Below are 54,099 nucleotides of genomic sequence, written 5' to 3'. Positions count from 1 at the left end.
GGCCGTGGACCTGTACGACCACGAGGCCGCCGCGCCGGTGCTCGACAGCGCCGAGTTCTACGCTGACTGCCGCGCGCTGCTCACCGGGGACGGCTGTCTCACCGTCAACCTGTTCGGGCGCGCGTCGAGCTACGAGCGCAGCGTCGCCAAGCTGGCCGAGGCCTTCGGTGCCGACGCGCTCTGGGCCTTCAAGCCTACGCGCGAGGGCAACACCGTGGTGCTCGCGCAGCGCACGCCCACGCGCCCGAAGCGCGCCGAGCTGCTGGCGCGCGCTGAAGGCCTGCAGGCGCGCTGGGACCTGCCCGCCACGAAGTGGCTGCGCGTCTTCAAACCCATCGCCTGATGCCATGAGCCCTACGCACAACTTGGCCGGTCCGCTGGAGTGGCGCCGCGTCGTCGAATGGCTGCGCGCCGATGGCGTCATCAGCGCCGAGCAGGCGCAGCGCACCATCGCGCGCTGCTCGCAGGCCGAGAGCAGCCAGCACCCGCTGGTGCGCCTGGGCAACGTGAGCATGGTGCGCGCCAGCGATGGCAAGCCGCTGGACGTGGATATGCTCGCCGAATACGTGGCGCAGCGCTGCGGCCTGGCGTTCCTGCGCATCGACCCGCTGAAGGTGGACGTGGGCCGCGTGGCCGATGCCATGAGCGCCAGCTACGCCGAGCGCCACAAGGTGCTGCCGGTGCAGGTGATGGCCAAGGAGGTGGTCGTGGCCACGGCCGAGCCTTTCGTGCAGGACTGGGTGGCCGAGGTGGAGCGCCAGGCGCGCCGCAGCGTGCGCCGGGTGCTGGCCAATCCCCTGGACATCACGCGCTACACGGCCGAGTTCTATGCGCTGGCCAAGTCGGTGCGCGAGGCGCAGAAGGCCGGCGGCAGCGCGGGCGGCAGCAGCTTCGAGCAGCTCGTCGAGCTGGGCCGGACCAACAAGCAGCTTGACGCCAACGACCAGGGCGTGATCCGCGTGGTGGACTGGCTGTGGCAGTACGCCTTCGACCAGCGCGCGAGCGACATCCACCTGGAGCCGCGGCGCGAGCAGGGCGTGATCCGCTTTCGCATCGACGGCGTGCTGCACACCGTCTACCAGATGCCCATGGGCGTGCTTAGCGCCATGGTGGCGCGCGTCAAGCTGCTGGGGCGCATGGACGTGGTCGAGCGCCGCCGCCCGCAGGACGGTCGCATCAAGACACGCAACCCGCGCGGCGACGAGGTGGAAATGCGCCTGTCCACGCTGCCCACGGCCTTCGGCGAGAAGATGGTGATGCGCATCTTCGACCCCGACAACGCCGTCAAGGACCTGGACGCGCTGGGCTTCACGCAGCACGACGCCGAGCGCTGGGAGTCGCTCGTCACGCGCCCGCACGGCATCATCCTCGTGACCGGGCCCACGGGCTCTGGCAAGACCACCACGCTGTACTCCACCTTGAAGCGCGTGGCCACCGAGGAGGTCAACGTGAGCACGGTGGAAGACCCGATCGAGATGATCGAGCCCAGCTTCAACCAGACGCAGGTGCAGCCGCAGCTCGACTTCAACTTCGCCGAGGGGCTGCGCGCCCTCATGCGCCAGGACCCGGACGTGATCATGGTGGGCGAGATCCGCGACCTGGCCACCGCCGACATGGCGGTGCAGGCCGCGCTCACGGGCCACCTCGTCTTCAGCACGCTGCACACCAACGATGCGCCGAGCGCGGTCACGCGCCTCATGGAGCTGGGCGTGCCGCCCTACCTCATCAACGCCACGCTGCTGGGCGTGCTGGCGCAGCGCCTGGTGCGCACGCTGTGCCGGCACTGCCGCCAGCTCGACGAGGCGGCCAACCCCGAGGCGCTGGCCGACATGATCCGCCCCTGGCGGCTCAATGGCGGTTACCGCGCCTACAAGCCCGTGGGCTGCGTGGACTGCCGCATGACGGGCTTTCGCGGCCGCATGGGGCTTTACGAGCTGCTCACGGTGACCGAGGCGCTCAAGCAGCAGATCCACCAGACGCCGTCCATCGACGCGCTGCGCCGCCAGGCGGTGCAGGACGGCATGCGCCCGCTGCGCTTGGCCGGTGCCCTGCGCGCGGCCGAGGGCGTGACCACGCTGGAAGAAGTCATCGCCGCCACCCCGCCGCTGGAATAGGCGGCCAACCCGGGAGTCGGACGGGCGGGCTATTGGGGAAAACTTGTATCTGACCGTAGGTGGAATCCACATCGCGAAGGCGTGTGCGCCACTTCACAATCGCCCGTCGCATTCCTTTTGGGAGACATTTGTGAAAATCAAGAGTCAGAAAGATTTCTTTGCCGGCCTGATGTTCCTCGTCGTAGGTGTCGCCTTCGCCTGGGGCGCCACCACCTACACGGTGGGAACGGGCGCCCGCATGGGCCCGGGCTATTTCCCGCTGCTGCTGGGTGTTCTGCAGGCCATCATCGGCGCAGCCATCATGTTCAAGGCCGTCGTCGTCGAGACGGTGGACGGTGACAAGGTCGGCCCCTGGGCCTGGAAGCAGATCGTGTTCATCATCGGCGCCAACCTGCTGTTTGGCATCCTGCTCGCGGGTCTGCCCAGCTTCGGCGTGCCGGCCATGGGCCTGATCGTCGCCATCTACGGCCTGACCTTCGTGGCCGCCCTGGCGGGGCACGAGTTCCACTTCAAGGAAGTATTCATCCTGGCGACCGTCCTGGCCGCCGGCAGCTACGTGGCTTTCGTGTGGGCGCTGAATCTGCAGTTCCCCGTCTGGCCTAGCTTCATCGTGGGTTGAGAGGAAGACATAGATCATGGAATTGCTTGACCATCTCTCGATGGGTTTCGGCGTAGCGTTTACGTTCCAGAACCTCATCTACTGTTTCATCGGCTGTCTGCTGGGTACGCTGATCGGCGTGCTGCCCGGCGTGGGCCCCGTGGCCACCATCGCCATGCTGCTGCCCGCCACCTACGCGCTGCCGCCCGTGGCCGCGCTCATCATGCTCGCCGGCATCTACTACGGCGCGCAGTACGGCGGCTCCACCACCGCCATCCTTGTGAACCTGCCGGGCGAATCGTCCTCGGTCGTCACCGTGATCGACGGCTACCAGATGGCGCGCAAGGGCCGAGCGGGCCCGGCGCTGGCGGCTGCCGGCATCGGCTCGTTCTTCGCCGGCTGCGTGGGCACGCTGATCCTGGCGGCCTTCGCGCCCCCGCTGACCGAGGTGGCCTTCAAGTTCGGCCCGGCCGAATACTTCTCGCTGATGGTGCTGGGCCTGATCGGCGCAGTGGTGCTGGCCTCGGGCTCGCTGCTCAAGGCAGTGGCCATGATCCTGCTGGGCTTGCTGATGGGCCTGGTGGGCACGGACGTGAACTCCGGCGTCGCCCGCTACAGCTTCGACATTCCGGAACTGACCGACGGCATCAACTTCGTGGTGATCGCCATGGGCGTGTTCGGCTATGGTGAAATCATCGCCAACTTGTCCAAGTCCGACGAGGACCGCGAGGTCTTCACGGCCAAGGTGCAGGGCCTGTTCCCCACGGCGCAGGACTTCAAGCGCATGTTCCCCGCCATGCTGCGCGGCACGGCCCTGGGCTCGTCCCTGGGCATCCTGCCCGGCGGCGGCGCGCTGCTGTCGGCCTTCGCGGCCTACACGGTCGAGAAGAAGACCAAGCTGCACCCCGGCGAAGTGCCGTTCGGCCAGGGCAACATCCGCGGCGTGGCGGCGCCCGAGTCGGCCAACAACGCGGGCTCGCAGACTTCGTTCATCCCGCTGCTGACACTGGGCATTCCGCCCAACGCCGTGATGGCGCTGATGGTGGGCGCGATGACCATCCACAACATCCAGCCCGGCCCGCAGGTGATGACCAGCAACCCCGAGCTGTTCTGGGGCCTGGTGGCCTCCATGTGGATCGGCAACGCCATGCTGGTGATCCTGAACCTGCCGCTGATCGGCATCTGGATCAAGCTGCTCACCGTGCCCTACCGCTGGCTGTTCCCATCCATCGTGCTGTTCTGCGCGATCGGCGTGTACTCCACCAACAACAACACCTTCGACGTGTGGCTGGTGGGCGCCTTCGGCTTCGTGGGCTACCTGTTCTACAAGCTGGGCGTGGAGCCTGCGCCTCTGCTGCTGGGCTTCATCCTGGGTCCGATGATGGAAGAAAACCTGCGCCGCGCGCTGCTGCTGTCGCGCGGGGACTGGAGCGTGTTCGTCACGCGCCCTCTCTCCGCCGGCCTGCTGGGCGCCGCAGCCCTCCTGCTGATCATCGTGCTGCTGCCCGCGGTGAGCAAGAAACGCGAAGAGGCCTTCGTCGAGGACTGACCCGCGCTTCGCCGGCGCGCGCCGCACAGCGTCCGAGGCGCCCCGCATGGGGCGCCTTTTTTATTGAGTTGGCCGGTGCAGGCGCGCGCGCTTTACTATCATCGTTTCAAATTGTTTAACCTCCGGTCTCGTGCGGGGCATGTTTGCGGCGCTGCGCATGGGCAATGGGGATGAATGCCGCCAAGGCGGATGGAGCATGCAATGGATCTGGGCATCGCCGGTAAATGGGCGCTGGTCTGCGGGGCCAGCAAGGGGCTGGGGCGCGGCTGCGCCGAGGCCCTGGTGCGCGAGGGCGTGAACCTCGTGGTCAACGCCCGCAATGCCGATGAACTGCAGCGTACTGCTACATGTTTGATGGCTGAAGGCGCAGCTGCGGCGGGCGTAAGAGGCCAAAACTCCTCAAAACCGCAGGTGCTGGTCGTGGCCGCCGACATCACCACGCCCGAGGGCCGGGCGGCCGCGTTCGGCGTGGCGGGCGGGCCCGGCAGGGGCTTCGACATCGTCGTGACCAACGCGGGCGGCCCGCCGCCCGGCGACTTCCGCGGCTGGAACCGTGATGCCTGGATCAGCGCCGTGGACGCCAACATGCTGACCCCCATCGAGCTCATCCGCGCCACGGTGGACGGCATGGCAGGGCGTGGCTACGGGCGCATCGTCAACATCACCTCCAGCGCGGTGAAGGCGCCCATCGACATTCTGGGCCTGTCCAACGGCGCGCGCAGCGGCCTGACGGGCTTCGTGGCGGGCGTGGCGCGCAGCGCCATTGCGGCGCGCGGCGTCACTTTGAACAACCTGCTGCCGGGCAAGTTCGACACCGACCGGCTGGCCGGCACCATCGACGCCGCTGCGGCCAAGGCCGGCAGGAGCGTGGACGACGTGCGGCGCGCCCAGCAGGCGGCCATACCGGCGGGGCGCTACGGCACGCCGCAGGAGTTCGGCGCCATTTGCGCCTTCCTGTGCAGCGTGCATGCGGGCTACATCACGGGGCAGAACATACTGGCCGACGGCGGCGCCTATCCAGGCACCTTCTGATGGCCAGGCTTGGGCCGTTGTTGGGCGCCGCGTTGCTGAGCGCCGCCATGCAGGCGCCGGCCGCAGAGCCTGCGCCGCAGGCCGGGGCCGCGCTGCGGCTGCGCGTGGTCGGCGGCCTGGCCGGCATCACGCAGTACGCGCAGCTGGAGGCACCGTTCTGGACGCGTGACCTGGCGCGCCTGAGCCAGGGCCGTTTCGATGCCGACATCGTCCCCTTCGACCGCGCCGGCGTGCCCGGCATGGAGATGCTGCGCCTGCTGGAGCTGGGCGTGGTGCCCTTCGGCACGGTGTTCATGAGCTCGCTGTCGGACAGGTATCCGCAGTACATGGCCGCGGACCTGCCCGGGCTCAACCCCGACTTCGCGGCGCTGCGCCGCTCGCTGGCCGTCTTCCGTCCCTACCTGGAGCGGGCGCTGCGCGAGGAGCATGGCATCGAGCTGCTGGCCGTGTACGTCTATCCGGCGCAGGTGGTGTTCTGCAAGCAGCCGTTCGATGGCCTGGCCGACCTGCGCGGCCGCAGGGTGCGTGTGTCCTCGGCGGCGCAGGGCGACTTCGTCAGCGCCCTGGAGGCGCACCCCCGGCACGTGCCGTTCGCCCGGCTGGCGCAGAGCATGGAGGCGGGGACGAGCGAATGCGCGATCACGGGCGCCATGCCGGGCAATGCCATGGGGCTGCACATGTACGCCGCGTACCTGTACCCCATGCCCATCAGCTGGGGCATGGCCATCTTCGGTGCCAACGGGGCGGCCTGGAAGGCCCTGCCCGAGGAACTGCGCGCGCTGCTGCGGTCCGAGCTGCCGCGGCTGGAGACCGCCATCTGGCTCAGCGCCGAGCAGGAGACCCTGCAGGGCGTGGACTGCAACGTGGGCAGCCCCCGCTGCACCACCGGGCGGCGCGGCCGGATGGCGCTGGTGCCCGTGCGGCCGCAGGACGAGGCGCGCCGCGAGGACATCTTGCGCACCGTGGTGCTGCCGCGCTGGCTGCAGCGCTGCGGCGCCCGCTGCGCCGATCTCTGGAACCGCACCATGGGCCCGGCGCGCGGCCCTGCCGTGCCGGCCAAGCCATGACCATGGCCCCGCCCAGGCGCCTGTACCTGGCGGTCTGGGGGCTGGCCGGCACGCTCGTGCTGGGGCTGGCCGCGGCCGTGGCGGGCCTGCTGTGGCAAACCCGCGCCGATGGGCTGGCCGCTGCCGAGGCGCGCGTCACCCGCTTTGCCGCCGGTGCCGAGACGGGCATGAACCGCACCCTGCTGTCGCTGGACATGCTGCTGGCCAGCACCGGGGAATTGCTGCGCGTGGGCGAGCGCTCCAGTCTCGACGTGGACGGCGCCAACGCGCTGCTGCGCGCCATGGTCCGGCAGAACCTGATGCTGCGCCACGTGGCGCTGTTCGATGCGCGGGGGGAGCAGCTGGCCTCCTCGGCGCAGGGGCAGGAGCCGCCGCCGGCCAGGCTGCCGCCGGGGCTGCTGGCCACCGCCCTGGCCCCGGCCGTGGCCACGCTGACCGTGGGCCAGCCGCAGGCGGCCGCGCCCGGCCCCGGGCAGGTGCTGTACGCGGCGCGGCCGCTGCGCCTGGCGGACGGCATGTCGCTGCTGGCCGTGGCCCAGGTGCCCATGGACGTCCTGGTGTCGGTCCTGCTCCAGGGGGAGGGCGCGGCGCCCGAGGTGGAGGTAACGCTGGAGCGCGCGCAGGGCGAGCTGCTCATGGGCCTGCAGGCCCCCTGGGATGCGCCCGAGCGCCAGGGCCTGGCGGCGCCGCCGCTGCAGGAGATGGGCGCACGGGGCCGTCACACCGGGTTCTGGCAGGCGCGCGCGCGCCTGTCCGGCCAGCCGGCGCTGGTGGCCGCGCGGCCGCTGCTGTACCCGGACCTGTGGATCACGGCCAGCTTGCCGCGGTCCACGGCCCTGGCCGCATGGAAGCAGGATGCGGCCGCCGTGGGCGGGGGCGCGCTGCTGTTCGGGGCCTGCCTGGTGGCGGCCGGAATCCTGGCCACCGTGTACCTGCGGCGCATGCATCGCGCACGCCAGAGCGTGGCCGGCGCCAAGGCCACGCTGGACCAGGCGGTGGGTGCCATGGTCAGCGGCTTCGTGCTGCTCGATCCCGCGCGCCGCATCGTGCAATGGAACCGGCCCTTCGAGGAAATGTTCCCCTGGCTCGCGGGCACGGTTGCCGTGGGCCTGCCCTACCGCCGGGTGCTGGAGACCACGGTGCACTACCATCTGCCCGGCGCCAGCGCGCAGGACAAGCGCGCCTGGGTGGAGCGGCGCTTGCAGCAGCAGCGCGATCCCAAGGGCACGCACGAGCAGTGCCTGCCCAATGGGCACTTCATCCAGATCACCGAGCGGGCCACGCCCGAGGGTGGGCTGGTGATCCTCTTCCACGACGTGACCGACCTGCGCCTGGCAGCCGCCGAGATCGAGCAGCTGGCGTTCTACGACCAACTGACCGGCCTGTCCAACCGCCGCCTGCTGCTCGACCGGCTGGGCCAGGCCTGCGCGGCCGCGCAGCGTGCGGGGGAGCGGGGGGCGGTGCTGTTTATCGACCTGGATTACTTCAAGACCCTGAACGACACCCTGGGCCATGAAATGGGCGACCAGCTGCTGCAGCAGGTCGCCAGGCGCCTGCAGGGATGCGTGCGCGCCGGCGACACGGTGGCCCGACTGGGAGGCGACGAGTTCGTGGTCCTGCTGGCGGGCCTGCCCGCGGACGCCGCCGAGGCGGCGCTGCTGGCGCGCGGCGTGGCCGATAAGATCGTGCATCTGCTGGGCCGGCCCTACCAGATCGCCGGCCAGACCTACCACGGCAGCTTCAGCGTGGGCGCGACGCTGTTCGGCGAGCTGCCGCAGACCACCGCGGGCGAGGTGCTCAAGCAGGCCGACATCGCCATGTACCAGGCCAAGGCGCAGCGCGGCAGCACGCTGCGCTTCTTCGAGCCGGGCATGCAGGCCGCGATCAGCGAGCGCGCGCAGCTCGAAGCCGACCTGCAGCAGGCCATCGGCGCCGGGCAGTTCCTGCTGCACCTGCAGCCGCAGTACGACGGCGCCGGCGCCATGGTCGGGGCCGAATCGCTATTGCGCTGGCAGCACCCGGTGCACGGCCTGGTGCCGCCCGCGCGCTTCATCGCCGTGGCCGAGGACAGCGAGCTCATCGTGCCCATAGGCCGCTGGGTGCTGCGCAGCGCCTGCGAGCTGCTCGCGCGCTGGCGGCATGCGCCGCATCTGCGCGACCTGTCGCTGAGCGTGAATGTGAGCGCGCGCCAGTTCCGCCAGGACGACTTCGCAGAGCTCGTGGTCCGGCTGCTGCAGGACACGGGCGCCCCGGCGCACCGGCTGGAGCTGGAGCTCACCGAGTCGCTGGTGCTGGAGGACGTGGAGGATTCCATCGCCAAGATGCACCGGCTGCGCGTCAAGGGGGTGCGCTTCGCGGTGGACGACTTCGGCACGGGCTATTCGTCGCTGTCCTACCTGACCCGGCTGCCGCTGCACCGCCTGAAGATCGACAAATCCTTCGTGCACCACCTGGGCGAGAGCCACAGCGACGACGTGGTGGTGCAGACCATCCTGGGCATGGCGCGCAACCTAGAGCTGGAGGTGGTGGCCGAGGGCGTGGAGACCGAGGCGCAGCGCGCCTTCCTGGCGCGCCACGGCTGCGACCTGTACCAGGGCTACCTGCTGGCGCGCCCCATGCCGGTCGCGCAGTTGGAGGCGATGCGGCTGCCGCCCGGCTGAACCGGCCTTGGGCAGGCGCGCGCTATGCGCGCCGCGAGGACACCACGATGCCCCCCACGATGAGGACGAAGGCCGCCGCGTGGTAGAGCTGCGGCCGCTCGCCCAGGAAGGCCGCCGACAGCACGGCCGCGAACAGCGGCGTGAGGTTGATGAAGAACCCCCCGATCACCGGTCCCGCGCGCTGCACGCCCGCGCCCCAGAAGCGGTAGGCCAGGACGGCCGGGCCTATGGCGATGAAGGCCAGGCCCGCGGCCAGCGGCCAGCCCCAGTGGGCCTGCGCCTGGCCCAGCGACCACTCCACGCCCGCGAACGCGCCCGACCAGCCCAGGCCGAAGACCATCTGCGCCATCAGGAAGGCCGCCCAGTCCCCGCGCAGGTCCCGGGGCTCGGTGGTGCGCACCAGCAGCCAGCTGTAGAACGCCCAGGAGATGGTCGCCAGCACCATGTACAGGTCGCCCGGCACCAGGCGCAGCGCCAGCAGCTGCTGCCAGCTGCCGCGGCTGAGCACCAGCAGCACGCCCGCCACCGACAGCAGCACGCCCGCGACCTGCCGGCGCGTGGCCGGCACGCCGAAGAACAGCGCCCCCACGATGAGCATCCACACCGGCATGCCCGAGCCCACCAGCGTCACGTTCAGGGGCGTCGAGGTCTGCAGCGCCAGGTACTGCAGCGCGTTGTAGCTGCCTATGCCGAAGAGGCCCAGCAGCGCGTAGCGGCGCCAGTGCGGCCACAGGGTGCTGCCAGGGCGCAGCACCCGCCATGCCAGCGGCAGCAGCAGCGCGAAGGCCAGCAGCCAGCGGATGAAGTTGAGCGCACTGGGGGAGATCAGCGCATGCAGCGCGCGCCCCACCACGGCATTGCCCGCCCACAGTAGCGGCGCGGCCACGAGCATCGCGATGGTGCCCGGTTGAAGTCGTTGGGTCATAGGGCGTGCAACTGTAACCGGTGGCGGTGCCCCGCGTGCAGCAGGGGCCGGCAAAACATGGCACGATTCCGGCTGCTTCGCAGACCCATCCAGGAGACACACCCCATGACCCTCGCCGTACAGATCCGCCAGCATGGCGGCCCCGAAGAACTCCAGATCGTCGACGTGCAGGTGGGCGATCCCGGACCGGGCGAGGTGCGCATACGCCACCACGCCGTGGGCCTGAATTTCATCGACGTGTACCACCGCACGGGCCTGTACCCGCTGAGCATGCCCGCCGGCATCGGCATGGAGGCGGCAGGCGTCATCGAGGCCGTGGGCGAGGGCGTCACGCACCTGAAGGCGGGCGACCGCGCCGCCTACGCCAGCCAGCCGCCCGGCAGCTACTGCGAGGTGCGCGTGATGCCCGCCAAGTGCGTGTGCAGGCTGCCCGATGCCATCGGCTTCGAGACCGGCGCGGCCATGATGCTCAAGGGCCTGACGGCGCAGTACCTGCTCAAGAAGGCGCGCCCCGTCGAGGGGCTGGAGCCGGGCGACTACGTGCTGTTCCACGCGGCCGCGGGCGGCGTGGGCCTGATCGCCTGCCAGTGGGCGCGTGCGCTGGGCCTGCGGCTCATCGGCACGGCGGGCTCGGACGCCAAGTGCCAGCTGGCGCTGGACAACGGCGCGGCCCACGCCATCAACTACGCAAGGGAAGACTTCGCCGCGCGCGTGAAGGAGATCACCGGGGGCAAGGGCGTGAAGGTGGTCTACGACTCGGTGGGCAAGGACACCTGGGACAAGTCGCTCGACTGCCTGCGCCCCTTCGGCCTGATGGCGAGCTTCGGCAATGCCTCCGGCCCCGTGCCGCCGTTCGCGCCGGGCATGCTGGGGGCCAAGGGCTCGCTCTACGTCACGCGCCAGACGCTGTTCTCGCACATCGCCACGCGCGAGGCCACGCAGGCCATGGCCGACGACCTGTTCGCCGTGGTCGAGAGCGGCCAGGTCAAGATCCACATCGCGCAGCGCTACGCCCTCACCGACGTGCAGCAAGCGCACCGCGACCTGGAGGCGCGCAAGACCACGGGCTCCACCATCCTCACGCTGCCGTGACGGCTGCCACCGCCCCCGCCTGGGTGGCCGCCGCGCGTGCGCGCGCCACCTGCGGCCCGGCGGCGCCGCGCACGCCGCTCCTGCTGGGGGACGAGCGCGTGGGTTCGGTGGATGCAGAGGTTTTTGCCAAAATCGACCTCAAACGCTTGCTGGACGAGCGCTACCAGCTATTGATAGTAGAGCATGAGGGCGCCCCTGCCTGGGCCTTGCCGGCAGGCGAGGACGCCACGGCCGCGCTGAACGCGCTGGCGCGGGCGCTGCGCGCCGCCGGCCGCTGCGGCCCCTGGCGCGACGAGCAGCTGGCCGTCTGCGGCGCGGACGGGCGGCGCCTGGCCACCGTGGAGCGCGGCGCCGTGCGCGTGCTGGGCCTGGCCACGCAGGCCGTGCACCTGGTGGGCTGCACGGCGGACGGCGCCATGTGGGTGCAGCAGCGCGCCTTCGACAAACCCAACAACCCGGGCATGTGGGACACGCTGATGGGCGGCATGGTGTCGGCCGCCGACAGCCTTGCCAGCGCCGTGGAGCGCGAGACCTGGGAGGAAGCCGGCCTGCGCGTGGCCGCGTTGCAGGGCGTGGCGCATGGCGGGCACGTGGAGTTCGCCCAGCCCAGCGACGAGGCCGGCGGCTGCGGCTACATGGTCGAGCGCATCGACTGGTTCCGGGCCCAGGTGCCCGAGGGCATGGCGCCCGTGAACCAGGACGGCGAGGTGGCGCGCTTCGAGCTGCTCCCGCGCGCCGCGCTGCTGGAGCGCCTCGCGCGCGGCGCGTTCACGCCCGAGGCGAGCCTGATCCTGGCCGCGGCGCTGGGCTGGTGATGCGCTGGCGCGCGTGCGCCACGTCGCGCACCAGGTCCCACACGCGCTGCGCCAGCGGCGCGAGCGCGCGGTTGCGCCGGTGCACGAGCACGATGTCGCGATCCACGCGCGGCAGCAGCGGCCGTATGGCCAGGTGCGGCAGGCCCTCGGGCGGCAGGGCCAGCATGGGGATGACCGACACGCCCAGGCCCGCGTCGAGCATGCGGAAGATCGTGGTGGCATGGCCCACCTCCTGCGCCACCCGGGCCTGCACGCCCTGAGCGGCCAGCGCGCGGTCGATGAGGCGGCGGCTGCCCGAGGCGTGGTCCAGCAGCACCAGCGGCTCGTCCGCCAGATCGGTCCAGCGCACCTGGCGCCGGCGCGCGAGCCGGTGCGCGGGTGGGCAGGCCAGGCCGAATGGCTCGGTGTAGACGGGCTCGCAGTGCAGCGCCTCGCGGTCGCCGGGATCGATGACCACGCCGAAATCCACCTCGCCCGAGAGCACGCTGGACAGCACGTCGTTCTGCACGCGGTCCAGCAGCATGACCTGCACGCCGGGCAGCTCGCGCTGGCAGCGCGCGATGCAGTCGGGCAGCAGGTTGGCCGACAGCGTGGGGCTGCTGGCCACGCGCACGCGGCCGTGCAGCGCGGTGGACATGCCCTGCACGTCGAGCAGCGTGGCCTCCAGGTCTTCGAGCACGCGCGGCAGCCGCGCCGCGAGGCTGCGGCCCGCGTCGGTGAGGTCGACCTCGCGCGTCGTGCGGTTGAGCAGCTGCAGGCCGAGCTGCGCCTCCAGCTCGGTGATGCTGCGGCTCACGGCCGGTTGCGTCAACCCGACCTGGTCGCCCGCGCGGCTGAAGTTGCGCGTGGCGGCCACCGACAGAAACACCTGGAGCTGGCGCAAGGTCACATTCATGATTCACGATCATAGGTTCATCAGAGAAATTAATTTCTTTTTTGAATGCGCATGCGATCCAATCGGCACCTCGAACCTCCCCCAATCTCCCGCTTCGCACTCGCCATGGCCCGATCCCGCCTGCTCCCCGACAACTTCACCCTGGCGCTGGTCGCCACCGTCGCGCTGGCCAGCGTGCTGCCGGCCTCCGGCGCCGTGGGTGCCTTCTTCGAGAAGGCCACGGTGGCCGTGGTGGCGCTGCTGTTCTTCATGCACGGCGCCAAGCTCTCGCGCGAGGCCGTGCTCGCGGGCCTGGGCCACTGGCGGCTGCACGTGCTCGTGGTGGCCAGCACTTTCGCGCTGTTCCCGCTGCTGGGCTGGGGGCTCAGGCCCGTGCTGCAGCCGCTGGTGACGCCCGAGCTGTACATGGGCGTGCTGTTCCTGTGCGTGCTGCCGGCCACGGTGCAGTCGGCGATCGCCTTCACGGCGGTGGCGCGCGGCAACATGGCGGCGGCCATCTGCAGCGCATCGGCCTCCACGCTGCTGGGCATCGTGATCACGCCGCTGCTGGTGGGGCTGGTGCTGCCGCACACGGGCACGGCGCAGCAGGACATCCTGGGCAGCATAGGGCGCATCATGCTGCAGCTGCTGCTGCCGTTCGTGGCGGGCCACCTGCTGCGCCCCTGGATCGGCGGCTTCATCGCGCGCCACGCGGCCGCCCTCAAGTTCGTGGACCAGGGCTCGGTGCTGCTGGTGGTCTACACGGCGTTCAGCGCGGCCGTGGTGGCGGGGCTGTGGCGCCAGCTGCCGCTGCCGGCGCTGGCGGGCCTGCTGGTGGTGTGCGCGGTGATCCTGGGGGCGGCGCTCACGGCCACCACCTGGCTGGCGCGGCGCCTGGGCTTTCCCAAGGAGGACGAGATCACCATAGTGTTCTGCGGCTCCAAGAAGAGCCTGGTGAGTGGCGTGCCCATGGCCAAGGTGCTGTTCGCCTCGCAGGCGGCCGGCGCCATCGTGCTGCCGCTGATGGTGTTCCACCAGATGCAGCTCATGGTATGCGCGGTGCTGGCCCAGCGCTACGCGCGGCGCGGCTGACCGCAGCCGTCACTGCCGCTCGCCCTGCGGCGCGGCGGCCTCGCCTTGCGACTGCAGGGGGCGGATGGACGCGTTGGCTTCCAGCACCGGGTAGGCCACGGAGCACAGCAGCGAGTTGATGCGCTTGAGGTCGCTGATGATGTCGATGTGCAGCGAGCTCGTCTCTATGCTCTGGATGGTGTTGTCCGCCAGCCGGTTGAGGTGGGTGGCGGAGTAGGCCAGCTCCAGCTCGCGAAAGCGCGTCTTCTCTTCCAGGAGCTTCTGCGCGTCGCGCGCGTTGCTGGTCAGGAACACGCTCATGGCCAGGCGCAGGTTGGCCACCAGATGGTCGTGCATCTCGTTGATTTCCTGCAGCCCGGCGTGCGAGAACTTGCGCCCCTTCTTGATCTTCTTGTCCTCCACGTCCTGCAGCACGCGCTCGACCAGGTCGCCGATCTGCTCCATGTTGATGGTGAAGCTGATGATTTCCGTCCAGCGCCGCCCCTCGTTCTCGTCGAGCGAGGATCGTGAGATCTTGGTCATGTAGTACTTGATGGCCGAGTACAGGCTGTCCACCTGGTCGTCCATGGCGCGCAGTTCCGCGGCCAGCCGCTGGTCGTCGGTCTGCCACACGGTCTTCAGGCCATTGAGCATGGTCTCCACCAGATCGGCCTGGTGCAGCGCCTCGCGCGCGGCGCAGGAGATGGCCAGGGATGGCGTGGCCAGCGCGGAGGGATCGAGGTGGTGCGGCCGCAGCGGGTTCTTGGCCGGGTCGAGCGGAGGCAGCAGGCGTGTGATCACGTGCGCCACCCATTGCGTGAGGCCGATGAAGCCCACGCTGATGATGATGTTGTACGCCAGGTGGAACAGCACGACGCTGTGCGAGGTGGCGGGCAGGTGGGGCTGTACGAACCGGATCCAGCCGTCGATGAACGGCGCCATGAGCACCACGCCCATCAGCTTGAACACCATGTTGCCCACCGTGACCTGGCGCACTTCCACCGAGGACTTGGCCATGGTCAGCATGGCGGTCAGGCCGTTGCCCAGGTTGGCGCCCAGCACCATCCCGAGGGCCATGTCCAGGGGCACGACGCTCGTGTCGGCCATGGCGGCGATGAGCAGCACCACGGCCAGGCTGGAGTAGGAAACGATGGCCAGCACCGCGCCGATCAGGATCTCGGCGAACACGTCCGAGCCCATCGACTCCAGCACCACGTGGGTGATGGGGGAGGCCATCATCGGCTCGGTGGCCTGGGTGACGCGTTCGAGCGCCAGCAGCATCAGCCCCAGGCCGATGAGGACCCGGCCCACGCGGCCCGAGGTGGTCTCCTGCCGCGACAGATACAGGACGACGCCGACGAAGATGAACAGCGGCGAGAGCCAGGACAGGTCGGTGGAGAAGAGCACGGCCATGAGCGCGGTGCCGATGTCGGCGCCGCGCATCACGGCCAGCGCGGCCGGCAGGGCGATCAGGCCCTGGCCGACGAATGAGGCGGTCATCAGCGAGGTGGCGGTGCTGGACTGCACCAACGCCGTCACGCCGATACCCGACAGCGCCGCCGTGAAGCGGTTGCCCATGCTGCGCGCCAGCAGGCTGCGCAGGTTGGCCCCGAACACCCGCAGTACGCCCACCCGCACGAGGTGAGTGCCCCACACGAGCAGGGCAATGGCGGCTAGCAGGTTGAGCAGATGCTTCATGGAGGACGGTGGTGCAGTGCTATCAGTCTATGAGCATGCCATTTTCATGGAAAGGATAGGGGCCTTCGAAGATTCCCGCAGCCGCAAGGTGCGATACCAGCCGCTGCCCGTCCCAGGCATGGACGCGAAAGGCAGGCGGCTCCAGCATCCAGGCCGAGGGCGCGTCGGGCTGCAGGTCCAGCGCCACCTGGTGCCCCGGCGCGGGGCAGGTGGAGGCGATGGTGCCGCCGAAGCGCACGTCGATGGCGCGGTGCAGGTGCCCGCAGATGATGCGCTCCACGTTGGCGTGGCGCGCCACGATGGCCTCGAACTGCGCGGCGCCTTCGAGCAGGCCGATCCTGTCCATGTGGCCGATGAGCGTGCGAAACGGCGGGTGGTGCATGGCGATGACCACGGGCTCGTCCCGGCAGGCGGCGAGCTCGCGCTCCAGCCACGCCAGGCGCTGGGCGCACAGCGTGCCGTGGCTCTGGCCGGGCTCCACCGTGTCGAGCGCGATCAGTCGCAGCGGACCGACGCGGACGCTGTACTGCACGAATTCGCCGCCGCCCTGCAGGTAGGCGTGCCGAGCGAAGCTGCGGCGCAGCTGCGCGCGCTCGTCGTGGTTGCCGGGCAGCAGGTACACGGGCAGATCGCCGAGCGGCGCCAGCAGCCCGGCCAGGTGCGCGTATTCGGCCTCGCGGCCGAAGTCCGACAGGTCGCCGGTGATGACGACCGCGTCGGGCTTCTGGCGCAGGGCCAGCACGCTGTCCACCGTGCGCCGCAGGTAGGGCGCGGTGTCGATGCGGCCGTAGGCCAGGCGGCCGGGCTCGCGGATGTGCAGGTCTGTGATCTGGACCAGGAAGGTGTAGGGGGTGGAGTTCATGCGCTGGCCTCTGCGGTACTCATCAGGCGTTGCGGGTCGATGCGGATGCCCACCTCGTCGCCGCTGCGGTAGGGCGTGTCGCGTGCCGCGTCGGCCAGCAGCGTGCCGGGCACGCCGGCCGCGCTCAGGCGCAGCTGCACCCGGTCGCCGAGGAAGCTGCGCTGCTCGACCCGCGCCACGCCCCAGCCGTCCTGGCGCGGGCCTATCTGTATGTCTTCCGGGCGCACCAGCAGAGCGCTCTGGTCGAGCGCCGGCGGGCAGGTCAGCGTCGCGCCGCCGATCGTCAGCACGCCGCGTGCGAGCGACTCGGGCGAGCGCTCGATGCGGTTCACCCGGCCGAGGAACTCGGCCACGAAGGGGTGGGCGGGCGCGCGGTACAGGTCCTCGCCGTGGCCCACCTGCACGATGCTGCCGGCGCGCATCACGGCCAGGCGGTCGGCGATGGCCATGGATTCCTGCTGGTCGTGCGTGACGTGGATGGCGGTGATGTGCAGCCGCCGCAGCAGCTCGGCCAGCTCCTCGCGCAACTGCTCCTTGAGCTTGGCGTCCAGGGCCGCGAGCGGCTCGTCGAGCAGCAGAACGCGCGGGCGCACGGCCACGGCGCGCGCCAGCGCCACGCGCTGGCGCTGGCCGCCCGAGAGCTCGCCGGGGCGCTTGGCTTCGAGGCCGGTGAGGCGCGTGAGCTCGACCAGCTCGCCCACGGCGCGGCGCTCCTCGGCGGCCGATACGCCGCGGATGCGCAGGCCGTAGCCGATGTTGGCGGCCACGCTCATCTGCGGAAACAGTGCGTAGCTCTGGAACACCATGCCCACGCCGCGCTGCTCCACGGGGCGGTGGGTCACGTCCTGCTCGCCGAACAGGATGCGCCCGCCCGGGTCCAGCGTCTCCAGCCCGGCGATCAGGCGCAGCAGCGTGGTCTTGCCGCAGCCCGAGGGCCCCAGCAGTGCGAGCACCTCGCCGGGCTCGACGTGCAGGCTGGTGGGCTGCAGGCCGCGCGTGCCGTCGGCGTAGGTTTTGGAGCAGTGGTCGATCTCGACCGGGATGCGTTCAAGTTCCATAGCGTTTTTGCATGAGCTGGGCCAGGGCCTGCAAGGCCCACAGCACCGGGAGAATGACGATGAAGAACACCAGCGTGTAGGCCGAGCCGATCTCGATGCGCATGGACGCATAGCTGTCGGCCAGGCCCACGGGCAGGGTGCGGGTGAGCGGCGTGTGCAGCATCCAGGTCAGGTTGAACTCGCCGACCGAGAGCGTGAACACCATCAGGCCGCCCGCCACGATGGCCGGGAACACGGCCGGCACCAGCACGCCGAGAAAGCGCTGGGGAAAGCTCGCGCCCAGCGTGCGCGCGGCCTCTTCCAGCGCCACCAGGTCGTTGCGCTGGAAGGCCGAGGCCACGGTGCGCACCATGAAGGGCAGGGTGAAGACGATGTGGCCCACGAGGATGAAGGCAAAGCTCTGGCGGAAGGCCGCGATCTGGCCGTAGGCCAGGATCAGCGCCAGTGCCGTCGCCAGGCCCGGCACGGCCACGGGCAGGGTCAGCAGCTCCTCGAAGGCGCGTGCCAGGCGCGAGCGGCTGCGCGCCAGCGCGTAGGCGCAGGGCACGCCGATGGCGGCCGTGGCCGCCACGCTGGCCGCGGCGATGCCCAGCGACCAGCCGACGGTGCCGCCGTAGACGTCCCACACCTCCTGCAGCCAGCGTAGCGTGAAGCCGCTCTTGATGCCCACGCTGTAGTTGTTCACCAGCCCGGCCAGTACCGACAGCAGCATGGGCGCGATCATGAACAGGCTGGTGAGCGCGGTGACCGCGAACAGGAACGGCGCGCGGTTGTGCGTTGGTTGTCGCATGCGATGGGGTCCTTTCGTGCGGCTTTCAGCGCATGGCCTGGCTGCTGCCGAACTGGCGCGTCAGGAACAGCGCCAGCCAGGTGACGAGCCCCAGGGCGATGGACAGCGATGCGGCCAGCGCGAAATTGGCGTAGTTGGTGAACTCGTTGTAGATGGTGATCGGTACCACCTCGAACTTGCTCGCCAGCGTGAAGGCGGTGCCGAACGCGCCCATCGACGTGGCGAACAGGATGGCGCCGCAGGCCACGGTGGTGGGCGCGAGCTCGGGCAGCCACACGTCGCGCACGATGCGCAGGCGCGAGGCGCCCAGCGAGCGCGCCGCCTCCTCGAGCTGCAGGTCCATGGCCTCGGCCGCGGCCGCATAGGTGGCGATGGCGCGCGGCAGCGAGAAGTACAGGTAGGCCAGGAACAGGCCCAGCAGCCCGTAGGCGAAGGTGATGCGCTCGCCGAAGAGCTGGCTGGACAGGTCCGCCACCAGCCCCTGGCGCCCGCCCAGCAGGATCACGAAGAAGCCGATGATCACGCCGGGGAACGACAGCGGCAGCGTCAGCAGCGCCAGCAGCAAGCGCTTGCCGAAGAAGCTGCGCCGCGCCAGGTAGATGCCCACCGTGGCGCCGATCACGAGGGTGGCCAGCGTCACGGCCACCGACAGCAGCACCGTGTTGAGCATGCTCTCCATGTAGCGGCCGTCGGTCAGCACCACGAAATAGGTGCCCCAGCCCTTCTCGGCCGGCAGCGCCAGCAGGCGCAGCACCGGCAGCAGCCAGAAGGCCAGGAAGAACGCGCTCGCCGGAGCCGCGCAGCCGGCGAGCAGCAGGCGCTGGCGCGGGCTCAACGCACTTCCTTCAGGTAGCGGTCGGAGAAGTCGCGCTGCGCGGCGGCCATGCCGGCGTAGTCCACGGTCTTGGCGCGGGCGTATTCCGAGGCCGGCAGGAACTGGGCCTGCACCTCCTTGGGCATGGCGCCGGCGCGCACCGGGCGCAGATAGGCCTTGGCCCAGATGGCCTGGCCCTCGTCGGAGAGCACGAAGTCCAGCACCTTCCTGGCCTCGGCCGGATGGGGCGCTTTGTTCACCAGGCTCATCACGTAGGGCACGACCACCGTGCCTTCGGCGGGAATGACGAACTGCACGTTGGCGCGGTCCTTGTACTTGGCGCGGTAGGCGTTGAAGTCGTAGTCCAGCAGGATGGCGATCTCGCCCGACAGCACGCGCGCATACGAGGTCTGCTTGGGAACGATGGGCTCGTTCTTCTGCAGCGCCTTGAAGTAGTCGATGGCCGGCGCGAAGTTGGCGAGCGTGCCGCCGCGCGCCTCGTTCACTGCGACCGCGCCCACGTAGCCGACGAAGGCCGAGGCCGGGTCGAGATAGCCGATCAGCCCCTTGTAGTCGGGCTTGAGCAGGTCGGCCCAGGACTTCGGCACCGGCTTGCCCTTGAGCGCGTCCACGTTGACCATGAAGCCCAGCGTGCCCGAGTGGATGCTGAACCAGTTGCCGGCCGGGTCCTTCATTCCGTCGGGAATGTCCTTCCAGCCCGCGGGCTGGTAGGGGGCGACCACGCCGTCCTTCTGCGCCTGGATGGCGAAGGTGACGCCCAGGTAGGTCACGTCGGCCACCGGACTGCCTTTCTCGGCCACCAGCTGCGCCAGCGCCTGGCCCGAGTTCTTGTTGTCGGCCGGCACCGTGATGCCGGTTCTGGTCTTGATGGCGCGCAGCTGCGTGCCCCAGTCCGCCCATTCCGTGGGGCAGTTGTAGCAGATGGCGGTCTGCGCCCAGGCGCCGGTGGCTGCCAGGCCGGCGGCTGCCAGCACGCCGATGCGGGCGAAGCGTTGCAGGGTCGAGGTCATGGGGTTTCTCCTTGGGTTGGACAGAGGGTGGATGGGATTTCAAGCCGCGGGGCCCGCGGCGGCGGCGCAGGACTCGCCGCCGCAGAAGCGGTAAGGCAGGCACAGGCTGTCGCCGGCGCCGGGCGGGCTGCCGCGGGCGATGGACTGCACGAGCAGTTCCACGCCATGGCGGCCGATGTCGTGGTTGGGCTGGGCGATGGTGCTCAGGGCCGGGGTGAGGTCCTGGCCGATGGCGATGCCGTCGAAGCCCATGACGGCCAGGTCCTGCGGAACGGACAGCCCCGTCAGGCGCGCGGCGCGCATGCTGCGGATGGCCAGCAGGTCGTTGGAGCAGAACAGGGCGGTGGGCCGCGTGGGCGTCTGCAGGTAGCGCGACAGCGCCTCGACGGCGGTGGCGACGAAGGGCACCTCCACCAGGGGGGGCGCCTGCAGCCCCGCCGCGGCCATGCCGCGCAGGTAGCCGCGGTAGCGCTGCTGCGCACGGTCAGAGGCCGCCAGCGTGCCGCTGACCATGGCGATGCGCCGGTGGCCCAGCGCCGCCAGCCGCGCCACGGCCTCGGCCGATGCGGCCTCGCCGTCCACCGAAATGCAGGGATGGCCGGGGTGGGCGTTGTAGGCCAGCACGTACGGCAGGCCCGCGCCGCGCAGGCGCTCCAGCGCCCGCGAGTCCGACGGGCTGGAGACGACCAGGATCATGCCGTCCACGTTGGCGGCCAGCAGCTGCGCGACGGCCTGCTGCTCCTGCGTTTCCTCGTAGCTCGTCATGACGGGCACGATGGCGTAGCCGCTCGCCGCCGCCGCCTGGGAAATGCCCTGCAGGCACTCGGCAAAGACCGGGTTGAGCAGGGTGGGCAGCACCACACCCAGCACGCGGCTGCGCTGGGTGCGCAGCGTGCGGGCGCTGGCGTTGGGCTGATAGCCGAGCTCGCGCGCTGCGCGCTCCACCAGGTCACGCGTGGCGGGCGCCACCTTGTCGGGAAAGTTGAACGCCCGGGACACGGTCGCGGCCGAGACGCCGGCGCGCGTGGCGACGTTGTGGATGTTCAGGGGTTCCTTGGGCATTGGCGTGGTGATGAAATCGATTTCATTGCACCACGCGAGTATGACGCCGCGATGACACGCGGTCCGACCGGGTTAACCCTGGGGATTGGAGGTCAGCGCTCGCGCCGCACGCGCAGCAACTCGTCGAGGATCAGGCAGGCTGCGCCCACGGTGATCGCCGCGTCGGCGACGTTGAAGGCCGGGAAGTGCCAGCCGCGCAGGTGGAAATCCAGGAAGTCCACCACGTAGCCGTGCTGCAGGCGGTCCACCACATTGCCGATGGCGCCGCCCAGGATGCTCGACAGCGCGAAGCAGAACAGCTTTTGCCCCGGGTGGGCCCGCAGCTGCCACAGGATGAACGCGGCCGTTGCCACGGCGATGCCAGTGAACAGCCAGCGCTGCCAGCCGCCCGCATCGGCCAGGAAGGAGAAGGCCGCCCCGGTGTTGTGCGCGCGCACGATGTTGAAGAAGCTGGTCACGTAGGTCGCGTCGCCCAGGCGGTAGTAGCCCAGGATCAGCGTCTTGGTGAACTGGTCGGCGATGACGAGCAGCACCGCCCAGGCCAGCCAGGGCCACAGGCTGGCGCGCCCGTTGCCGTTGCCGCGCGCCATCAGGCGTGCGCCCGGGGCTCGCCCGCGCCGTAGAGGTTGCTCGTGCAGCGGCCGCACAGCGTGGGGTGGGCGGTGTCCGCGCCCACGTCCGCGCGGTAGTGCCAGCAGCGTTCGCATTTCTCGTTGGAACTGGCCGTAACGCTTATCTGGAGGGCGCTTCCAGCTACCAATGTAATAGTGGAGACAATAAACACGAACTTCAGGTCGTCGCCCAGGCTGGCCAGCAGCTCATGGTCCTCGGGCGCGGCGGCGAGCGTGACGGCAGCCTGCAGCGACGAGCCCACGGTGCCGGCGGCGCGCACGTTCTCGATCTCCTTGTTCACCGCGTCGCGGATCTGGCGCAGGCGCTCCCACTTGGCCAGCAGGGCTTCGTCGGCGGCGGGAATGGTCTGGTAGGTCTCCAGGTAGATGGACTCGGACTGGCCGAAGATCTTCCAGGCCTCCTCGGCCGTGAAGGACAGGAAGGGCGCCATCCAGCGCAGCATGGCGTGCGTGATCTGGTAGAGCGCCGTCTGCGCGCTGCGCCGCGCCGGGCTCTTGGCCGCCGTGGTGTAGAGGCGGTCCTTGAGCACGTCGAGGTAGAAGCCCCCCAGGTCTTCCGAGCAGTACAGCTGCAGCCTGGCGACCACGGGGTGGAATTCGTAGACCTTGTAGTGCGCCAGGATGTCCTGCTGCAGCTCGGCCGCACGCGTGAGGGCGTAGCGGTCGATCTCCAGCATTTCGCCGAACGGCACGGCGTCCGTGGCCGGGTCGAAGTCGCTCACGTTGGCCAGCAGGAAGCGCAGCGTGTTGCGGATGCGGCGGTAGGCGTCCACCACGCGCGCGAGGATCTTGTCGTCGATCGCCAGGTCGCCCGAATAGTCGGTGGCCGCGCACCACAGGCGGATGATTTCGGCGCCGAGCTTGCCGCTGACCTGCTGCGGCGAGACGGTGTTGCCCAGCGACTTGCTCATCTTCTTGCCCTGGCCGTCCACGGTGAAGCCGTGCGTGAGCAGCCCGCGGTAGGGCGCGCGGCCGAAGATGGCGCTGGCCAGCAGCAGCGAGCTGTGGAACCAGCCGCGGTGCTGGTCGTGGCCCTCCAGGTACAGGTCGGCCTCGGGGCCCTCGTCGTGGTGCATGCCGGCGTGCGTGCCGCGCATCACGTGCCAGAAGGTGGAGCCGGAGTCGAACCACACCTCCAGGATGTCGGTGCTCTTGGTGTAGTGCTTCGCGTCCTCGGCGCCCAGGATCTCCTCGGCCGTCACGCGGCTCCAGGCCTCGATGCCGCCCCTCTCCACGATGTCGGCCGCCTGGTCGATAATCTCCATGGTGCGCGGGTGCAGCTCGCCCGAGTCCTGGTGCAGGAAGAACGGGATGGGCACGCCCCAACTGCGCTGGCGCGAGATGCACCAGTCGGGCCGCCCGGCGATCATGTCGCGCAGGCGGGCCTTCCCGTTCTCGGGGTAGAAGCGCGTGTGCTCGATGGCCTCCAGCGCGATCTGGCGCAGGGTCTTCGCGGGCTTCTGGGCCGGGTCGGTGAACACGCCCTCGCCCTCGTCCATGCGCACGAACCACTGCGCCGCGGCGCGGTAGATCACGGGCGACTTGTGGCGCCAGCAATGCGGGTAGCTGTGCGTGATGCCGGACGTGCCCATGAGGCGCCCGGCCACCTTGAGCGCGTCGATGATCACGGGCACGGCCTTCCAGATGGGCTGGCCGCCGAACAGCGGGAAGTCCTGCGCGTACTGGCCGTTGCCCTGCACGGGGTTCAGGATGTCCTCGTATTTCAGGCCGTTGGCCACGCAGGACTGGAAGTCGTCCACGCCGTAGGCGGGCGAGCTGTGCACGATGCCCGTGCCGTCCTCGGCGGTGGCGTAGTCGGCCAAGTAGACGGGCGAGAGGCGGTCGTAGCCCTTGTCCACGTGCGCCAGGGGATGCCTGAAGTTGATGTGGTCAAGTTTCTCGCCCTTGGCCGTGGCGACGGCCCGGCCCGCGATGCCCCAGCGCTCCAGGCATTTCTCCACCAGGGCGCTGGCCACGACGAGCAGGCCGCGCTCGGTATCCACCAGGCTGTATTCCAGCTCGGGGTTGACGTTGAGCGCCTGGTTGGCGGGGATGGTCCAGGCCGTGGTGGTCCAGATGACGGCGAACGCGGGCTTGGACAGGGCGGGCAGGCCGAAGGCGGCGGCGAGCTTTTCGGGATCGGCGGCCGGGAACATCACGTCCAGCGTCTGGCTCTGCTTGTCCTGGTACTCGATCTCGAACTCGGCCAGCGACGAGCCGCAGTCGAAGCACCAGTACACGGGCTTGAGGCCGCGGTACACGAAGCCGCGCTCCATGACCTTCTTGAGGGCGCGCAACTCGCCGGCCTCGCTGGCGTAGTTCATGGTCTTGTAGGGGTTGTCCCATTCGCCGAGCACGCCCAGGCGCTTGAAGTCCACCATCTGCTGTGCGATCTGCTCGGTGGCGAAGGCGCGGCCGCGCGCCTGCATCTCGTCGCGCGGCAGGTTGCGCCCGTGCAGCTTCTCGATGGCGTTCTCGATCGGCAGGCCGTGGCAGTCCCAGCCCGGGGTGTAGAGCGCGTCGAAGCCTTCGAGCTGGCGCGCCTTGACGATCATGTCCTTGAGGATCTTGTTCACCGCGTGGCCGATGTGGATCTGGCCGTTGGCGTACGGCGGGCCGTCGTGCAGGATGAACTTCGGCGCGCCGCGCCGCGCGTCGCGCAGCTTCTTGTACGTGCCTTGCTCGTCCCACTCCTTGACCCAGAGCGGCTCGCGCTTGGGCAGGTCGCCGCGCATGGGAAACGGCGTGTCGGGTATGTTCAGCGTGGTGCGGTAAGCGCTGGCCGGGGCATTCTTGGGTGCGGATTCGGACATGGGGGAAACCTTCAGGTCAGGGGCATTCCAGGCGCGCTGCCTGGAATGGGAGCGAAGTGCAACGGCGGGACAGGGGCGAAGGCGGCCCCGTCAAATTCGGTCGCGGGTGGTCTGGCGACGGGTCTCGGCGTGCTGCGTGGACGCAAAGTACGCGCGAGCATCCTCGCAGTCCTTGGCGATGCCGGCCGTGAGGGCGGCGAGGCTGTCGTACTTCAGCTCGTCGTGCAGTTTGTGCAGGAGTTCCACGCGGATGATTTTACCGTAGGCCCCCTCGGCGCCCAGGTGGGCGGGCCAATCCAGGCAGTGCGTCTCCAGCAGCACGCGCCCGCCGTTCACGTCGCGCGGGTCCAGCGAGGGGCGCACGCCCAGGTTGGCCACGCCGGGCAGGGGCTGGTCGTGCAGGCCGTGCACCAGCACGGCGAAGATGCCGCTGGCGGCCGGCTTCCAGTGCGCGAAGCGCAGGTTGAGCGTGCGAAAGCCGTCCTGGTGCGCGCCGCTGGCGGCCGAGCGGCCGAGCTGGCGCCCGAGCTTGCGGCCGTGCACCACGTGGCCGGAGATGGCGTAGGGCCGCCCCAGCAGGCGCGCGGCCTCCTGCATGTCGCCGGCGGCCAGGGCCTCGCGCACGGCGGTGCTGGACACGCGCAGGCCGTGTACCTCGTAGCTGTTCATGCGCGCCACCTCGAAGCCGTGCGCGGGGCCGGCGGCGTCCAGCATGGCGTAGTCGCCCGCGCGCTGGCTGCCGAAGCGGAAGTCGTCCCCCACCAGCAGGTAGCGCGCGCCCAGGCCCCGCACCACCACGTCCTCGATGAAGGCCTGGGGCGACTGGCACGCCAGCCGCTCGTTGAACGGCAGCACGACGGTCTGCTGCACGCCGCAGCGCGCAAGTTCGGACAGCTTGTCGCGCAGCGTGCCTATGCGCGCGGGGGCGAGCTCGGGCCGCCTGTGCAGGCCCGCGAAGTAGTCGCGCGGATGCGGCTCGAAGGTCAGCACGCAGCTTTGCACGCCGCGGTGCTCGGCCTCGTTGTTCAGCAGCGCCAGCATGGCCTGGTGGCCCCGGTGCACGCCGTCGAAGTTGCCTATGGTGAGGGCGCAGGCCGGCGCCACCTGGGGATGATGGAAGCCGCGGAATATCTTCATCGAATTGCTTTTCTTTTGATAGCGATTGGCGCAAGTCCATCAAGCGCTTAGCGCAAATTTCGTCGAAAAGAGTATATTGTGCGCTACCGGCGGCCCCAGGTGCGGGGTGGCTGGCGAGACATGATTCTTGTGCATCGAGGCAGGAGGCGTGTGGTGAAGGTCTTGAAGCTGTCGGCCCAAGGGCTGCCGCAATCGTGGATATCGCTGGAGCAGGCGGTTACGCATTACGCCGCGGGCGAGGTGCGCTGGGAGATCGGCGCGCAGGTCGCGCTGTTTCGCGGCGGGCACAACGCCATCACGGGCGAGCAGTCGCAGATCGCGGTGAGCAGCATCATAGGCACGCGCGGCGTGCCCCACATCAACCCCTTCGACCTGCGCCCCAGCCTCACCAACGCCAAGCTGTTCGTGCGCGACCGCAACATCTGCGCCTACTGCGGCGGGCATTTCCCGGAGCACGAGCTCACGCGTGAGCACATCGTGCCCTATGCCAGCCAGGGCGCGGACCACTGGATGAACGTGGTCACCGCCTGCCGCTCCTGCAACCACCGCAAGGGGCCGCGCACACCCGAGCAGGCCCGCATGCCCCTGCTGTACGCGCCCTACGTGCCCAGCCTGTGGGAAGACTTCATCCTGCGCAACCGGCGCATCCTGGCCGACCAGATGGAGTTCCTGATGGCGCATGTGCCCAAGTCGTCGCGGCTGCTCAGCTGATTACAAGTAAAAAACCGCGCTGGGCGCGGTTTTCTGCATGGAGCCGGGGGCGCCTCAGGCGAACACGCCCGCCGTGTCCTGCATGCGCGCCGACACCTCGCCCAGGTGGTGCAGCGTGTCGCCCCAGGTCATCTCCAGCTGCGTGAGCGTCTTGAAGTAGTGGCTCACGATGTACTCGTCGGTCACGCCGATGCCGCCGTGCAGCTGCACGGCCTGCTGGCCGACGAAGCGCATGGACTGGCCGAGCTGCACCTTGGCGCGCGAGAGCGCGCGGCGGCGCTCGTCCCGCGGCGCGCCGAGCTTGAGGCTGGCGTAGTAGCTCATCGAGCGCGCGAGTTCGAGCTGCATCTTCATGTCGGCCGCGCGGTGGCGCAGGGCCTGGAAGCTGGCGATGGGCACGCCGAACTGCCTGCGCTGGTTCAGGTAGTCGAAGGTCACGGCGCAGGTCTGCTCCATGACGCCCACGGCGTAGGCGCATGCGGCGGCGATGCCGATGTCCACGGCCAGCTCCAGCGCGGCCAGGCCGTCCGCGGCGACGAGCGTGGCCGGGGCAGGGGCCAGCCGCACCTCGGCGGCGCGGCTGCCGTCCTGGGTGCCGTAGCCGCGCGTGGCGACGCCGCCGGCATTGCGCTCCACGAGGAACAGCGCGATCCGGCCGTCCAGCTTGGCGGGCACGAGGAAGGCGTCGGCCTGGTCGCCTGTGGGGACTATGCTTTTGGTAGCTGTAAGCGCATGCCCTGTGGGTGTTTTTCCCGCTCCTGCCTCGCAGACGTCGAGGCGGTAGCGCGCCTTGCGTTCCTGGTGCGCGAGCACGACGAGCGCCTCTCCGCCGGCGATGCGCGGCAGCCAGGCGGCCTGCACGGCCTCAGGGGCGTGCTGCGAGAGCACGCCGGCCGCGATGAAGGCCTGCGCCAGCGGCTCCAGAACGATGCCGCGGCCCAGTTCCTCCATGGCCACCATGGCGTCGATGGGGCCCTGGTCCAGGCCGCCGTAGGCTTCGGGCACGGTCAGGGCCGTCAGGCCCAGTTCGGCCAGTTCGCCCCAGGCCGCGCGGTCGAAGCCGCCCGCGGCCACGATGGCGCGACGGCGCTCGAAGGCGTAGCCCTTGTCCACCCACTTGCGCACGGCGTCGCGCAGGGATTGCTGGTCGTCGGAAAAATCGAAGTCCATGGTCTTGTCTCCTCTCAGCCCAGCACGGTTTGAGCCACGATGTTGCGCTGCACTTCGTTGGAGCCGCCGTAGATGGTGGTCTTGCGCAGGTTGAAGTACGTCGATGCGAGCGGGGCGTTGGCTGGCGCGCCGCCGGGGAAGTCGCCCTGCCAGCCGGCGTCCATGGCTTCCTGGATCAGGGGCAGGGCGAAGGGGCCGGAGGCCAGCATCATCAGCTCGGCGTAGCGCTGCTGGATCTCGCTGCCCTTGATCTTCAGCAGGCCGGCGATGTCCAGTGGGTTCTTGCCGCTCTTCTCGGCCGAGAGCACGCGCAGCACGAGCATCTCCAGCGCGACGATGTCCACTTCGAGCAGCGCGATCTGGTCGCGAAAGCGCTGGTCGTCCCACAGGCCCTCGGCCTTGGCGATGCGCTTGAGGCGCTCGAGTTCGCGCTTGCTGCGGTTCACGTCGGCGATGTTGGTGCGCTCGTGCGAGAGCAGGAGCTTGGCGTAGGTCCAGCCCTTGTTCTCCTCGCCGATGAGCTGGTCGGCGGGCACCTCGACGTTGTCGAAGAACACCTCGTTGACCTCGCATTCGCCGTCGAGCAGCCTGATCGGGCGCACCGTCACGCCGGGGCTTTTCATGTCGATCAGCAGGAAGCTGATGCCGGTCTGCGGCTTGCCCTCGCTGCTCGTGCGCACGAGGTTGAACATCCAGTCGCCGTACTGGCCCAGCGTGGTCCAGGTCTTCTGGCCGTTGACGATGTACTTGTCGCCCTTGCGCTCGGCGCGGGTCTTGAGGCTGGCCAGGTCCGAGCCCGAGCCGGGCTCGCTGTAGCCCTGGCTCCACCAGACGTCGCCGCTGGCGATGCCGGGCAGGAAGCGCTTTTGCTGCTCGGGCGTGCCGTAGGCCATGATGACGGGCGCGACCATCACCGGCCCGAAGGGGATGATGCGCGGCGCGCCGGCCATGGCGCATTCCTCCTCGAACAGGTGCTTCTGCACGGCGGTCCAGCCCGGGCCGCCGAACTGCTTGGGCCAGCCGAAGGCCAGCCAGCCCTTCTTGCCGAGGATCCTGGCCCAGCCCTGCATGTCCTCGCGCGTCAGGCGCAGGGCGTTGTGGACCTTGTGGGCGATGTGCGCGGGCAGGTTGGCGCGCACCCAGGCGCGCACTTCTTCGCGGAACGCCTGCTCTTCGGGGGTGAATGCGAGATCCATGCGTGTGTCTCCTGTGAAGAGATATTTGTAGCACGGTCGTTCGTTTTAGCCCTGTCCGGGTGGCGACAGCGGCGCGTCGATGCCCAGTTCGGCGCACAGGCGGCGCACGGTGGCCTGCAGCGCGGCCACCTCGGCCTCCAGCGCCTCCACGCGCGCCTGCAGCGCGGGGCCGGCGGGCGCGCCGGCGCCGGCTGCGGCCTGCAGGGCCTGCACGTCCACCGGGCCGCACAGCAGGTGCGCCCAGCGCGGCTCGCGCGCGCCGGGCGCGCGCGGCAGCAGCACCACGAGCGGGCCGCCTTTCTCGTCGCCGCGCTCCTGCAGCTCCTCGAGGAAGGCCTCGACCGAGGAGATGTCGGCGAAGCGGTGCCAGCGCTCGGCGTTGATGCGCAGCTCGCCCGCCGTCTGCGGGCCGCGCAGCATCAGCAGGCCCAGCAGCACGGCGGACTGCTCGGGCACGCCCACGCCGCGCGGGAAGTTGTGCTCCCAGCGCGTGGCGCGCTGGCTGTTGATCTCCACGGCCAGCGACATGCGGCGCAGCCCTTCCAGCGCCTCCTGCGCCTCGGCGTCGGCGATCTGCATCACCGGGTCGCGGCTGGTCTTCTGGTTGCAGCCGGTCACCAGCGCGTTGAGCGTGAGCGGGTAGCTGTCGGGCACGGTGCGCGCCTTTTCGAGCAGGGTGGCGAGCACGCGGGCCTGCACGGGGGCGAGGGGCTGTTGGCGGGGGTCGAAGGGCATGGCAGGGATAATTGAGGCAAATGAAGAACATCGTGATTCTGATCTCCGGCGGCGGCTCCAACATGGCCGCCATCGTGCGCACGGCGCAGCAGCAGGACTGGGCGCGCACCCTGGGCGCCCGCGTGGCGGCCGTGGTGAGCAACAAGGCCGACGCCAAGGGACTCGCGTTCGCGCGCGAGCAGGGCATCGCCACCGAGGTGCTGGACCACAGGGCCTTCGACAGCCGCGAGGCCTTCGACGCCGCGCTGGCCGAGGTGATCGACCGCCACGACCCCGCCGTCGTGGTGCTGGCCGGGTTCATGCGCATCCTCACGCCGGGCTTCGTCGCGCGCTACGCGGGGCGGCTGGTCAACATCCATCCCTCGCTGCTGCCGGCCTTCACGGGGCTGCACACGCACCAGCGCGCCATCGACGCGGGCTGCAAGTTCGCCGGCTGCACCGTGCACCTGGTGACGGCCGAGCTGGACGTGGGCCCCATCCTGGAGCAGGCCGTGGTGCCCGTGCTCGCAGGCGACACGGCCGACACCCTGGCCGCGCGCGTGCTCACGCAGGAGCACGTGATCTACTCCCGCGCCGTGGCCGGGTTGCTCCAAAAGCAATAGCTTCCAGCGATTGCTGGACAGGGGCGAATTCAAGTCCTGCAGCCATTTTTCGCTCGAATCGGAGGCTCCGCCGCACCTGGCGGCCGGCGCGCCGCGGCAATGGGACAATCGCCCCATGCATCCCAAAGCCCTTCTGGACGCCTGCGCCGAGCTGGTGCGTCTGACCCTGACCTTCGAGCACCCGGCTGACGCCGTGGTGTCGCGCTATTTCCGTGACCACCGCGAGCTCGGCCCCCGCGAGCGCGCCACGCTGGCCGAGACCGCCTACGCCGTGCTGCGCAGGAAGCCGCTGTTCGAGCAGCTCGCGCGCTCGGGCTCCGGCCCCAAGGAGCGGCGCCTGGCCATCCTCGGCTTCGCCAGCCAGCTCGACGAGCAGGCCCGCCGCGCCGACCCGAGCGCCCGGCGCGGCCCGCGCGACTTCCTCAAGAGCGCGCTGACCGCGCAGGAGAAGGACTGGCTCGACGCCTGCGACGGCGTGCGCGAGGACGAACTGCTCGAACCCCAGCGCCACAACCTGCCGCAGTGGCTGGCAGCGCCCCTGAAGGCGCAGCTGGGCGACGAGTTCTGGGCCCTGGCGGCCAGCCTGCAGGAGCAGGCGCCGCTGGACCTGCGCGTCAACACCCTGCAGGCCAAGCGCGAGGACATGCGCAAGGAGCTGGCGCAGGCCGGCGTCCAGGCCGCCCCCACGCCGTATTCCCCCTGGGGCCTGCGCGTGCAGGGCAAGCCCGCGCTCAGCAGGCTGGACGCCTTCGCGCGCGGCGCGCTGGAGGTGCAGGACGAGGGCTCGCAATTGCTGGCCCTGCTGCTGGACGCCAAGCGCGGCGAGATGGTGGTCGACTTTTGCGCCGGCGCGGGCGGCAAGACCCTCGCCATCGGCGCCGCCATGCGCAACACCGGGCGACTGTACGCGTTCGACGTGTCGGGCCACCGGCTCGACGCGCTCAAGCCGCGCCTGGCGCGCTCGGGCCTGTCCAATGTGCACCCGGCGGCGCTGGCGCACGAGAGGGACGAGCGCGTCAAGCGCCTGGCCGGCAAGATCGACCGCGTGCTGGTCGACGCGCCATGCTCCGGCCTGGGCACGCTGCGGCGCAACCCCGACCTGAAATGGCGCCAGGGCCCCCAGGCGGTGCAGGAGCTCGCGGCCAAGCAGACGGCCATCCTGGAAAGCGCCGCGCGCCTGGTGAAATCCGGCGGGCGCCTGGTCTACGCCACCTGCAGCATGCTGCCCGAGGAGAACGAGGCGATCGCCGAGGCCTTCGGCGCGGCCCACCCGGACTTCGCGCCGCTGGCCGCGGGCGAACTGCTGGCGCAGCTCAAGGTGGAGCAGGCGGCCGGCCTGTGCAGTGGCGGCGATGACGGCATGCGCTACCTGCGCCTGTGGCCGCACCGCCACCAGACCGACGGCTTCTTCGCGGCCGTGTGGCAGAAGAAATAGGCCAGAAACGGCTGAAGCGCTTGCGGGGCAAGCGCTTCCAGCTATCAAAAAAGGACATGAAAAAACCGCCAGGGCCTGCGCCGTGGCGGTTCTTCGAGGGGCCGGGCCGAATTACTTCAGCTTGGCTTCCTTGTACTCGACGTGCTTGCGAGCCTTGGGGTCGAACTTGATGATGCTCATCTTCTCGGGCATCGTCTTCTTGTTCTTGGTGGTGGTGTAGAAGTGACCGGTTTCGGCCGTCGACACCAGCTTGATCTTTTCGCGTCCGCCTTTAGCAGCCATGGTGGTTCTCCTTCAGTGAATCAGGCCTGGCCACGGGCGCGCATGTCTGCGAGCACGGAGTCGATGCCGTTCTTGTCGATCAGACGCAGGGCGGCGCTGGAAACACGCAGGCGCACCCAGCGGTTCTCGCTCTCCACCCAGAAACGGCGGTACTGCAGGTTGGGCAGGAAACGACGCTTGGTCTTGTTGTTGGCGTGGGAAACGTTGTTTCCCACCATGGGCTTCTTGCCCGTGACTTCACATACGCGTGCCATGAGGACACTCCGATAGTTGCACGGCTGCCGGCCCCTTGTGGCCTGCAGCCTCACCTCGCCAGTTCAAACGGGTGGCGGTAACCCGGCCGTCACCGGGCGCGAGGGGCGCCCAAATCCAGCAAAGCCGCGCATTATAGCGCGGCTGCGGAGATCACTGCTGTTCCAGGAAGCGCTGGGCGTCGAGCGCCGCCATGCAGCCCGTGCCGGCGCTGGTGATGGCCTGGCGGTACACGTGGTCCTGCACGTCGCCCGCGGCGAACACGCCGGGCACGCTGGTCTGCGTGGCGAAGCCCTTGAGGCCGCCCTGGGTGATGAGGTAGCCGTTCTCCATGGCGAGCTGGCCCTGGAAGATATCGGTGTTGGGCGCGTGGCCGATGGCGATGAAGCAGCCTTGCAGCGCGATGTCCTCGGTATGCCCGTCCCCGGTGTGCTTGATGCGGATGCCGGTCACGCCGGAGGCGTCGCCCAGCACCTCGTCGAGCGTGAAGAAGGTCTTGAGCTCGATCTTGCCGGCGGCCACCCGCTCCATGAGCTTGTCCACCAGGATGGGCTCGGCGCGGAACTTGTCGCGGCGGTGCACCAGCGTCACCTTGCGCGCGATGTTGGCCAGGTACAGGGCCTCTTCCACGGCGGTGTTGCCGCCGCCGATCACGCACACGTCCTGGTCACGGTAGAAGAAGCCGTCGCAGGTCGCGCAGGCCGACACGCCGCGGCCCATGAAGGCCTCCTCCGACGGCAGGCCCAGGTACTTGGCCGAGGCGCCGGTGGCGATGATGAGCGCGTCGCAGGTGTACTCGCCGCTGTCGCCCGTGAGCGTGAAGGGGCGGCGCGACAGGTCCACCTTGCCGATGTGGTCGAACACGATCCGGGTTTTGAAGCGCTCGGCATGCTCCTGGAAGCGCTGCATCAGCTCGGGGCCCTGCACGCCGTTCACGTCGGCGGGCCAGTTGTCCACCTCGGTCGTGGTCATGAGCTGGCCGCCCTGGGCCATGCCGGTGATGAGCACCGGGTCGAGGTTGGCGCGCGCGGCGTACACGGCGGCGGTGTAGCCTGCCGGGCCGGAGCCGAGGATCATGACTTTGGCGTGTTGCGTAGTGGACATGGCAGAAGGTAAATGTTTGTAGTGGCCCGTTGAAAGAGCCATGGAGGGCTGTCAGCGCGGCCATTGTAAGAAGGCACGAATGGCGGGCGGCAGCGTAGGCGTATGCGCCCACACCATGGGGTAAGCTTGCAGGCTCTTCATCCCATGACCTACTCTCTCAATACCCTCAACGCATCGGCGGCGGGCAGATCGGCGCCGCGTTCGGCCGCGGCGCGCTTCGGCCATGAGATCGGCCTCCTGCTGGGCCTGCTGGCCCTGGTCTTCTGGCTGCTGGCCCTCGTGAGCTATTCCGCGCAGGACGCGGCCTGGTCCACCTCGGGCGCGGGCGACGGGCGGCAGCTCGCCAACTGGGTGGGGCGCCTTGGCGCCTGGCTGGCCGATGGCAGCTACTTCGTGCTGGGCTTTTCCGTGTGGTGGTGCGTGGCGGCGGGCGTGCGCGCCTGGCTGTCGTCGCTGGCGCGCTGGATGCGCGGCGGCGAGGGCGGCGCGGCGGCCCAGGGGCCCTGGCTGCGGCGCGCCATGTTCTGGGGCGGCCTGGTGGTGCTGATGTGCGCGAGCACGGCGCTGGAGTGGTCGCGGCTGTACCGCTTCGAGGCCCTGCTGCCCGGCCATGCCGGCGGCATGCTGGGCTACGTGACGGGGCCCGCGGCCGTGAAATGGCTGGGCTTCACGGGCTCGGGCCTGGCGGGCGTGGTGCTGGTGGTGCTGGGCGCGGCGCTGGTGTTTCGCTTCTCCTGGGGGCACCTGGCAGAGCGCCTCGGCGCACGCATCGATGCGCTGGTGCAGTCGGGCCGCGCGCAGCGCGAGAAGGCCAAGGACGTCGCCGTGGGCCGGCGCGCCGCGCGCGAGCGCGAGGAGGTGGTGCAGGAAGAGCGCCACGAGATCGAGGTCCAGCACCCGCAGCCCGTGCACATCATCGAGCCCGTGCTCACCGACGTGCCGCAGAGCACGCGCGTCGTCAAGGAGCGCCAGAAGCCCCTGTTCAGCGAGATGCCCGACAGCCGCCTGCCGCAGGTGGACCTGCTGGACGCGGCGCAGGCGCGCCAGGAAACCGTTTCCCCCGAGACGCTGGAGATGACCAGCCGCCTGATCGAGAAGAAGCTCAAGGACTTCGGCGTGGACGTGACGGTGGTCGCCGCCAGCCCCGGCCCGGTGATCACGCGCTACGAGATCGAGCCCGCCACGGGCGTCAAGGGCTCGCAGATCGTGAACCTTGCCAAGGACCTGGCGCGCTCGCTGTCGCTGGTGTCCATCCGCGTGATCGAAACCATCCCGGGCAAGAACTACATGGCGCTGGAGCTGCCCAACGCCAAGCGCCAGACCATACGCCTGGCGGAGATCCTGGGCTCGCAGGTCTACCACGACGCCAAGAGCCTGCTGACCATGGGCCTGGGCAAGGACATCGTGGGCGCGCCCGTGGTGGCCGACCTGGCCAAGATGCCGCACGTGCTGGTGGCCGGCACCACGGGCTCGGGCAAGTCGGTGGGCATCAACGCCATGATCCTGTCGCTGCTCTACAAGGCCGAGGCGCGCGACGTGCGCCTCCTGATGATCGACCCCAAGATGCTGGAGATGTCGGTCTATGAGGGCATCCCGCACCTGCTCGCGCCCGTGGTCACCGACATGAAGCAGGCCGCCCACGGCCTGAACTGGTGCGTGGCCGAGATGGAGCGGCGCTACAAGCTCATGAGCAAGCTCGGCGTGCGCAACCTGGCCGGCTACAACACCAAGCTCGACGAGGCGCGCGCGCGCGAGGAGTCCATCCCCAACCCGTTCAGCCTCACGCCCGAGGCGCCCGAGCCGCTCGAACGCCTGCCGCACATCGTCGTCGTCATCGACGAGCTGGCCGACCTGATGATGGTCGTGGGCAAGAAGATCGAGGAACTCATCGCGCGCCTGGCGCAGAAGGCGCGCGCCGCCGGCATCCACCTGATCCTGGCCACCCAGCGGCCCAGCGTGGACGTGATCACGGGCCTGATCAAGGCCAACATTCCCACGCGCATCGCGTTCCAGGTGTCGAGCAAGATCGACAGCCGCACCATCCTCGACCAGATGGGCGCGGAGGCGCTGCTCGGCATGGGCGACATGCTCTACATGGCCAGCGGCACGGGCCTGCCCATCCGCGTGCATGGCGCGTTCGTGTCGGACGACGAGGTGCACCGCGTCGTCAGCTACCTCAAGGAACAAGGCGAGCCCGACTACATCGAAGGAGTGCTCGAAGGCGGGTCCGTGGACGGCGAGGACAGCGGCTTCGGCCTGGAGGGCGGCGAGGGCGACGGCGAGAAGGACCCCATGTACGACCAAGCCGTGGAGGTGGTGCTGAAGGACCGCAAGGCCAGCATCTCCTACGTGCAGCGCAAGCTGCGCATTGGCTACAACCGCTCGGCGCGGCTGCTCGAAGACATGGAAAAGGCGGGCCTGGTCAGCGGCCTCACGGCCAGCGGCCAGCGTGAGGTGCTGGTGCCCGCCCGGGGCGAGTAGGAGGCCCGTGCATGAAAAAACCGATTGCTGCGATATTGATAGCTGTAAGCGCCCAGTGGGCAAGCGCTGACGGCCTGAAAAGCCTTGAACAATTCATGGCCGCCGCGCACAGCGGCCGGGCCGATTTCACGCAGACGGTGACCGCGCCCGCGAAGGACGGGCAGGCGCAGCGGCCCAAGCTGTCGAGCGGCAGCTTCGAGTTCCAGCGCCCGGGGCGCTTCAAGTTCGTCTACAAGAAGCCCTTCGAGCAGACCATCGTGGCCGACGGAAAGACGCTGTGGCTGTACGACGCCGACCTGAACCAGGTGACGGAGCGCCCGCAGGCCCAGGCGCTGGGCAGCACGCCCGCGGCGCTGCTGACCTCCGCGCCCGACCTGGCGGCGCTGCGCGCCGACTACCAGCTGCAGTCCGCGCCCGAGCAGGACGGCCTGCAGTGGGTGCTGGCCACGCCCAAGGCCAGCGAGGGCCAGCTCAAGAGCGTGCGCGTGGGCTTCGAGGGCGACCGGCTGGCGGCGCTGGACATCGTGGACGGCTTCGGCCAGCGCTCGCAGATCCGCTTCTCGGGCATGCAGATCAACCCCGCGCTGCCCGCCGGCACCTTCCAGTTCAAGCCGCCCGCCGGGGCCGACGTGCTGCGGCCCTGATCTTCACCGGGCCATCGACGCCAGCGCTGCGGCAATCGCCAGCGCATGCACCAGCGCGGCGGCGATCGTCAGCACGATGGCCGGGCGCAGCCGCTGCGGCTGGCCGGCATGGCGCAGCAGCAGGGCGCCGGCGGCAAGAGACAGCGGCAGCGACGCCAGCCCCCACAGCGCCCTGTCGGGCGGAATCAGCAGCCACACCGCCAGCGCCAGCCAGCCATGGGCGAGCAGGGCGATGAGCAGGTAGGCCCAGGCGGCGCGGCGCGCGCCCAGGCGCACCACCAGGGTCTTCTTGCCCACCCGGGCATCGGCGGCGGCATCGGGAAAGCCGTTGGCCAGCAGGATGTTGGCCGCCAGCAGCGCGAAACTGGCGGCGGTGGCGGCCGGAATGACGAAGAACTGGCGCCGCTGCACATAGTCCGCCCCCAGCACCACCAGCCACCAGGCCAGCGCCACGGCCACCTCGCCCAGGCCGCGCGCCATCAGCGCCAGCGGCGGCGCCGAATAGGCCCAGGCCAGGAACAGGCCCGCCATGCCGATCAGCACCAGCCCGCCGCCGCTGTGCAGCGCCAGCAGCAGCCCGGCGGGCACCACCAGCAGGAGCAGCAGCACGGCGGCCCAGCGGGCGGTGTCCGCCTCGCTGACCAGGCCCTGCTGTATCAGGCGCGAGCCGCCGGAGAATGGGAACAGCCCCTCCTGGTTGGCGGCGTCGGCGCCGCTCAGCGCGTCGTGGTAGTCGTTGAGCACGTTCGCCCCGGCATGGGCCGTCACGGCCAGCGTCAGCGTGGCGGCGGCGCGCAGCGGGTCGAAGCCGCAGCCGCAGGCCAGCGCGAACGCCATGCCCAGCAGGCAGGCCGCCACGGTGAGCAGCAGGGAGCCCGGGCGCGTCATGCGCAGCAGCGTGCGCCAATTGGGCGAGGCAGGGGGAGCGGGCAGGGCGGATGGCGCGGGCGGCAGGGGCATGCCGCTATCGTATCGGCTGGCGTCAGCCCGCCTGCGCCAGCACCGCGGCCACCCGCGCGCGCACCTGCGGCAGCAGCTCGGCCTCGAACCAGGGGTGGTGCGCCAGCCAGCCGTTGTTGCGCGGGCTGGGGTGGGGCAGCACCACGGTGTGGGGCCAGTGCCGCTGCCATTCCTGCACCGCCCGGGTCACCTGGCGCGGGGCCTGCGGCAGGTGCCAGGCCAGCGCGTACTGGCCCAGCACCACGGTCAGGGCGATGTGCGGCAGCCGCTCCAGCAGCGGGGCGCGCCAGGCGGGCGGGCATTCGGGGCGCGGCGGCGCGTCGCCCGATGGGCCCGGGCCGGGGTAGCAAAAGCCCATCGGAAGGATGGCCACCAGCGCCGGGTCGTAGAACTGCTCCGGGCTCAGGCCCAGCCAGGCGCGCAGGCGCGCGCCGCTGGCGTCGTCGAAGGGGATGCCGCTGGCGTGCACCTTGCGCCCCGGCGCCTGGCCGGCGATCAGGATGCGCGCGCCGGCCGCGGCCTGCAGCACCGGGCGCGGGCCCAGCGGCAGGTGGGCGGCGCAGATGGTGCAGGCGCGCACGCGGTGCAGCAGGGCGGGCAGCGATTCGCTCATCCGGCGCTCATGTCCAAGATGTGCGCCCCCGCCTCGGCCTGCGGTTCGCTCAGCGTGGCGCGGTGGCGGTGGGCCTCGTCCTTGCCGGCGGGTGCGCGCGGGCTGCCGGGGCGGACGATACGTAGGGGCATGGCGGTGTTTTGACTCCAGTATTTGGAGGGACTAATGGCAGCAAGCCGGCCGCCGTAGGCGGGCCGGCTTGACCACGATGTTAGACCCTGTTGTGGTTTGAGAAAATTCAGCGCTGCCATAACGATAGCTACTCTGAACTGCACTGGAGCGGCACCATGCGGCCGATCTCAACGGTCAGATCATTGCCTTTGCCGCGAATGGTGTTGGGGCCGTTGCTGTACATGAAACCAGAGCCGCTTGGTTGTTGCTTGAGCTCAATGTTCTCCCCGTTGCGCACTAGAATGGCGGTGCCATTGGCAGGAGAGAAGACCACAGAAATCGATTCGCCGTTGGTGCAGGTGAATGAAACGTTCCGATCAGCTTGTGCAGGTGGAGTAGAGCTACACGCACAGGAAATGGATGTGACAAGAAGCGCAAGAGCGAACGCTTTCATGGCATCTTCCTTTAATGTTGGATAGCAGACCTAACGGATTAGGTAAGCGGCCCGCCGAAGGCGGGTCGGCTTGACCGCCGGGTTAGGTTGGCTCAGTGGGGGTGAGTGTTATTGTTGTATTGGCGATGGTGAACAAATTATCGCCTAAGTGTGAGCCATACACTCGTTTGCCATTGGATAATTGGAATTCTCTTGGGCCATTTTCTATGGGCGCCCAGTTTCCGTTATATTATTGGACTTCCTGATGAAGGACGAATTCGCTTACTAAGTAATCTACGCCATCTGATCCCATAGCTGAAAAAGTTCTAACAAGGGATTGTCCGCTTGTTCGTATTCTCCCTGACATATCTGATTCTCCTCGATTGATCCTAACGTTGGAGGTAAGGGGCGCGGAGCCGGCTTGCCGGCGGAGCGTCCCTCTTGACCGAGAGGTTAGACACCGCGGAGATAGCCATCGACGACGTCCCAAGTTGCCATGAACAACTTTTCGCGGTCTTCGGAACTGCCTCCCAACACCTCACCGTGACGTAAAGGATCAGCTGCTACCTTGATTTGGCGGAGAACCTCCTCCGTGCATCCAGAAACCTGACGAAACTTCTCCCACTGAGTGGTTTTGTTTGCGTCCGACAAACCGTGTACCGCAGCACAGTGGTGACGTAGGGATTCAATTGCCCTGTAGCAGTAGAAGGCAGTGTCGTCAGCATGCTTCATTGAGGAGGCTAGATCGGAGAAGCAACGATTCAGAAACACTCCGTTCTCCCCCGCAGTCTTCTCGCGAAGGCTCGCCAAGGCAACCCCTAAATCAATTTTCTTGTTTCGCTCTGTGAGGCACGGAATGTCAATGCCAAAAACGTAATCGATTTCGCGGCCTTGATTTAGGACGCGGGTCACCTCGAAATCGTAGGCGTAGCCCATGAGATAACCAACCATAGCCAGATGATTTTGGACGATGTTCTTGACGACATTCCGAAGGTCAAAGATACCCCATTTGTGTTCGCTCTCAACGGTGACAGCAACTTGGTTCAGAATGATGCTCACCTTCGCAGTGCCTTCAACTCCGGAAGCGATGTGAGAAAAGCCGACACTGAATTGAAGTGTCAGCTGAGCCCGTTCGGGTAGCACAACTCCGTAGAAGAGATACGGTTCCATGGTGACGGTGTCTAACGTTTGAGCTGAGGGGCCGGAACCGGAATGGCGCTTGGCCCGCGAGGCGGAGCATAGACCTGCAGCGCCTCGCGGGCCAAGTGCCAGGCCGGTGGAGGTCCCGCTCCAGCGAAGGGTTAGGCGTCACTGCGTTGCAGTGGCAGGCTGCAGGCCGGAGCGCAGGGCGGCGCTCATGTCGCTGGGCAGACTGGCCACGCCTTTGACTACGCCTGGGCCGCCATGGCGCCAATGAACTGTGAACTCACGTGCTTGACTGGACGGCTGCAGCCGGCGCGATGTGACTTGGAGGACGGCCTCGGTGCCTCCCTCGACAAGCGAAGCGGAAGACAGCAACTTGACCACGGGCCCGAGTTCGCGGACAGCAATGGTGACAACTGCGCTGAACTGGCCACCGGAAGCACCGAGCTCCGAGTTGACTTCTGAAGGGCTGAGACTGCTTACGCGGCGCAACTCTGTGCGGGCGAAGCAACCTGAACTTGCGAAGAAGTTACTGAGACCGGACGCTGCTGCTTCCTCACGCGCTGCGACATCCTTCTGATCAGGCCGCCACTGTGGTGCCCACAGGACAAGCGCTGAGGCTGAACGATCGCAGACTGGTGCTTGCGGTGAGGGCGTAAGCGTGACGTTCGTGCTCGTGACCTGCCCCCCACCAGCCGTACCACAGTAAACGAGAGAAGCCCGTCAACCCAGGAGAATGACGGACATGAAGAAGAGCAGGTTCGGCGACGAACAAATCATTGGCTTCTTGCGACAGGCCGAAGCCGGCATGGGCATCCCCGAGTTGTGCCGCAGCGGCGGCTTCAGCCAGGCCACGTTTTACAAATGGCGTGCCAAGTTCGGCGGCATGCAGGTCTCAGAGACCCAGCGCCTGCGCGAGCTTGAGAGCGAGAACGCAAAGCTCAAGAAACTGCTGGCCGAAGCCCACCTGGACATCCACGCCCTCAAGAGCGTCTTCGGGGTAAAGCGCTAGCCCCACAGGCGCGCCGCGATGCCATCCGGCAGATGATTGAGCAGCATCACCTCTCGGAGCGGCACGCCTGCCGCCTTGTGGGGCTATCCCGAGACAGCTACCGCCACCCACCGCAGCCCAGCGAGCTCAACGCCACCCTGGGTGAACAGATTCGGCAAACGGCCTTGGTGCGCCGCCGATTCGGCTACCGGCGCATCCACGACATGCTGCGCCAGCAGTTTCCGGGGGTGAACCACAAGCGCATCTATCGGCTGTACCGGCAGGCCAACCTGACGGTGAAGAAGCGCCGCAAAGTCAAACGCCCAGCGCAAGAGCGTGTGCCGCTGCAACTGGCCAGGAATATCAACGAGGTGCTGAGCATGGATTTCGTCTCGGACAGTCTGTCCAGTGGACGGCGCATCAAGTGTCTGACGGTGGTGGATGACTTCAGCAAGGAGTCCGTGGACATCACGGTGGACTACGGCATCTCGGGCCAGTACGTCACGCGCGTGCTCGACCAAGTGGCAAGGTTGCGTGGCTACCCGGCAGCAGTGCGAACGGACAATGGCCCGGAGTTCACCAGTCGGGCGTTCCTGGCCTGGACGCACAAGAACGGGATTCGGCACATCCTGATTGAGCCGGGCAAGCCCATGCAGAACGGCTACATCGAGAGCTTCAACGGCAAGTTCAGAGATGAATGCCTCAACGAGCAGTGGTTTGAATCCTTGTCACAGGCCCGGGAGTGCATTGCACATTGGCGGCGGGATTACAACGAGGTCAGGCCGCACAGCAGTTTGGGACGCATCCCGCCGGCACGATTCGCCCAGCAGCACCGCCAGCGCGCTGGCGGTGCTGCTGGCAGTGAGCAGAAACAAAACTTCGATTAACCTTCAACCCCGGACTTCTCCAATCTGTTGGCACGGTCAATGGGGGCAGGTCACTATCACCGCGCTCACGGCTGAACTTGACAACAGAGCAACTAGAAGGTCTGGCGGCATTTCTGAGGCCTAACGTCCGAATTCAGCGGCGCGGCGCTTGCGCCGCGTCCGCTGGAATGACTTGTTGGACGCTGTTAACAAACCGGGTTACCTCCTCCTCACTCCGCAGCTTGACGCGGAAGCCATTGAAGTTTTCGAATATCCTTTCGTGTCCATGGAAAGATCTAGAATCGCCACGGACCCAATATTCTGACGCCCATTCAATAAGCTTAACCAGCCCTGCTTCGGACTGAATCCGGCTCATGTGTGCCTTGCTCTCCGATCCTCTCATCTCAAGTCGTCGCTTACAGGTTTCCCAATCCAGGTTAAGCCATATAAGGGCAGCAGCTTCATCAAGGTATCTCTCCGCCAGTTCGCCGAACACTCCCTCGACTATCCATGAATCAGCGCTCTTGGTTTGCTGAACAAGAAAGGAGACATCGTCGGCTTTCCTTTTCTTGTCAAATCCTCCTGGCTCCCAGAACACATTATCAAGGTGTACCAGTCTTGATGAAAATCGGGAGGCCAATTGCTTGGCGAGCCAAGTCTTCCCGCTTCCCCCATTTCCGATGATTACCACTTTCATAGCGTCCAACGTAAAGCTTCAGCCGACGGCGAAAAGCGCAGCTTTTTGACGGTCGGCTGCAAGCGCTTGTTAGCGCTCATTGGCAGGGAGCGCATGCCGCGCATCATAGGTAACCTCTCTATGGCCGATCACTATCCCATTAGCGTACAAATAGTGGTTTCTGGTTTCCTGCGGTTCGCCATTCGCGTTCAGCCAAGCAAGGTGCTCGCCGAAATTCCGAAGATTCGCAAATGTACGATTCGTCGGTGAATAAAGCCCGTCGCCATTGAGGCTAAGTAACGCATTCGTGCGGCCTTCTTCACGTGAGTCGCTACATGCGATGGCTATTGAAAATTCCAAGAACAATTCACTCGGATTCTCTGTGGCAAATAATTTGTAGGTCACGTCTTGTCTTGCGCCAAGACTGAAGCCGGTTCGAGCGAGCGTACCGTTAATGCTCTCGCCGAAGGCCTCGAAGATAGCTTCCTGGAGTTGCTCTTGCTCCAGAGGAATCGGCGCCTGAATAACTTCGAGAAGATCGCTAAGACTAGGTAGTATGCGGATTGGGTGTGGTAGGTTTTTCGCTTCGTCGTGAAGATTTGGAGCGAGTCCTTTCTCGTAAGCTCTATCTCGGTAGAACGCCTTGTCGTTAGTGACCAAGACAACTTCATCAATTGCAAGCAAAGCAACGCAATCAGCCCAAATAACTGCGTCTTTGAATTCCTGGCTCTTGTCACAAGGAGGCGCTTTTTGTATCGCCTTGAATAAGGCGCTGCGCGCACTCTCCAAGCTGAAGGGGATCTGTTGTTGCTGTACCCCGAGAGACGCAAAAAGCTCTTCGACTTTTGCTTGAATTTCTTCCTCTGTAGGCAGGACTATTTCTCGCAGTTTGCCAAAGGCGGTTAGCAACTGCCGATAGTTGTCGCGGATTTCCTTGGCATGAGTGCTAAGGCGATTCGTCAAGTTGTGTCGAACTTCGAGTTGAACGACCTCAGGAACGGCAACTTGAGCATTGCTTTGGTTGAGGAAGAACCGCACCGCAGCTGCCGCCCCAGACCTAAGTCCTAGTTCAGATAGCCAAACATTCGAATCAAGAACAACAATCATGACAGGTAGCCCATTTCTCGAGCGCTAACGCCCAAGGTAAGCCGCCCGTCGTAGGCGGGTCGGCTTGAACGCCGGGTTAGACCCGAAGGCCAAAAGGGAGCGCCCGGACTTGAAGAAGGGCGCAGCCCATGAAAAAGCGCTGGGCCACGAAAGCGGCGCAGCGCTGCAATAATGATAGCTGGTGGCGCTTGCTACACAAGCGCTGGAGGCCAAAAAGGCTTGAAAGCCTTGGGAGCAGGGCCGAGCGCTGGAGCAAGTGACTGCGCGCATAAAGCAGGATGGGACTAACGATTGAAATCAGCCGCCGCCGAAGGCGGTCGGCTGGATTGACGTGTTAGAGCGCACTCTGTAGAAGTGCTCGATCTGGCAGCAAATTTCCAGCCGTAAGCTGCTCAAGTGCCGACAAACGATTTTCGAGCTCAGGCTGAGATAAAACGCCCTTTCGATAAAGCGACCGAACAAAGTCTGCGGCGGGTTGGGCTTGCTTTGTCGTATTGCACTCGTGGCACGAACAAACAATATTGCGAATGGAGTTATCTTTGCCGTTTGCTTGACACGACACGTGGTCAAGCTCGCATGACTCGGCGCGAATGCTTTTTAGGCAGTAGAAGCAACGCCCGTCCTCGCGGGCCAGCAATACCGAAAGAAAGCGACGGTTTGAGAAGAAGTCCATGGACGCGATGTCTATCTGAACCTCAGGCCGTGTCTCTGGGACGACGCCTGGGATGTCAGATGGCAACAATACTCGCAGCAAGTGGCCGTTACGAGAACGGTCTTCGATAACGAGGCAGCCGCGCTCGTGAAGCGCTCTTACATCCTCGCGCACAGAACTTTCTGCAACGCCGATGGCGTTTGAAAGAGGAAGTAAGGAGAACAAGCCAGAAGACTTACCTTCCAAGTGCGTGTGGCGGAACAGATGGTAGTAAAGGGCTCGTTGCCGCACGCTAAAGCTGCGCGTAGGAAATAGGTAGTCCTCGCACTGATTAATTATGAGAGCTAAATCGACTGTCATGTACGCGCTAACGCCTGAGGTAAGCCGACCGCCGTAGGCGGGTCGGCTTGACCGAAATGTTAGAAAGTATTATTGATTCAGCTGAACTGGAAGATTTATACTGCGGCCATTGCGAATAATGCCAAGAGTAATGAGATTACCGCTGCGTTCTAAGATTGACTTCGAAAGTTGACTCATACTTGATATGGGTGTTTCGTTGATTGAGATTACAATGTCGCCAGGTAAGAGGTCTGCTTTAAATGCAGGTGAGTCATCGACAATCAAGGTAATGACGACCCCTTTATTTGTTCCTAATTCTTGGCGCTCCTTGTCATTCAAATCTCTTGCTTGTACGCCAAGTATAGTTTTTTGTTTTATAAAATAACCTGCACTGTAGTTTGTCCTGTGAATGGTGACGGGGATAAAATTAGTTGTTGTTCCGTAGGTGGTGCTAGTTCCATTGCCATATGCCGTTACCACTCCCCCTTTCCCATAGGCGGTGGCGGAACCAGTCGAATATGTTGTTGATGTTGTTGGTGTAGTGATCGGTATGACAGATGATTCAGAGCCTGCATATTGTGGATTTAAAATAACAACAAGATCGGCTCCTACAGCTTTCCCTTGTTCAATCGCTGAATTTTCAGATTCACTTCGACTGCTATTGAATTCTGCACTCCCAATTAGTATGTATCCTCTTTTCGAATAAGCATCCATTGCGGCAGATCCATTAATTGGAGGGATTCTTTCAACGAGCGGCGTCTCCGGCGGTGGGTTTGCGCGCATTCGAGCGATTGATTCGGGCGTCACTCCATTTGCTGGCTTGTAAAATTGCTTGTAGCCATTTGCGCACCCCCCTAGCATTATAGAAATTGCCAGTAAAATAAAAAATTTTCTAATCATGGCCCGTTTTTGTTGGAAGTCTGATATTGCGCACAGATCGCTATAATAATTAGTTTTGTGCGTTAGTGGTTGCTGCATGAAAATATCTCTGACTCTTTAAATTCAACGACATCTCCTAGTTTTAGATTTTTAAATTCTGCTGGATTGAATGGTTCGAATCCATGGACTTCCCCGGAATACTTTCCATTCCCCAGATTTCTGATATTTTTAACGTATACATCAATACTTTCTATTTTTAGAGTAACGGTGTCACCATCCACGACAGAATTTTTCATGGTCATTGGATTCCCTGTGTAAAGGATGCTGCGTGTTGGGTTGCGGGAGGTAAACATTTAAAATATCCTATAATGAAATAATATTGAGTCCTGCATCGTGAGTGATGTGCTCTAACGCCCGCGGTAAGCTGCGCCGGAGCGAAGCGGAGGGTACCAACAGGCGGAGCCTGTTGGCGTCAGCTTGACCAAACAGTTAGGCTGGGGAGCGGAGGCAGCTTGTTGCACTTGATATCCCCTATGTTTTTGCTGATAGCGGTTCATAACCAGCATCCAAAGGCGCAACCACTGAAATGAACCGAAGTGGGCCAACGCTGGTGCAAAGAACACCGTGCACCTGCCCTTTGTTTGCAACTACGATATCCCCCGGAACAATTGCAACGGTGTTGCCTTGCTCGTCAATTTGATATTGACCTTCCCCTGAAAGGATGGTCCATGTATCTTGTCCGTCGGGGTGAATATGTGGCGCAATAGTTTGGCCGGGCTCCACATGCCAAGCCACGATAACTGAATGCGAAGATTCAACAACAACAGACCGTATTGGTTCTTTCTCGGCTGGCTGCATGAATTCATGGGACTTATACACGCGGTGAGTGCTCATTTTTTGCTCCGTAAATGCAAGCCTTTGGGCAGCAAGATTCGCGCCGCCCAAAAGTCTAACTAGAATTAGATCGTCGCATGCTACTGATCTGATGCGGCCTAAGTCAAGAATGCGGCGCATTCTGCTCCCAGCTTACCCTATGTCAGCAGCAATTTAGACCGCCTAAAATTCCACGGATGGATGCGTTTCCCGTTCCGCCCGCTCCTGCCGTGCCGCAGCCACCTAAGTTGCTGGAGTCGCTGCGCCAGCGCATCCGGGTGCTGCACTATTCCATCCGCACCGAGCAGGCATACGTGGATTGGGCACGCCGCTTCATTCTGTTCCACGGCAAGCGCCATCCGCGCGAACTGGGGGCGCCGGATGTCACCGCCTTCCTGACGCACCTGGCTGTCGAGCGCAATGTGTCCGCTTCCACGCAGAACCAGGCCAAGGCCGCCATTCTGTTTCTCTACAAGGAGGTATTGCAGCAAGACCTGCCCTGGCTGGACGAGGTGGTTTCGGCCAGGAAGCCGCGCCGTCTGCCGGTGGTGCTGACGCAGCGCGAGGTGCGCGAGTTGCTGCTGCACTTGCAGGGCACGCAGTGGCTGGTCTCCTCGCTGCTGTATGGCACGGGCATGCGCATTCTCGAAGCGCTGCGCCTGCGCGTGAAGGATGTGGAGTTCGAGCGGCGCGAACTGATCGTGCGCGAGGGCAAGGGCAACAAGGACCGGGTGACCGTGCTGCCCGAGAATCTGATCGCGCCGCTGCGCGAGCAGATGGAGCGCGCCCGCATGCTGCACCGCAAGGATCTGGACGCGGGCCTTGGCGCCGTCTGGCTGCCCGATGCGCTGGCGGTCAAGTATGCGAATGCCGCCACGGCCTGGGGCTGGCAGTATGTGTTTCCGAGCGCGGTGCGTTCGGTGGATCCGCGCTCGGGCGTGGAGCGGCGCCACCATATGCTGGAGCAGTCGGTGCAGAAGGCGGTGGCCCTGGCCGCGCGCCGCGCGGGCATCGATAAGCCCTGCACTCCGCATGTGCTGCGGCATTCCTTCGCCACCCACCTGCTGCAAGCGGGCTACGACATCCGCACCGTGCAGGAATTGCTGGGCCACAAGGATGTGAGTACCACCATGATCTACACCCATGTTCTGAACAAGGGCGGGCGCGGCGTGCTGAGCCCGCTCGATGCGCTATGAGTCACGTTTCTTCGCTTTCGCACCAACCCCTGGCCGAGCGCCTGCGTCCGCGCACGCTGGGCGAGGTGGTCGGCCAGCAGCATGTGCTGGGCCCCGGCATGCCGCTGCGCCTGGCGTTCGAGTCGGGCCGGCCGCACAGCTGCATCCTGTGGGGGCCGCCGGGCGTGGGCAAGACCACCATCGCGCGGCTGATGGCCGAGGCGTTCGACGCGCAGTTCATCAGCATCAGCGCGGTGCTGGGCGGCGTGAAGGATATCCGCGACGCGGTGCAGCTGGCCGAGAGTGCGGCGGGCGGCTTGATGCCGCAGCGCACCATCGTCTTCGTGGACGAGGTGCACCGCTTCAACAAGAGCCAGCAGGACGCCTTCCTGCCGCACGTGGAGAGTGGCTTGTTCACCTTCGTGGGCGCCACCACCGAGAACCCTTCGTTCGAGGTGAACTCCGCGCTGCTCTCGCGCGCGGCCGTCTACGTGCTGCAGCCGCTCACCTCCGACGATTTGAAGCAGATCGTGGTTCGGGCCCAGGATATACAAGCGCTTCCAGCTATCGAAAACGAAGCGCTGGAGCGCCTCATCGCCTACGCCGACGGCGACGCGCGGCGCCTGCTCAACACGCTGGAGACGCTCTCCGTCACCGCCGGGCAGGCCAAGGTGGAGACGATCACCGACGCCTGGCTGCTGCAGGTGCTGGGCGAGCGCATGCGCCGCTACGACAAGGGCGGCGAGCAGTTCTACGACACCATCAGCGCGCTGCACAAGTCGGTGCGCGGCAGCGATCCCGACGCGGCGCTGTACTGGCTGGTGCGCATGCTCGACGGCGGGGCCGACCCGCGCTACATGGCGCGGCGCATCGTGCGCATGGCGTGGGAGGACATCGGCCTGGCCGACCCGCGCGCCATGCAGATCTGCAATGAGGCCGCGCAGACCTACGAGCGCCTGGGCAGCCCCGAGGGCGAACTGGCCCTGGCCCAGGCCGTGCTGTACCTGGCCGTGGCGCCCAAGAGCAACGCGGGCTACATGGCCTACAACAAGGCGCGCGCCTTCGTGAAGCAGGACGGCACCCGCCCCGTGCCCATGCACCTGCGCAACGCGCCGACCAGGCTCATGAAGGAGCTGGACTACGGCAAGGGCTACCGCTACGCGCACGACGAGGAGGGGGGCTTCGCCGCCGGCGAGAGCTACCTGCCCGAGGGCATGGAGCCGCCGGGCTTCTACGCGCCCGTGCCGCGCGGGCTCGAAATCAAGATCGGCCAGAAGCTCGAAGAGCTGCGCGCGCGCAATGCTGCTGCGGCGGATGCCCCGCCTGAGAGGGATTGACCCAGGCCTGCCGCAATGCAAGGGAAAACCCCGCCCCGGCGCCCCATGGGCCGGGCTTTTCCCGTGACAGAATTTCCCTACCAAACCCGCCCAAACCCTTGCCTGGCGGGTTTTTTGCTAAATGGCAGACGGGCCCACAAGGCTGCACCGATTGGCGGTGCCTGCTGACCGAGCACGTCGATACAAAGGACTTTTCTTATGGACATCTTGCTGCAGCAGATCATCAACGGTCTGGTCCTGGGCAGCATGTACGCCTTGATAGCCCTGGGCTACACCATGGTGTACGGCATCATCCAGCTCATCAACTTCGCCCACGGGGAGGTGCTCATGATCGGGGCGCTGACCAGCTGGAGCTGCATCGGCCTGATGCAGGACGCGATGCCCGGCGCCCCCGGCTGGCTCATGCTGCTGCTGGCCACGCTGGTCGCCTGCGTGGTGGCCGCCACCCTCAACTTCGCCATCGAGAAGGTCGCCTACAAGCCGCTGCGCAACAGCCCGCGGCTGGCGCCGCTGATCACCGCCATCGGCATGTCCATCCTGCTGCAGACGCTGGCGATGATCGTCTGGAAGCCCAACTACAAGCCCTATCCCACGCTGCTGCCGGCCGCGCCCTTCCAGGTCGGCGGCGCGGTCATCACCACCACGCAGATCCTGATCCTGGGCGTGACGGTGGTGGCGCTGGCCTCCATGGTCTACCTGGTGAGCTACACGCGCCTGGGCCGCGCCATGCGCGCCACGGCCGAGAACCCGCGCGTGGCGGCGCTCATGGGCGTCAAGCCCGACATGGTGATCTCCGCCACCTTCATCATCGGCGCGGTGCTGGCGGCCATTGCCGGCATCATGTACGCATCCAACTACGGCACGGCGCAGCACACCATGGGCTTCCTGCCGGGCCTCAAGGCCTTCACGGCGGCGGTGTTCGGCGGCATCGGCAACCTGGCGGGCGCCGTGGTGGGGGGGCTCCTGCTGGGGCTCATCGAGGCCATAGGCTCGGGCTACATCGGCGTGCTCACGGGCGGCGTGCTGGGCAGCCACTACACCGACATCTTCGCGTTCATCGTGCTCATCATCGTGCTCACGCTGCGCCCCTCGGGCCTGCTCGGCGAGCGCGTGGCCGACCGCGCCTGACAGGGGAGACACCGCCATGAAGAACGACAAGATCCGATGGATCGCGGGCGCCGTCGCGCTGCTCGTGCTGCCCCTGGTGCTGCAGTACTTCGGCAACGCCTGGGTGCGCATCGCCGACCTGGCGCTGCTCTACGTGATGCTGGCCCTGGGCCTGAACATCGTGGTGGGCTACGCGGGCCTGCTGGACCTGGGCTACGTGGCCTTCTACGCCGTGGGCGCCTACATGTTCGGCCTGCTGGCCTCGCCCCACCTCACGGAGAACTTCGCCTGGTTCGCGCAGCATTTCCCCGACGGCATGCACCTGTCGCTGTGGGCGGTGATTCCGCTGGCCCTGGTGCTGGCGGCCACGACCGGTGTGCTGCTGGGCATTCCGGTGCTCAAGCTGCGCGGCGACTACCTGGCCATCGTGACGCTGGGCTTCGGGGAGATCATCCGCATCTTCATGAACAACCTGGACCACCCGGTCAACCTCACCAACGGCCCCAAGGGCCTGGGGCAGATCGACTCGGTCAAGGTCTTCGGGCTGGACTTGGGGCGGCGCCTGGAGCTGTTCGGCTACGACATCAACTCCGTCACGCTCTACTACTACCTGTTCCTGGCGCTGGTGCTGGTCACCATCGTCATCTGCTACCGCCTGCAGGACTCGCGCATAGGCCGCGCCTGGATGGCCATCCGCGAGGACGAGATCGCCGCCAAGGCCATGGGCATCAACACGCGCAACATGAAGCTGCTGGCCTTCGGCATGGGCGCCTCGTTCGGCGGCGTGGCGGGGGCCATGTTCGGTGCGTTCCAGGGCTTCGTTTCGCCCGAGTCGTTCAGCCTCATGGAGTCCGTGATGATCGTGGCCATGGTGGTGCTGGGCGGCCTGGGTCACATTCCCGGCGTGATCCTGGGCGCCGTGCTGCTGTCGGCGCTGCCCGAGGTGCTGCGCTACGTGGCGGGGCCGCTGCAGGCCATGACGGACGGCCGCCTGGACGCGTCCATCCTGCGCCAGCTGCTGATCGCGCTGGCCATGATCATCGTGATGCTGCTGCGCCCGCGCGGCCTGTGGCCTTCGCCCGAGCATGGCAAGAGCCTGGCCCGGAAGTCCTGACACCACCGGCAGAGCAACAACATGGCAGATACATCGAAAGAAGCGGTGCTGAAGGTCGCGGGCATCTCCAAGCGCTTCGGCGGCCTGCAGGCCCTGTCGGACGTGGGCATCACCATAGGGCGCGGCCAGGTCTACGGCCTGATCGGGCCCAACGGCGCGGGCAAGACGACGTTCTTCAACGTCATCACGGGCCTGTACACGCCCGACTCGGGCACGTTCGAGCTCGCGGGCCGGCCCTACGAGCCCACGGCGGTGCACAAGGTGGCCAAGGCGGGCATCGCGCGCACGTTCCAGAACATCCGGCTCTTCGCCGACATGACGGCCCTGGAGAACGTGATGGTGGGCCGCCACATCCGCACCCATTCGGGGCTGTTCGGCGCGGTGTTCCGCACCAAGGGCTTCAGGGACGAGGAGGCGGCCATCCGCCGCCGCGCGCAGGAACTGCTCGACTACGTGGGCATAGGGAGGTTCGCCGACTACAAGGCGCGCACCCTGTCCTACGGCGACCAGCGCCGCCTGGAGATCGCGCGGGCCCTGGCCACCGACCCGCAGCTCATCGCGCTCGACGAGCCCGCGGCCGGCATGAACGCCACCGAGAAGGTGCAGCTGCGCGAGCTCATCGACCGCATACGCAACGACGACCGCACCATCCTGCTCATCGAGCACGACGTGAAGCTGGTGATGGGCCTGTGCGACCGCGTGACGGTGCTCGACTACGGCAAGCAGATCGCCGAAGGCACGCCCGCCGAGGTACAGAAGAACGAAAAAGTGATCGAGGCCTACCTGGGCGCCGGAGGACACTGAACCATGGCCGAGAAATCCAACAAAGTGCTGCTGCAGGTCAAGGGCCTGAAGGTGGCCTACGGCGGCATCCAGGCCGTCAAGGGCATCGACTTCGAGGTGCGCGAGGGCGAGCTGGTCTCGCTCATCGGCTCCAACGGCGCGGGCAAGACCACCACCATGAAGGCCATCACCGGCACGCTGAGCTTCGTCGACGGGGACATCGAATACCTGGGCAAGAGCATCAGGGGCCGGGGCGCCTGGGACCTGGTCAAGGAAGGGCTGGTGATGGTGCCGGAAGGCCGCGGCGTGTTCGCGCGCATGTCCATCACCGAGAACCTGCTCATGGGCGCCTACACGCGCAACGACAAGGCTGGCATCGCGGCCGACGTCGAGAAGATGTTCACCATCTTCCCGCGCCTGCGCGAGCGCCGCGACCAGCTCGCTGGCACCATGTCCGGCGGCGAGCAGCAGATGTTGGCCATGGGCCGCGCGCTCATGAGCCAGCCCAAGGTGCTGCTGCTCGACGAGCCCTCCATGGGCCTGTCGCCCATCATGGTGGACAAGATCTTCGAGGTGGTGCGCGACGTTTACGCCCTCGGCGTGACCATCGTGCTCGTGGAGCAGAACGCCAGCCGCGCGCTGGCGATCGCCGACCGCGGCTACGTCATGGAGTCCGGCATGATCACCATGACGGGCGCGGGGCAGGAGCTGCTGTCCGACCCGCGCGTGCGCGCCGCCTATCTGGGCGAATGAGGCGCCGCCGCTTGGTGCGGTGCTTCCTTTAGTGTAGCGGGTGGCGCTTGCCTGGCGGGCGTTTGCGCCCGATCTGGCTCATAATCCCGGCCATGCTGCACACCCTGCAATCCCTGCCCGTCCCGCTGCAGACCGTCCTGCTGCTGGCGGCCAGCAACGTCTTCATGACCTTCGCCTGGTACGGCCACCTGCGCAACCTGGCCACGGCGCCGTGGTACATGGCGGCGCTGGCGAGCTGGGGCATCGCGCTGTTCGAATACCTGCTGCAGGTGCCGGCCAACCGCATAGGCCACGCGCAGTTCAGCGTGGGGCAGCTCAAGATCATGCAGGAGGTGGTCACGCTGGCCGTGTTCGTGCCGTTCGCGGTGTTCTACATGAACGAGCCGCTCAAGTGGGACTACCTCTGGGCGGGGCTGTGCCTGGTGGGCGCGGTGTACTTCATCTTCCGCGGCGGCTGAGCTCCCTCTCCCGCGCGGCGTGCGGGCGAGGTTGGTTGTCAATAGCTGAACTGCATGCCCAGCGTGGTCATGTCCACGTCGGACTTGCTGTCGGCGAAGTGCAGGCGGTAGCGCTCCCACTCCAACACGGCGGACCACTGGGGCGTGAACGCCCAGCGCAGCCCCGCGCCGTAGGACAGGCCGAAGCCATCGCCCTTGCCCGGCTGCACGCCGAAGCCGCCAAAGCCGTGCGTGTTCGTGCGCCCGTAGATCGTGCCCACCTTGCCCAGCAGGTCGAGCTGCGTGCTCACGGGCAGGCGCCCCACCAGGCTCAGGTTCAGGCCGCGGGCGGTGGTGGTGCCGCCGATGCGGCGCGCCTTGCCCAGGTCCAGGTAGCCCAGCTCCAGCCCCAGGTTGGGGTGGAAGTAGGCGCCCGTGTACAGCTTGATGGCCGTGTCGCTGTCGTCGAAAATGAAGCCGCCGGTGCCGCTGCGCAGGTCGTACTTCGAGATGCCGCCGCTCAGGCCCACGTAGCCGCGGGACACGCCCGGCAGCAGGGAAGGGTCGCTCTGGGCCGCGCGCATCTGCGCCAGGCCGGCGGTGGCGCCGCCGCCGAGCACCAACGCGCACAGCAAAAAGCGGAGTGTGGATTGCATGCTGCCCTCCTCCTGTGGCCTGTATGACGGAGGCCACGCTTCAATCTACGGCGGCCGTTCCGGGCATCGTGTGGGTTCAGGCGATGGCGGAATGTAGGAGAAGTCTGACAGCAATCAGGGTTTGCACCGGGATTTCGGGAGTGCCCTGGACGGCGGTTAAACTCCCGGCTTTCGCAGATTTGTCACACGATGGTCAACTCTGCATCGTATTGCGCGCGAAGGTTCGATCAGGAGTCGGCATGTTGTTTGGAAAGCTGTTGCCCCGCGAGGGCAATTTTTTCGAGATGTTCAACCAGCATGCAGACCGTATCGTCGAGGCTGCGCGGGCTTTTTCGCAGCTGGTGGCCAACTACGGCGACACCCACCTGCGCGACCAGTACAACCAGGACGTGGACAACGCCGAGCGTGCCGCGGACCGCGTGACGCACGAGGTCAACCGTGCGCTGCACAAGACCTTCATCACGCCCATCGACCGCGAGCAGATCCACTCGCTGATCAACACCATGGACGACGTGGCCGACCTGATCCAGGACTCGGCCGAGACCATGGCCCTGTACGACGTCCGCCACATGACGGACGAGATCACGCGCCTGACGGACCTGAGCGTCAAGTGCTGCGAGCGCGTGCGCGACGCGGTGAAGCTGCTCGCGCGCATCGCCGACCCGGCCGTGGCCGAGGCCGCGCTCAAGACCTGCGAGGAGATCGACCGCCTGGAGGGCGACGCCGACCGCGTGCTGCGCAGCGCCATGAGCAAGCTGTTCCGCGAGGAAACCGACGTGCGTGAATTG

Annotated in this window: 57 protein-coding genes (2 of these 57 cut by a window edge); 24 read left to right on the top strand and 33 right to left on the bottom strand. The window is 67.0% G+C overall.

Annotation, left to right across the window (positions count from 1 at the left end; genetic code table 11):
- From ALIDE2_RS18535 to ALIDE2_RS18505, 7 genes are all read left to right on the top strand, one after another.
- Window positions 1–343: the final stretch of a class I SAM-dependent methyltransferase gene (locus ALIDE2_RS18535; protein ID WP_013518038.1), read on the top strand. The gene continues 419 nt to the left of window position 1, outside the view; the window shows 343 of its 762 coding nt (coding positions 420–762); its start codon lies beyond the left edge, outside the window; it ends in the stop codon at window positions 341–343.
- A 4-nt stretch (window positions 344–347) separates the two neighbouring features.
- Complete coding sequence (tfpB, locus tag ALIDE2_RS18530) at window positions 348–2,114, top strand: type IV pilus assembly ATPase TfpB (protein ID WP_013722884.1); 1,767 nt, start codon at window positions 348–350, stop codon at window positions 2,112–2,114.
- A 130-nt stretch (window positions 2,115–2,244) separates the two neighbouring features.
- On the top strand, window positions 2,245–2,733 hold the full coding sequence (locus ALIDE2_RS18525; protein WP_013518040.1) for a tripartite tricarboxylate transporter TctB family protein: 489 nt from the start codon (window positions 2,245–2,247) through the stop codon (window positions 2,731–2,733).
- 16 nt (window positions 2,734–2,749) lie between these two features.
- Window positions 2,750–4,261 (top strand): tripartite tricarboxylate transporter permease, encoded by a 1,512-nt coding sequence (locus ALIDE2_RS18520; RefSeq protein WP_013518041.1) that lies wholly within the window; start codon window positions 2,750–2,752, stop codon window positions 4,259–4,261.
- 201 nt (window positions 4,262–4,462) lie between these two features.
- On the top strand, window positions 4,463–5,293 hold the full coding sequence (locus ALIDE2_RS18515) for an SDR family oxidoreductase (protein ID WP_013722883.1): 831 nt from the start codon (window positions 4,463–4,465) through the stop codon (window positions 5,291–5,293).
- Window positions 5,293–6,360, top strand: a complete 1,068-nt coding sequence (locus ALIDE2_RS18510) for a TRAP transporter substrate-binding protein (RefSeq protein ID WP_013518043.1) — start codon at window positions 5,293–5,295, stop codon at window positions 6,358–6,360. The genes ALIDE2_RS18515 and ALIDE2_RS18510 overlap by 1 nt, the downstream gene beginning before the upstream one ends.
- Complete coding sequence (locus ALIDE2_RS18505; protein WP_013722882.1) at window positions 6,357–9,020, top strand: bifunctional diguanylate cyclase/phosphodiesterase; 2,664 nt, start codon at window positions 6,357–6,359, stop codon at window positions 9,018–9,020. Before ALIDE2_RS18510 ends, ALIDE2_RS18505 begins: the two co-directional genes overlap by 4 nt.
- A 22-nt stretch (window positions 9,021–9,042) precedes the next feature.
- Here the strand turns inward: ALIDE2_RS18505 and ALIDE2_RS18500 are convergent, their stop codons facing one another.
- Window positions 9,043–9,945, bottom strand: coding sequence for a DMT family transporter (locus ALIDE2_RS18500; RefSeq protein WP_013722881.1), 903 nt, complete (start codon window positions 9,943–9,945; stop codon window positions 9,043–9,045).
- Window positions 9,946–10,050: 105 nt separating this feature from the next.
- Here ALIDE2_RS18500 and ALIDE2_RS18495 point away from each other — a divergent pair, with 105 nt between their 5' ends.
- Together ALIDE2_RS18495 and ALIDE2_RS18490 are read left to right on the top strand one after the other, a co-directional pair.
- On the top strand, window positions 10,051–11,037 hold the full coding sequence (locus ALIDE2_RS18495) for a quinone oxidoreductase family protein (protein WP_013722880.1): 987 nt from the start codon (window positions 10,051–10,053) through the stop codon (window positions 11,035–11,037).
- Complete coding sequence (locus ALIDE2_RS18490; RefSeq protein WP_013722879.1) at window positions 11,034–11,852, top strand: NUDIX hydrolase; 819 nt, start codon at window positions 11,034–11,036, stop codon at window positions 11,850–11,852. The genes ALIDE2_RS18495 and ALIDE2_RS18490 overlap by 4 nt, the downstream gene beginning before the upstream one ends.
- Here ALIDE2_RS18490 and ALIDE2_RS18485 read toward each other — a convergent pair.
- Window positions 11,806–12,747: a LysR family transcriptional regulator gene (locus ALIDE2_RS18485; protein WP_013722878.1), complete on the bottom strand. Its 942-nt coding sequence runs from the start codon at window positions 12,745–12,747 to the stop codon at window positions 11,806–11,808. The two genes, ALIDE2_RS18490 and ALIDE2_RS18485, sit on opposite strands and share 47 nt — an antisense overlap.
- A 105-nt stretch (window positions 12,748–12,852) precedes the next feature.
- On the opposite strand from ALIDE2_RS18485, the gene ALIDE2_RS18480 reads away from it, so the two are divergent.
- Window positions 12,853–13,818: a bile acid:sodium symporter family protein gene (locus tag ALIDE2_RS18480; protein ID WP_013722877.1), complete on the top strand. Its 966-nt coding sequence runs from the start codon at window positions 12,853–12,855 to the stop codon at window positions 13,816–13,818.
- A 9-nt stretch (window positions 13,819–13,827) separates the two neighbouring features.
- On the opposite strand, the gene ALIDE2_RS18475 is transcribed toward ALIDE2_RS18480, so the two are convergent.
- The 10 genes from ALIDE2_RS18475 to ALIDE2_RS18430 form a co-directional block, all read right to left on the bottom strand.
- Window positions 13,828–15,495 (bottom strand): Na/Pi cotransporter family protein, encoded by a 1,668-nt coding sequence (locus ALIDE2_RS18475; protein ID WP_013722876.1) that lies wholly within the window; start codon window positions 15,493–15,495, stop codon window positions 13,828–13,830.
- A gap of 22 nt (window positions 15,496–15,517) precedes the next feature.
- Window positions 15,518–16,357 (bottom strand): phosphodiesterase, encoded by an 840-nt coding sequence (locus tag ALIDE2_RS18470; RefSeq protein WP_013518051.1) that lies wholly within the window; start codon window positions 16,355–16,357, stop codon window positions 15,518–15,520.
- Window positions 16,354–17,415 carry an ABC transporter ATP-binding protein gene (locus tag ALIDE2_RS18465; protein WP_013722875.1) on the bottom strand — a complete coding sequence of 354 codons (1,062 nt, stop codon included), beginning with the start codon at window positions 17,413–17,415 and terminating at the stop codon, window positions 16,354–16,356. The genes ALIDE2_RS18470 and ALIDE2_RS18465 overlap by 4 nt, the downstream gene beginning before the upstream one ends.
- Window positions 17,405–18,205: an ABC transporter permease gene (locus ALIDE2_RS18460; RefSeq protein WP_013518053.1), complete on the bottom strand. Its 801-nt coding sequence runs from the start codon at window positions 18,203–18,205 to the stop codon at window positions 17,405–17,407. The genes ALIDE2_RS18465 and ALIDE2_RS18460 overlap by 11 nt, the downstream gene beginning before the upstream one ends.
- 25 nt (window positions 18,206–18,230) lie before the next feature.
- Complete coding sequence (locus tag ALIDE2_RS18455; protein ID WP_013722874.1) at window positions 18,231–19,040, bottom strand: ABC transporter permease; 810 nt, start codon at window positions 19,038–19,040, stop codon at window positions 18,231–18,233.
- Entirely contained in the window at window positions 19,037–20,050 is a 1,014-nt protein-coding gene (locus tag ALIDE2_RS18450; protein WP_013722873.1) for an ABC transporter substrate-binding protein, read from the bottom strand. The genes ALIDE2_RS18455 and ALIDE2_RS18450 overlap by 4 nt, the downstream gene beginning before the upstream one ends.
- 39 nt (window positions 20,051–20,089) lie before the next feature.
- Window positions 20,090–21,097, bottom strand: coding sequence for a LacI family DNA-binding transcriptional regulator (locus ALIDE2_RS18445; RefSeq protein WP_174764544.1), 1,008 nt, complete (start codon window positions 21,095–21,097; stop codon window positions 20,090–20,092).
- 107 nt (window positions 21,098–21,204) lie between these two features.
- Complete coding sequence (lspA, locus tag ALIDE2_RS18440; protein ID WP_013518057.1) at window positions 21,205–21,702, bottom strand: signal peptidase II; 498 nt, start codon at window positions 21,700–21,702, stop codon at window positions 21,205–21,207.
- Entirely contained in the window at window positions 21,702–24,557 is a 2,856-nt protein-coding gene (gene ileS, locus ALIDE2_RS18435; RefSeq protein ID WP_013722872.1) for an isoleucine--tRNA ligase, read from the bottom strand. Before ileS ends, lspA begins: the two co-directional genes overlap by 1 nt.
- 90 nt (window positions 24,558–24,647) lie before the next feature.
- Window positions 24,648–25,694 (bottom strand): bifunctional riboflavin kinase/FAD synthetase, encoded by a 1,047-nt coding sequence (locus ALIDE2_RS18430; RefSeq protein ID WP_013518059.1) that lies wholly within the window; start codon window positions 25,692–25,694, stop codon window positions 24,648–24,650.
- Between the two features lie 153 nt (window positions 25,695–25,847).
- On the opposite strand from ALIDE2_RS18430, the gene ALIDE2_RS18425 reads away from it, so the two are divergent.
- Window positions 25,848–26,405, top strand: coding sequence for an HNH endonuclease (locus ALIDE2_RS18425; RefSeq protein WP_013518060.1), 558 nt, complete (start codon window positions 25,848–25,850; stop codon window positions 26,403–26,405).
- 54 nt (window positions 26,406–26,459) lie between these two features.
- On the opposite strand, the gene ALIDE2_RS18420 is transcribed toward ALIDE2_RS18425, so the two are convergent.
- Genes ALIDE2_RS18420 through ALIDE2_RS18410 form a run of 3 tightly spaced genes read right to left on the bottom strand, consistent with a single transcriptional unit; the run spans window position 26,460 to window position 29,506 of the window.
- Window positions 26,460–27,575, bottom strand: a complete 1,116-nt coding sequence (locus tag ALIDE2_RS18420) for an acyl-CoA dehydrogenase family protein (protein WP_013722871.1) — start codon at window positions 27,573–27,575, stop codon at window positions 26,460–26,462.
- Window positions 27,576–27,589: 14 nt separating this feature from the next.
- A complete protein-coding gene (locus ALIDE2_RS18415) occupies window positions 27,590–28,771 on the bottom strand; it encodes an acyl-CoA dehydrogenase family protein (protein WP_013518062.1) in 1,182 nt (393 codons plus the stop codon).
- Between the two features lie 45 nt (window positions 28,772–28,816).
- A complete protein-coding gene (locus ALIDE2_RS18410; RefSeq protein WP_013518063.1) occupies window positions 28,817–29,506 on the bottom strand; it encodes a YceH family protein in 690 nt (229 codons plus the stop codon).
- Window positions 29,507–29,526: 20 nt separating this feature from the next.
- Between ALIDE2_RS18410 and purN the strand changes: the two genes are divergently transcribed.
- Window positions 29,527–30,108, top strand: coding sequence for a phosphoribosylglycinamide formyltransferase (purN, locus tag ALIDE2_RS18405; protein WP_013518064.1), 582 nt, complete (start codon window positions 29,527–29,529; stop codon window positions 30,106–30,108).
- A 115-nt stretch (window positions 30,109–30,223) separates the two neighbouring features.
- Window positions 30,224–31,543 carry an RsmB/NOP family class I SAM-dependent RNA methyltransferase gene (locus ALIDE2_RS18400; RefSeq protein ID WP_013722870.1) on the top strand — a complete coding sequence of 440 codons (1,320 nt, stop codon included), beginning with the start codon at window positions 30,224–30,226 and terminating at the stop codon, window positions 31,541–31,543.
- A 111-nt stretch (window positions 31,544–31,654) separates the two neighbouring features.
- On the opposite strand, the gene rpmG is transcribed toward ALIDE2_RS18400, so the two are convergent.
- The 3 genes from rpmG to trxB form a co-directional block, all read right to left on the bottom strand.
- Complete coding sequence (gene rpmG / locus ALIDE2_RS18395; RefSeq protein ID WP_013518066.1) at window positions 31,655–31,825, bottom strand: 50S ribosomal protein L33; 171 nt, start codon at window positions 31,823–31,825, stop codon at window positions 31,655–31,657.
- Window positions 31,826–31,845: 20 nt separating this feature from the next.
- The gene (gene rpmB / locus ALIDE2_RS18390; protein WP_003058229.1) at window positions 31,846–32,079 is read right to left on the bottom strand and encodes a 50S ribosomal protein L28; all 234 of its coding nucleotides are present in this window, start codon (window positions 32,077–32,079) and stop codon (window positions 31,846–31,848) included.
- A gap of 151 nt (window positions 32,080–32,230) precedes the next feature.
- Window positions 32,231–33,181, bottom strand: a complete 951-nt coding sequence (trxB, locus tag ALIDE2_RS18385; RefSeq protein ID WP_013722869.1) for a thioredoxin-disulfide reductase — start codon at window positions 33,179–33,181, stop codon at window positions 32,231–32,233.
- A 144-nt stretch (window positions 33,182–33,325) separates the two neighbouring features.
- Between trxB and ALIDE2_RS18380 the strand changes: the two genes are divergently transcribed.
- Entirely contained in the window at window positions 33,326–35,662 is a 2,337-nt protein-coding gene (locus tag ALIDE2_RS18380) for a DNA translocase FtsK (protein ID WP_013722868.1), read from the top strand.
- Window positions 35,663–35,673: 11 nt separating this feature from the next.
- On the top strand, window positions 35,674–36,306 hold the full coding sequence (gene lolA, locus ALIDE2_RS18375; protein WP_013722867.1) for an outer membrane lipoprotein periplasmic chaperone LolA: 633 nt from the start codon (window positions 35,674–35,676) through the stop codon (window positions 36,304–36,306).
- 3 nt (window positions 36,307–36,309) lie between these two features.
- On the opposite strand, the gene ALIDE2_RS18370 is transcribed toward lolA, so the two are convergent.
- From ALIDE2_RS18370 to ALIDE2_RS18355, 6 genes are all read right to left on the bottom strand, one after another.
- Complete coding sequence (locus ALIDE2_RS18370; protein WP_013722866.1) at window positions 36,310–37,266, bottom strand: prenyltransferase; 957 nt, start codon at window positions 37,264–37,266, stop codon at window positions 36,310–36,312.
- Between the two features lie 22 nt (window positions 37,267–37,288).
- The gene (locus ALIDE2_RS18365) at window positions 37,289–37,879 is read right to left on the bottom strand and encodes a uracil-DNA glycosylase family protein (protein ID WP_013722865.1); all 591 of its coding nucleotides are present in this window, start codon (window positions 37,877–37,879) and stop codon (window positions 37,289–37,291) included.
- On the bottom strand, window positions 37,876–38,010 hold the full coding sequence (locus tag ALIDE2_RS25650; RefSeq protein ID WP_013722864.1) for a hypothetical protein: 135 nt from the start codon (window positions 38,008–38,010) through the stop codon (window positions 37,876–37,878). The genes ALIDE2_RS18365 and ALIDE2_RS25650 overlap by 4 nt, the downstream gene beginning before the upstream one ends.
- Before the next feature lie 128 nt (window positions 38,011–38,138).
- Entirely contained in the window at window positions 38,139–38,444 is a 306-nt protein-coding gene (locus tag ALIDE2_RS18360) for an MliC family protein (protein ID WP_013722863.1), read from the bottom strand.
- Window positions 38,445–38,474: 30 nt separating this feature from the next.
- Window positions 38,475–38,540 carry a DUF1010 domain-containing protein gene (locus ALIDE2_RS25815; protein ID WP_414017118.1) on the bottom strand — a complete coding sequence of 22 codons (66 nt, stop codon included), beginning with the start codon at window positions 38,538–38,540 and terminating at the stop codon, window positions 38,475–38,477.
- Between the two features lie 336 nt (window positions 38,541–38,876).
- Window positions 38,877–39,593: a DUF8168 domain-containing protein gene (locus ALIDE2_RS18355; RefSeq protein ID WP_013722862.1), complete on the bottom strand. Its 717-nt coding sequence runs from the start codon at window positions 39,591–39,593 to the stop codon at window positions 38,877–38,879.
- Between the two features lie 718 nt (window positions 39,594–40,311).
- On the opposite strand from ALIDE2_RS18355, the gene ALIDE2_RS18345 reads away from it, so the two are divergent.
- A protein-coding gene (locus ALIDE2_RS18345) for an IS3 family transposase (protein WP_414017085.1) occupies window positions 40,312–41,444 on the top strand; the annotation gives its coding sequence in 2 pieces (ribosomal slippage) (window positions 40,312–40,561 and window positions 40,561–41,444; 1,134 coding nt in all).
- 133 nt (window positions 41,445–41,577) lie between these two features.
- On the opposite strand, the gene ALIDE2_RS25095 is transcribed toward ALIDE2_RS18345, so the two are convergent.
- From ALIDE2_RS25095 to ALIDE2_RS24660, 8 genes are all read right to left on the bottom strand, one after another.
- Window positions 41,578–42,120, bottom strand: coding sequence for an AAA family ATPase (locus ALIDE2_RS25095; protein ID WP_013722859.1), 543 nt, complete (start codon window positions 42,118–42,120; stop codon window positions 41,578–41,580).
- Between the two features lie 69 nt (window positions 42,121–42,189).
- Entirely contained in the window at window positions 42,190–43,206 is a 1,017-nt protein-coding gene (locus ALIDE2_RS25090; protein WP_013722858.1) for a PIN domain-containing protein, read from the bottom strand.
- Between the two features lie 24 nt (window positions 43,207–43,230).
- The gene (locus tag ALIDE2_RS24675) at window positions 43,231–43,476 is read right to left on the bottom strand and encodes a DUF1010 domain-containing protein (protein ID WP_013722857.1); all 246 of its coding nucleotides are present in this window, start codon (window positions 43,474–43,476) and stop codon (window positions 43,231–43,233) included.
- Window positions 43,477–43,540: 64 nt separating this feature from the next.
- Window positions 43,541–44,218 carry an HNH endonuclease gene (locus ALIDE2_RS24670; RefSeq protein WP_013722856.1) on the bottom strand — a complete coding sequence of 226 codons (678 nt, stop codon included), beginning with the start codon at window positions 44,216–44,218 and terminating at the stop codon, window positions 43,541–43,543.
- A 7-nt stretch (window positions 44,219–44,225) separates the two neighbouring features.
- On the bottom strand, window positions 44,226–44,288 hold the full coding sequence (locus ALIDE2_RS25810; protein ID WP_420796277.1) for a DUF1010 domain-containing protein: 63 nt from the start codon (window positions 44,286–44,288) through the stop codon (window positions 44,226–44,228).
- The gene (locus ALIDE2_RS24665) at window positions 44,288–45,175 is read right to left on the bottom strand and encodes a PDZ domain-containing protein (protein WP_013722855.1); all 888 of its coding nucleotides are present in this window, start codon (window positions 45,173–45,175) and stop codon (window positions 44,288–44,290) included. The genes ALIDE2_RS25810 and ALIDE2_RS24665 overlap by 1 nt, the downstream gene beginning before the upstream one ends.
- Window positions 45,160–45,429, bottom strand: coding sequence for a hypothetical protein (locus ALIDE2_RS25085; protein ID WP_148262984.1), 270 nt, complete (start codon window positions 45,427–45,429; stop codon window positions 45,160–45,162). Before ALIDE2_RS25085 ends, ALIDE2_RS24665 begins: the two co-directional genes overlap by 16 nt.
- 178 nt (window positions 45,430–45,607) lie before the next feature.
- The gene (locus ALIDE2_RS24660; RefSeq protein WP_013722854.1) at window positions 45,608–45,970 is read right to left on the bottom strand and encodes a cupin domain-containing protein; all 363 of its coding nucleotides are present in this window, start codon (window positions 45,968–45,970) and stop codon (window positions 45,608–45,610) included.
- A 176-nt stretch (window positions 45,971–46,146) separates the two neighbouring features.
- Here ALIDE2_RS24660 and ALIDE2_RS18340 point away from each other — a divergent pair, with 176 nt between their 5' ends.
- From ALIDE2_RS18340 to ALIDE2_RS18310, 7 genes are all read left to right on the top strand, one after another.
- Entirely contained in the window at window positions 46,147–47,145 is a 999-nt protein-coding gene (locus ALIDE2_RS18340; protein ID WP_013722853.1) for an integron integrase, read from the top strand.
- Window positions 47,142–48,461 carry a replication-associated recombination protein A gene (locus tag ALIDE2_RS18335; protein WP_013722852.1) on the top strand — a complete coding sequence of 440 codons (1,320 nt, stop codon included), beginning with the start codon at window positions 47,142–47,144 and terminating at the stop codon, window positions 48,459–48,461. Before ALIDE2_RS18340 ends, ALIDE2_RS18335 begins: the two co-directional genes overlap by 4 nt.
- Before the next feature lie 198 nt (window positions 48,462–48,659).
- Window positions 48,660–49,589: a branched-chain amino acid ABC transporter permease gene (locus ALIDE2_RS18330; RefSeq protein ID WP_013722851.1), complete on the top strand. Its 930-nt coding sequence runs from the start codon at window positions 48,660–48,662 to the stop codon at window positions 49,587–49,589.
- A gap of 16 nt (window positions 49,590–49,605) precedes the next feature.
- Entirely contained in the window at window positions 49,606–50,682 is a 1,077-nt protein-coding gene (locus ALIDE2_RS18325; protein ID WP_013722850.1) for an ABC transporter permease subunit, read from the top strand.
- A 21-nt stretch (window positions 50,683–50,703) separates the two neighbouring features.
- The gene (locus ALIDE2_RS18320; protein ID WP_013518075.1) at window positions 50,704–51,486 is read left to right on the top strand and encodes an ABC transporter ATP-binding protein; all 783 of its coding nucleotides are present in this window, start codon (window positions 50,704–50,706) and stop codon (window positions 51,484–51,486) included.
- A gap of 3 nt (window positions 51,487–51,489) precedes the next feature.
- Complete coding sequence (locus ALIDE2_RS18315) at window positions 51,490–52,218, top strand: ABC transporter ATP-binding protein (protein WP_013518076.1); 729 nt, start codon at window positions 51,490–51,492, stop codon at window positions 52,216–52,218.
- A gap of 92 nt (window positions 52,219–52,310) precedes the next feature.
- Window positions 52,311–52,676 (top strand): DMT family protein, encoded by a 366-nt coding sequence (locus ALIDE2_RS18310; RefSeq protein ID WP_013722849.1) that lies wholly within the window; start codon window positions 52,311–52,313, stop codon window positions 52,674–52,676.
- Between the two features lie 38 nt (window positions 52,677–52,714).
- Here ALIDE2_RS18310 and ALIDE2_RS18305 read toward each other — a convergent pair whose 3' ends face one another.
- Window positions 52,715–53,311 carry an outer membrane beta-barrel protein gene (locus tag ALIDE2_RS18305; RefSeq protein WP_013722848.1) on the bottom strand — a complete coding sequence of 199 codons (597 nt, stop codon included), beginning with the start codon at window positions 53,309–53,311 and terminating at the stop codon, window positions 52,715–52,717.
- A gap of 239 nt (window positions 53,312–53,550) precedes the next feature.
- Here ALIDE2_RS18305 and ALIDE2_RS18300 point away from each other — a divergent pair, with 239 nt between their 5' ends.
- Window positions 53,551–54,099 carry the 5' portion of a DUF47 domain-containing protein gene (locus ALIDE2_RS18300; RefSeq protein ID WP_013518079.1) on the top strand. Its footprint extends 99 nt past the window's final position, so the window shows 549 of its 648 coding nt (coding positions 1–549); it begins with the start codon at window positions 53,551–53,553; the stop codon falls past the right edge of the window.

It is taken from the genome of Alicycliphilus denitrificans K601, assembly GCF_000204645.1.
GTDB lineage: Bacteria > Pseudomonadota > Gammaproteobacteria > Burkholderiales > Burkholderiaceae_C > Alicycliphilus > Alicycliphilus denitrificans.
The sequence above is the reverse complement of the archived record's forward strand: the minus strand, read 5'-3'. Positions and strand labels throughout refer to the sequence as shown.

Bases quoted from the DNA above. Each gene is read 5' to 3' on its own strand.
- lolA (WP_013722867.1), top strand. From the start codon at position 35,674: ATGAAAAAACCGATTGCTGCGATATTGATAGCTGTAAGCGCCCAGTGG.
- ALIDE2_RS18495 (WP_013722880.1), top strand. From the start codon at position 10,051: ATGACCCTCGCCGTACAGATCCGCCAGCATGGCGGCCCCGAAGAACTC.
- tfpB (WP_013722884.1), top strand. From the start codon at position 348: ATGAGCCCTACGCACAACTTGGCCGGTCCGCTGGAGTGGCGCCGCGTC.
- ALIDE2_RS18500 (WP_013722881.1), bottom strand. From the start codon at position 9,945: ATGACCCAACGACTTCAACCGGGCACCATCGCGATGCTCGTGGCCGCG.
- ALIDE2_RS18465 (WP_013722875.1), bottom strand. From the start codon at position 17,415: ATGGAACTTGAACGCATCCCGGTCGAGATCGACCACTGCTCCAAAACC.
- ALIDE2_RS18315 (WP_013518076.1), top strand. From the start codon at position 51,490: ATGGCCGAGAAATCCAACAAAGTGCTGCTGCAGGTCAAGGGCCTGAAG.
- ALIDE2_RS18430 (WP_013518059.1), bottom strand. From the start codon at position 25,694: ATGAAGATATTCCGCGGCTTCCATCATCCCCAGGTGGCGCCGGCCTGC.
- ALIDE2_RS18450 (WP_013722873.1), bottom strand. From the start codon at position 20,050: ATGACCTCGACCCTGCAACGCTTCGCCCGCATCGGCGTGCTGGCAGCC.
- ALIDE2_RS18335 (WP_013722852.1), top strand. From the start codon at position 47,142: ATGAGTCACGTTTCTTCGCTTTCGCACCAACCCCTGGCCGAGCGCCTG.
- ALIDE2_RS18415 (WP_013518062.1), bottom strand. From the start codon at position 28,771: ATGGATCTCGCATTCACCCCCGAAGAGCAGGCGTTCCGCGAAGAAGTG.
- ALIDE2_RS18485 (WP_013722878.1), bottom strand. From the start codon at position 12,747: ATGAATGTGACCTTGCGCCAGCTCCAGGTGTTTCTGTCGGTGGCCGCC.
- ALIDE2_RS18400 (WP_013722870.1), top strand. From the start codon at position 30,224: ATGCATCCCAAAGCCCTTCTGGACGCCTGCGCCGAGCTGGTGCGTCTG.
- ALIDE2_RS18475 (WP_013722876.1), bottom strand. From the start codon at position 15,495: ATGAAGCATCTGCTCAACCTGCTAGCCGCCATTGCCCTGCTCGTGTGG.
- rpmG (WP_013518066.1), bottom strand. From the start codon at position 31,825: ATGGCTGCTAAAGGCGGACGCGAAAAGATCAAGCTGGTGTCGACGGCC.
- ALIDE2_RS18310 (WP_013722849.1), top strand. From the start codon at position 52,311: ATGCTGCACACCCTGCAATCCCTGCCCGTCCCGCTGCAGACCGTCCTG.
- rpmB (WP_003058229.1), bottom strand. From the start codon at position 32,079: ATGGCACGCGTATGTGAAGTCACGGGCAAGAAGCCCATGGTGGGAAAC.
- ALIDE2_RS18420 (WP_013722871.1), bottom strand. From the start codon at position 27,575: ATGGACTTCGATTTTTCCGACGACCAGCAATCCCTGCGCGACGCCGTG.
- ALIDE2_RS25650 (WP_013722864.1), bottom strand. From the start codon at position 38,010: ATGCCCCTACGTATCGTCCGCCCCGGCAGCCCGCGCGCACCCGCCGGC.
- lspA (WP_013518057.1), bottom strand. From the start codon at position 21,702: ATGGCGCGCGGCAACGGCAACGGGCGCGCCAGCCTGTGGCCCTGGCTG.
- ALIDE2_RS18410 (WP_013518063.1), bottom strand. From the start codon at position 29,506: ATGCCCTTCGACCCCCGCCAACAGCCCCTCGCCCCCGTGCAGGCCCGC.
- ALIDE2_RS18380 (WP_013722868.1), top strand. From the start codon at position 33,326: ATGACCTACTCTCTCAATACCCTCAACGCATCGGCGGCGGGCAGATCG.
- ALIDE2_RS18305 (WP_013722848.1), bottom strand. From the start codon at position 53,311: ATGCAATCCACACTCCGCTTTTTGCTGTGCGCGTTGGTGCTCGGCGGC.
- ALIDE2_RS18470 (WP_013518051.1), bottom strand. From the start codon at position 16,357: ATGAACTCCACCCCCTACACCTTCCTGGTCCAGATCACAGACCTGCAC.
- ALIDE2_RS24670 (WP_013722856.1), bottom strand. From the start codon at position 44,218: ATGACAGTCGATTTAGCTCTCATAATTAATCAGTGCGAGGACTACCTA.
- purN (WP_013518064.1), top strand. From the start codon at position 29,527: ATGAAGAACATCGTGATTCTGATCTCCGGCGGCGGCTCCAACATGGCC.
- ALIDE2_RS18355 (WP_013722862.1), bottom strand. From the start codon at position 39,593: ATGGAACCGTATCTCTTCTACGGAGTTGTGCTACCCGAACGGGCTCAG.
- ALIDE2_RS18460 (WP_013518053.1), bottom strand. From the start codon at position 18,205: ATGCGACAACCAACGCACAACCGCGCGCCGTTCCTGTTCGCGGTCACC.
- ALIDE2_RS24665 (WP_013722855.1), bottom strand. From the start codon at position 45,175: ATGCAGCAACCACTAACGCACAAAACTAATTATTATAGCGATCTGTGC.
- ALIDE2_RS18365 (WP_013722865.1), bottom strand. From the start codon at position 37,879: ATGAGCGAATCGCTGCCCGCCCTGCTGCACCGCGTGCGCGCCTGCACC.
- ALIDE2_RS18320 (WP_013518075.1), top strand. From the start codon at position 50,704: ATGGCAGATACATCGAAAGAAGCGGTGCTGAAGGTCGCGGGCATCTCC.
- ALIDE2_RS18360 (WP_013722863.1), bottom strand. From the start codon at position 38,444: ATGAAAGCGTTCGCTCTTGCGCTTCTTGTCACATCCATTTCCTGTGCG.
- ALIDE2_RS18505 (WP_013722882.1), top strand. From the start codon at position 6,357: ATGACCATGGCCCCGCCCAGGCGCCTGTACCTGGCGGTCTGGGGGCTG.
- trxB (WP_013722869.1), bottom strand. From the start codon at position 33,181: ATGTCCACTACGCAACACGCCAAAGTCATGATCCTCGGCTCCGGCCCG.
- ALIDE2_RS18520 (WP_013518041.1), top strand. From the start codon at position 2,750: ATGGAATTGCTTGACCATCTCTCGATGGGTTTCGGCGTAGCGTTTACG.
- ALIDE2_RS18480 (WP_013722877.1), top strand. From the start codon at position 12,853: ATGGCCCGATCCCGCCTGCTCCCCGACAACTTCACCCTGGCGCTGGTC.
- ALIDE2_RS24660 (WP_013722854.1), bottom strand. From the start codon at position 45,970: ATGAGCACTCACCGCGTGTATAAGTCCCATGAATTCATGCAGCCAGCC.
- ALIDE2_RS18325 (WP_013722850.1), top strand. From the start codon at position 49,606: ATGAAGAACGACAAGATCCGATGGATCGCGGGCGCCGTCGCGCTGCTC.
- ALIDE2_RS18330 (WP_013722851.1), top strand. From the start codon at position 48,660: ATGGACATCTTGCTGCAGCAGATCATCAACGGTCTGGTCCTGGGCAGC.
- ALIDE2_RS25095 (WP_013722859.1), bottom strand. From the start codon at position 42,120: ATGAAAGTGGTAATCATCGGAAATGGGGGAAGCGGGAAGACTTGGCTC.
- ALIDE2_RS18370 (WP_013722866.1), bottom strand. From the start codon at position 37,266: ATGCCCCTGCCGCCCGCGCCATCCGCCCTGCCCGCTCCCCCTGCCTCG.
- ALIDE2_RS18515 (WP_013722883.1), top strand. From the start codon at position 4,463: ATGGATCTGGGCATCGCCGGTAAATGGGCGCTGGTCTGCGGGGCCAGC.
- ALIDE2_RS24675 (WP_013722857.1), bottom strand. From the start codon at position 43,476: ATGCGCGCAGTCACTTGCTCCAGCGCTCGGCCCTGCTCCCAAGGCTTT.
- ALIDE2_RS25085 (WP_148262984.1), bottom strand. From the start codon at position 45,429: ATGTTTACCTCCCGCAACCCAACACGCAGCATCCTTTACACAGGGAAT.
- ALIDE2_RS18340 (WP_013722853.1), top strand. From the start codon at position 46,147: ATGGATGCGTTTCCCGTTCCGCCCGCTCCTGCCGTGCCGCAGCCACCT.
- ALIDE2_RS25090 (WP_013722858.1), bottom strand. From the start codon at position 43,206: ATGATTGTTGTTCTTGATTCGAATGTTTGGCTATCTGAACTAGGACTT.
- ileS (WP_013722872.1), bottom strand. From the start codon at position 24,557: ATGTCCGAATCCGCACCCAAGAATGCCCCGGCCAGCGCTTACCGCACC.
- ALIDE2_RS18510 (WP_013518043.1), top strand. From the start codon at position 5,293: ATGGCCAGGCTTGGGCCGTTGTTGGGCGCCGCGTTGCTGAGCGCCGCC.